Origin of the sequence: Flavonifractor sp. An112, from assembly GCF_002161085.1 — a bacterium.
GTDB classification, from domain to species: domain Bacteria; phylum Bacillota; class Clostridia; order Oscillospirales; family Oscillospiraceae; genus Flavonifractor; species Flavonifractor avicola.
Genome location: NZ_NFLU01000009.1, coordinates 54,641 through 112,311 on the forward strand (window position 1 = coordinate 54,641; position 57,671 = coordinate 112,311).

The following is a 57,671-nucleotide window of genomic DNA, read 5'->3' on the forward strand; positions in this document are numbered from 1 at the left end:
AGACCACCGCCCTGGGTCATGTGCGGCTGGCGCTGTTCTGTTCTCTGTTCCGTAAGACGGTTTTTCTGGCCTGCTTGCTGCTGCTGCCCGCTCTGGTGTCGGCGGAGGCTACCTTCCTGTCTGAGCCCATTGCCGATGCCGTGGCGGCTACCGTTACCACCATTCTGTTCCTTCGTTTCTTCCCCCGTATTCTGGCCGAGCGCAGCGGAACGCCTGCCTCGCAATAAAAAAGTCCGCCGCGAAGAATGCTTCGCGGCGGACTTTTTTCATGTAAGCAGGAATCAATGCTCCTTGCGCTGGCACTTCTTGGGGGTCACGCAGGTGCCCTCAGCAATGGCCACCACAATGGGCTCCTCCAGGAAATCAGCAGCAGAATCGCTGATGTCGGGGCGGGGGATAGCTACCTTGCGGGCCTCAAACCTCATCTTGCGGGAGGTGTTGCCGATGTGAGTGATCTCACCATAGGCCTCGATGAAGTCGCCGGCATACACAGGCGCCTTGAACTCAATGTTGTTGTAAGCGCAGAACAGGCCCTCGTCGCCGTCACACTGGATCAGCAGCTCGGTAGCCACGTCGCCGAACAGATGCACCATATGGGCGCCATCCACCAGGTTTCCGCCGTAGTGGGCGTCCTTCGCAGACATCCGCAGACGGATCATCGAGGTGTACTTTTTCTCTTCCATGTCGATTCCACTCCTTATTCATATTTGTGAAAAGAGAACAAAAGGGACAGGACACTAAGACCATTGTACGTCTCTTTAACAGTCTTGTCAACAGCGGAAATTTGTGGTATAATTTTCCCTTTTGCTTTAGCGAGAGAAAGAATGGCTCATTTTTGGAGAAGGGCCTCGCCGGCGGTATAGATGTTGCCGGCACCTACGGTAAGGATCAGATCACCGGGTTGGGCCAACTCCTTCAGCTTGGCAGTTACATCCTCCAGGGTGGGGCAGTAAATGCTGCCGGGAATCTGGTCGGCCAGATCCTGCGAAGAGATGCCCAGATTGTTGGTTTCACGGGCGGCATAGATCTCGGCCAGCAGGGTGACATCGGGCTGACGCAGGACCTTAACAAAGTCGTCGAACAGGGCTTTGGTGCGGCTGTAGGTGTGGGGCTGGAAGGCACAGATAATCCGCTCATAACCCAGGGTACGGGCGGCGGCCAGCAGGGCCTGAAGCTCACCAGGATGATGGGCGTAGTCGTCGTACACCTCGGCGCCATTGTAAGTGCCCTTGTGCTCAAAGCGGCGGCCGGCGCCCCGGAATGCGTTGAGACCTTCGCTTACCGCCTTGGGGGAGACAGCCAGGGCGATGGCAGCGGCTGCCGCAGCCAGGGCGTTTTTCACATTGTGCTCGCCGGGAACCCGCAGGCCTACCCGGGTAAAGACTTCGCCACGATAGATGATGTCAAAGGTGGGCAGCCCCCGACTCCATGTCAGGTTAGCGGCGTGGACATCGCCTTCCTCCAGACCGAAGGTGAGAACAGGGCGGGTTTCGCCTTCCAACGTGTGCATGGTGTTGGCATCGTCGGCGTTGGCCACGATCAGGCCGTTTTCCGGCACCCGGTCGGCAAAGGCCCGGAAGGAGTGCTCCACATCGTCCAGGTCCTTGAAGAAGTCCAGGTGATCGGCCTCAATGTTGAGGATCACTGCCACAGTGGGGAAGAAGGAGAGAAAGGAGTTGCAGTATTCGCAGCTCTCCAGAATAATGGTGTCCCCGTGGCCCACCCGGTAACCGGCGCCCAGCAGGGGCAGGGTGCCGCCGATCATGACAGTGGGGTCCATCTGAGCTGCCATGATGATGTGGGTGCACATAGAGGTGGTGGTAGTCTTGCCGTGGGTGCCCGAGATGCACAGAGCATTTTTATAGCCCCTCATAATGGAACCCCAGGCCTGAGCACGCTCAAAAACAGGGATGTTCAGCGCGTGGGCCTCCACAATCTCGGGGTTGTCATCATGAACGGCGGCGGTACGGATGATCAGGTCGGCGCCCCGTACATTTTCAGCCCGGTGGCCGATGGCCACGGGAATACCCAGGGAGCGGAGATGTTCCACTGTAGCACTGTCGCTCATGTCGGAGCCGGTGATCTGGATACCCGCCTTGTGAAGCACCTCGGCCAGAGGAGACATGGAAACGCCGCCGATGCCGATCAGGTGAGCCTTGCGGCCAGGCGTCAGATAGTCGTGAATGTTGGGATTGGTCATGGGGTTTACACACCCTTTTCTACAGATTATAATGATAAAAGTTCAACACTATATTATAATCCATTATAGGTAAATAGCAAGCCAAACATACCGGGGGAGGTGGAGAAAATGAAAAAGTGGCCGATTCCGGAAGGCGTGCAGCATTGCTTGGATATCCTGCGGAAGGCAGGCTGTGCTGCCCATCCGGTGGGTGGCTGCGTTCGGGATCTGCTGCTGGGCCGCACGCCGGGAGACTACGACGTGTGTACCTCCGCCTATCCGGAGCAGGTAATGGGGCTGTTTGAGCATACCGTCCCCACGGGGATACAGCATGGCACCGTCACCGTCCTGACGGAGGACGGCCCGGTGGAGGTGACCACCTTTCGCCGGGAGGGGGGATACGCCGACGGACGGCACCCCGACGGGGTAGCCTTTGACGTGGGGCTCACCCAGGATCTGGCCCGGCGGGATTTTACCATCAACGCCATGGCCCTGGGCCCGGAAGGGGAGGTAGTGGACCCCTTTGACGGGAGGGATGATTTGAACGCCGGGATCATTCGGTGTGTGGGGGAGCCGGACCGGCGCTTTGCCGAGGATGCGCTGAGAATGCTGCGGGCGGTGCGTTTTGCCGCCCAGCTGGGCTTTGCCATCGCGCCGGAGACCGAGGAGGCCATCCGGCGCAATGCCGGGCGGATGGCCCGGGTGTCAGGGGAACGGATCAAGGCGGAGCTGGAGAAAATCCTCCTCTCACCTCACCCGGAGCGGGCGGGGGAGCTGCTCCGCTGGGGACTGCTGTCCCACCTGTGGCCGGTATGCAGCTGCCCTGATCTGTCCTGTCTGAGGGAGCTGCCTCCCCAACCCATCCCCCGGTGGCGGGGGTTCTGCGCCGCCACCGGATTTCCCATCGAATGTCTGCCGGTGGAGCGGGCCCTGCGCCGGGGGGTGCGCCACCCGGAGGAGGAGGTTCTGCGGCGGCTGGCCCTGTCCGGCGGGGAGCTGGCGGCCCTTGGTCTAAAGGGCAGGGAGATCGGCGCGGCCCAGCGGAAGCTGGCCCTCCATGTATTAGAACATCCCGAGGACAACCGGTGTGACAAGCTTATGGAGCTGCTTAAATTGGACTAAACGGTTTTGTGATTTGGCATATTGTACAAAATAACAGCGTATAAATTAAGCGCAAAGCTGAAATTGGGGAGTTTGACAAAAAGATGCTTGAAAATGGAAGCGGGAAGGAGTAAGATTCAATCACAGGGAGTTGGAAACGTTTCCATGAAACGTTTCCAGCCGAGACACGAATCAACTGTGACAGGAGGAACTTAGAATGAAGAAACGTCTGTTTGCGCTTGCGTTGACCGGTACCATGGTGGCCGGTATGCTGGCCGGCTGCGGCGGCGGCGACACCACCCCCTCCGGCGACTCCTCCCCCAGCGGCGGCGGCGACGCCACCGGCGGCAAGGTCTATTACCTGAACTTCAAGCCTGAGCAGGACGCCCAGTGGCAGGAACTTGCCGAGCTCTACACCGCTGAGACCGGCGTGGAGGTCACCGTCCTCACCGCCGCCTCCGGCAACTACGAGACCACCCTGAAGTCCGAGATGGCCAAGACCGACGCCCCCACCCTGTTCCAGGTCAACGGCCCTGTGGGTCTGGCCGCCTGGAAGGATTACTGCTATGATCTGACCGGCTCCGCCGTGGCCGGCGAGCTGTCCAGCGACGAGTTCGCCCTGATGGACGGGGACAAGATGGCCGGCATCGGCTACGTCATCGAGACCTACGGCATCATCTACAATAAGGCCCTGCTGGAGCAGGCCGGCTACACCGCCGATGACATCAAGAGCTTTGACGACCTGAAGAAGGTGGCCGAGGACATCACCGCCCGCAAGGACGAGCTGGGCTTCTCCGCCTTCACCTCCGCCGGTATGGACGGCTCCTCCGACTGGCGCTTCAAGACCCACCTGGCCAACCTGCCCATCTACTATGAGTACAAGGCCGACGGCATCGACAACACCGACGCCATCAAGGGTACCTACCTGGACAACTACCGCCAGATCTGGGATCTGTACATCAACAACGCCACCTGTGAGCCTGCGCTGCTGTCCACCAAGACCGGCGACGACGCCGTGGCCGAGTTTGTGACCGGTCAGGCCGTGTTCTATCAGAACGGCACCTGGGCTTACAACGACGTGGCCGAGCTGGGCGACGACAACCTGGGTATGCTGCCCATCTACATCGGTGTGGAAGGCGAAGAGAAGCAGGGCCTGTGTACCGGTACTGAGAACTACTGGTGCGTCAACGCCAAGGCCTCCGAGGCTGACATCCAGGCCACCCTGGACTTCATGTATTGGTGCGTCACCTCCGAGACCGGCACCAAGGCCATGTGCGGCGGCGAGGGCGCCATGCCCTCCGGCCAGGCCGGTATGGGCTTCGTGATCCCCTTCAAGGGCAACCTGGAGTCCACCAATCCCCTGGTCAACATCGGCAACCAGTATGTGGCCGACGGCTATGAGTCCGTGTCCTGGAACTTCTCCACCATGCCCTCCGAGGAGTGGAAGAACGGCGTGGGCTCCGCGCTGACCGCCTATGCCGCTGACCAGACCGATGCCAAGTGGGACGCCGTGGTATCCGCCTTCGTGGATGGCTGGGCCTCCGAGGCTGCCGCCGTCAACGGCTGAGACTGACCCCCAAAAATAACTGCTGAACCGGCAGCGGGCGGGCATTCTGTCCGCCCGCTGCCTCTGCCTTTCTGAGCAATGAGAGAGGAGGTCGATCCTTTGGAAAAGGCAATCAAGCGGTATTTTCCCATCTTTTTGCTGCCCACTCTGATCGCATTCACCATTGGCTTCATCGTGCCCTTCATTATGGGTATCTGGCTGTCCTTCTGTGAGTTCACCACTGTGACCGACGCCACCTTCGTGGGCCTGAGCAACTACATCAAGGCCTTCCAGGACCCCGTATTCCTCCATTCCTTTTGGTATACGGCCCTCTTCGCGGTGGTCTCCCTGGTGGTCATCAATGTAATCGCCTTTGCCATCGCCCTGGCCCTGACCCAGAAGCTGCGGGGCACCAATATCTTCCGCACCGTGTTCTTCATGCCCAATCTGATCGGCGGCATCGTGCTGGGCTACATCTGGCAGCTGATCTTCAACGGCCTGCTGGCCCCCTTTGCCACCGCCCTCAACCTCAACGAGTGGTACGGCTTCTGGGGCCTCATTATCCTGGTGGCCTGGCAGCAGATCGGCTATATGATGATCATCTACATCGCCGGTCTCCAGTCCATCCCCGGCGACGTGATGGAGGCCGCCGCCATTGACGGCGCCAGCGGTCCCCAGCGCCTCTTCAAGGTCACTATCCCCATGATGATGCCCTCCATCACCATCTGCACCTTCCTGTCGGTGGTCAACGGCTTCAAGCTCTTTGACCAGAACCTGTCCCTCACTGCCGGCGAACCCTCCAAGATGTCCGAGATGCTGGCGCTGAACATCTACAATACCTTCTACGGCCGCACCGGCTGGGAGGGCGTGGGCCAGGCCAAAGCCGTGGTCTTCTTCATTCTGGTGGTGGCCATCGGCCTGATCCAGCTGAAAGCCACCCGTTCCAAGGAGGTGCAGCAGTAATGATCCGGAAAAAGCGGCTGAACCGGCTGGGCACCGGCCTGTTTACCTTCATCAGTATTTTCTATGTACTGCCCGTTGTGGTGGTACTCTTCAACTCCTTCAAAAAGAAGTCCTACATCAATCTGGAGCCCTTCAAGCTGCCCAATGAGACCACCTTTACCGGTCTGGACAACTATGCTACCGCCATCAACCAGTACGACTTCCTGAAAGCGGTGGGATGGACAGTGTTCATCACCGTGGGCTCGGTGCTCGTCATTCTGATCTGCACCTCCATGTGCGCCTGGTTTATCACCCGGGTGCGGACCAGGGTCACCAAGGCCATCTACATCCTGTGTGTGTTCTCCATGGTGGTTCCCTTCCAGATGGTCATGTTCACCCTGTCCCTGGTCACCGACCGGCTGGGCCTGGGTACCCCCTGGGGCCTCATCATCATCTACCTGGGCTTTGGCGCGGGACTGGCGGTATTCATGTTCTGCGGTTTCGTCAAGTCCATCCCCATTGAGATCGAGGAGGCCGCCATGATCGACGGCTGTTCCCCCATCCGTACCTTCTTCTCGGTGGTGCTCCCCATCATGAAGCCCACCTACATCTCCGTGGGTATTCTGGAGACCATGTGGATCTGGAACGACTTCCTGCTGCCCTACCTGACCCTGGACATCAAGAAGTATAAGACCATCTCCATTGTGATTCAGTACATGAAGGGCTCCTATGGCCGGGTGGATATGGGCGCCATTATGGCGGCCCTCATTATGGCCGTGATCCCGGTGGTTATCTTCTATCTGTCCTGCCAGAAGCACATCATCAAGGGCGTGGCCGCCGGCGCGGTCAAGGGATAAAAAAGACGCAGACCGACAAGAGGTGAGTTTCTTTGACCATCAAAGACATCGCCAAGCTGTCCGGCTATGCGGTGGGTACCGTCTCCCGGGTACTCAACAACCGCCCGGACGTATCCGAGGAGGCCCGCGCCAAGGTGATGGCGGTGGTGGAGGCCCACCATTTTACGCGCAACAGCAATGCCAAGCACCTCAAGCAGCAGGCCAGCAGCGGAGTGGCACTTATCGTCAAAGGCACCCAGAATATGCTCTTTGCCGATTTGGTGGAGCGTATCCAGACCCGTATCCGGGACAGCGGATACCCCAGCTTGATTTACTACATCGATGAGGATGACGATGAGATCGATCAGGCCATCCGGGTGTGCCGGGAGCGGCGGCCCATGGGCATCCTCTTCCTGGGCAGCAACCTGAGCCTGTTCCGGGCCGGCTTTCACAGTATCACCATCCCATGCGTGCTGGTGACCAACTCGGCAGCCGGGCTGGACCAGCCCAATCTGTCCAGCGTCTCCACCGACGACACCGACGGCGCCCGCCGTGCGGTAGAGCGGCTCATGGAACTGGGCCACCGGACCATTGGTATCCTGGGCGGCCGGGCGGAGCAGTCCGACGCCGCCCAGGCCCGCCTGGAAGGGGTGCGGCAGGCCTTTGCCGACCGGGGACTGGTCCTGGACGAGGCGAGCCAATATGAGACCGCCCGCTTCGATCTGTCGGGAGGCTACGCCGCCATGGAGCGGCTGCTGGATAAGCTGCCCGGTATGACCGCCGTGTTTGCCATGTCCGACGTGCAGGCCTTGGGGGCCATGCGGGCCCTCCATGACCGGGGTCTGCGGGTGCCGGAGGATATCTCCATATTGGGCTATGACGGCATTGTGCTGGGGCGGTACGCGGTGCCCCGGCTCACCACCGTCCGCCAGGACGCCCAGCGGCTGGCGGAGCGGAGCGTGGATCTGCTGATCCACCAGATTCAGGACGGAGCGAAGCCCGCCCATGAATTGATCCCCTATACCTTTTTGGAAGGGGAGAGCGTGAAGGAAAGGACGTGAAACTATGCGGACCGGCGGCATCCTGATGCACCTCACTTCGCTGCCATCCCCCTACGGCGTGGGCACCATGGGCGCCTGTGCCCGGCGGTTCGTGGATTTCCTCCAGGCGGCGGGCCAGTCCCTGTGGCAGATTCTGCCCATCTGTCCCACCAGCTATGGAGATTCCCCCTATCAGAGCTTTTCCACCTTTGCCGGTAACCCCTACCTCATTGATCTGGACGACCTGGCGGCCGACGGCCTGCTGGACCGGGCGGATTATGAGGGACTGGACTGGGGGAGCGACCCACAGCGGGTGGATTACGGCAAGCTGTATCAGAACCGCTATCCGGTGCTGCGGAAGGCCTGCAAGGCGCTGCTGGCCGCACCCACCGCGGATTACTGGGCCTTCTGCGAGGAAAACTCCTTCTGGCTGGAGGACTACGCCCTCTTTATGGCTATGAAGGAGGCCAACGGCGGAGAGCCCTGGACCGACTGGGAACCGGCCATCCAGAACCGGGACCGGGTGGCCCTCAACCGGGTGCGGCGGGCCCTGGCCGCCGATCTGGCCTTCTGGCGGGGGGTGCAGTACCTCTTTTTCCGCCAGTGGAAGGCACTCAAGGAATACGCCAATGGGAAAGGCATCCGAATCATTGGGGACCTGCCGATCTATGTCTCCGCCGACAGCGTGGACGTGTGGGCCCACCCGGAGCAGTTCCAGCTGGACGAGCACCGGCGGCCCACCGAGGTGGCGGGCTGTCCCCCCGACGGCTTCTCCGCCGACGGCCAGCTGTGGGGCAACCCCCTCTTTGACTGGGACTACATGGAGCGGGACAATTTCTCCTGGTGGGTGCGCCGCATCGCCTATCAGTGTGAGATCTACGATGTGCTGCGGATCGACCACTTCCGGGGCTTTGACGCCTACTACGCCATCCCCTATGGGGAGCCCACCGCTCAGAACGGGCGGTGGCGGCAGGGACCGGGGATTAAACTGTTTCAGGCTGTGGAGCGGGCTCTGGGCAAAAAAGAGATCATCGCGGAGGATCTGGGCTTTTTGACCCCCTCGGTCCACCGGCTCCGGGATGAGACCGGATTTCCCGGCATGAAGGTGCTGGAGTTTGCCTTTGACAGCCGGGATAAGGAGGGACCGGCCTATCTGCCCCACAACTATCCGGTCAACTGTGTGGTCTATGTGGGCACTCACGACAACGAGCCCGCCATGGGCTGGCTGGTGACTGCCCGGCCGGAGGATGTGGCCTATGCCCGGGAGTATCTCCACCTGGACCAGCAGGAGGGGGAGAACTGGGGCATGATGCGGACGGTTTGGGCCAGTGTGGGCCGGTGCGCCGTGGTGCAGATCCAGGATGTGCTGGGCCTGGGTTCGGAGGCCCGGATGAATATCCCCTCCACCCTGGGCCACAACTGGACCTGGCGGGCGGCGGAGGGCTTTGACAGCCCGGAACTGGCGGCCAAACTCCACCGGCAGATGGAACTGTATGGACGGTTGCCAAAAACAGAATAAAGGCAAGAAAAAAGTGCGCGTCAGCGCACTTTTTTCTTGCCTGTTTCATATTACAGCATGGCGTACAGCAGCTTGGCCACCTCGCCCCGGGTGATGGAGTCGGAGGGGCGGATCAGATTGTTGTTGCCGCTGACTACGCCCTGGGTGACCAGAATCTGTGTGTAGGAGAGGGCCCAGGAGGGGACCTGACCGGCGTCGTCAAAGGTTAGATCGTTGGCGGTGTATCCCTTGGCCTGAGTGCGGCCCAGAATGGTGATGGCCTCTGCCCGGGTGATGGTGGACATGGGATTGGCCAGCAGCTGGCCGCTGCTGGAGGCGCCCTGAAGGATACCCAGGCTGTACATGGCCTTGATCTCGTTGAGAGCCCAGGAGGGAATGGAGTCGGCATCGGCAAAGGGCAGCTCCACATTGGCATACTGCTCCAGGTCCAGATCCATCCACCGGGCAACCAGAGCGAAGAACTCTGCCCGGGAGATGTTCTTGTTGGGCTCGTACTGGGGAGTGGCTCCACCGGTACCCTGGGAGATGCCCTGGTCGTACAGGAAGGTGGCATAGGGTTCGGCCCAGTGGCCGGTCATGTCGCCGAAGGGGCTGGTCCGGCTGGAGGAGGGCTTCACATCGGCGGAAGCCCGGGCCAGATTGCCGCTGGCATCAGAGGCAGTAACGGTGACCCGATGATAGCCGCTGTCGGCGGCAGGCAGAGTGGCAGTGAGGGTACCGGTGCTCTCATTCCAGGTGCCGGTCAGGACCTTGCCGTCGTAGGTGAGAGTGACATTGCTCTGGGGGATGGTCTGGTCCAGATCGTCCTTGACTGTGGCAGTGAGCTGGGTGCCCTTTACCGACACGGAGACGGTGGGGGCGGTGTTATCAGTAACCTGCTGATTGGCAGTGACCAACTGATCCAGCCAGATGGAGCCGATTTGCCGCTCCGCACCGCCGCCATAGACCACATCCAGACCGGACAGGGAGGAGGCGCCGGTGGGCAGCTGGACCATGACATACTTCCAGCCGGTGAAGTCCAGAGCGGTCAGGAGGAATTGCTGGGTCTGCCCATCCTTGTCAGCGGTGGTAGCCATCAGGGTATTGCCCGAACCGTTGCCATAGACCCACATACCCAGCCAGCTCTCCCCTTCGGGAATGGAAAGGGAGGTAGACAGACTGGCGGAGCCGCTGGTGGCGTCATAGGACAGCTTCAGGCTCTGGTTGCCGTTGTGTACAAAATCCAGGCCGGTTTCTGCCTCGGCGGTGGCGGTATCGGTATTCTGGAAGGAGGACAGGTTGCCCTCACAGGTATCCAGCGTCTTGACATGGCTGGCGATGGTCACGGGAATGGTGACGCTTTTGCCGCCGGCGGAGACGGTGAGCTTGCCGCTGCCGCTGTTCTGGGAGGCGGTCAGTACACCGTTTGCATCTACCGTGCCCAGTGAAGCGTCCATAGACCAGGTGAAGCAGGTGTCCTGGGCGGTGAGAGCCAGGGTGCGGTAGGTGGCGGAGGCCTTCAGATCGATCTGCTGGCCGGGATTCAGGTTCAGGGAGGTGACTTTGGAGCCGGTAGACTCATTGGAAATGGTGATGGTGTCCGGCGTGGCCACAGTGGTCAGATAGGCGGTGCCCGAGTGCTCACCGTCCGTTGCAGTGACCTGGTAGAAGCCGCTCTTGCTGCCGGCGGTAAAGAGTCCGCTTTCATTGACGGTTCCGCCACCGTCAGAAACGGACCAGGATACTGTGTTTCCGGTGGTAGGATAATAGTTGGTATCCAGGCCGGTGGCGGAGAGCTGAACTGTGGCGCCGGAGAGCAGCATGGAGTCGGTGGGGGTCACATAGTAGCTATCCAGCTCACCGGTGGGCTGAAGGGTGGTGGTCAGGAAGATGGCGGTGCTGTTGGAGCGTTGAGAGCCGTCGGAAGGCCGGTTGACTACCTGCATTCCATCGGTCTCCGGATAAGTAACGCCGATGGTGGTGGAGCCGCCGCCGTCCATGGCGATGGCCTCCACACAACCCAGTTCCACCAGGCGCTGAGCCGCCTGGGACAGGGTGCAGCCCACACTATAGCCGGACTGCTTGCCGTCCAGAGTGTAGAAAATCACGGTGCCATCGGCCTTGACGCCCACTGCAGTCCAGGCGGTGCGTTCCGAGGGCAGGCCGGAGGAGACCACCTTGCCGTCAGTGACGATCTTATAAGTACCGCCCAGAGCCTGGGTAACCGAGTTCCAGCGCTCATCAGTGCTGGTGATGGACAGGGTCACCGTATCGCCGGGCTGGAGGGCGCGGAGCTTGGCCAGAATGTCGGTGTTGTCCTTGGCATTCATGGTGAGGACGGCCTTGCCCTCGGGAATGGCGATGCTGCCGGTGGACTCCAGTACCTGGTCCACAGTGTACTGGACTTCCTTGCCGATGGTGGGCTGAGTGGCATAGACTCCTGTGCCGTCGTCCACCGGGGTGAGGATTACGTCCACGCCGGGGTCGGTGTTCTGGGTGGTGGAAGCAAAGTCGGAGGTGAGCAGGGTCAGTCCGCCGCTGGTGTCGCTGGCGGTGATCTTGCGGACCTTGTTGATGGCGCCGCTTAATTTATAGGTGGCGCCGCCAAAGGTAACGGTGGTGGAGAGGGCGGGCTGACCGATGAAGGCGGTGCCGTCCTCGTTGAAGCCAATGGCCCAGGAGCTGTTGTAGTAGGGGGTGGCCCGCACCACGCCATCGGTGACCAGCAGGCCTACCGTAGAGCCGGTGGAGAGTACATACCAGTCTCCGTTGATGCCGGAGACTACCCGCTTCCCCTGGTTTTCCAGATTCTTGGCCATGCTGGACAGGGTGAGCCGGTCCAGTACCTTGTTTCCGTAGGCCACAGTGGGCACTACATTTTCATTGGGGCTGTAAGAGATGTAGTACTCGTGGCGCAGATCGGAGTAGGTGTCGCTCCAGAAAATGTTTTTTCCCAGAGTGGCGCCCTGAGACAGAGGGACCTGTCCTGTGTGCAGGTCCCAGCCCAGGGCGTATGAGGCCGACGCCGCAGTGACCGTCAGGGCCAGAGCCAGGCCTGCTGCGGCGCATCGCCGGATGAAGTGCTTCATGATTGTCCTCCTATGGTAGGGTGAAAAGATACATACGTTATGTTAACACAAATACCCCCGCTTGTAAACAAGCGGGGGTATTTGTACCCAAATCTTTATTCTGCGTCCTCGGGACGGCCTTGTTTCAATCGAGGAAGGGTTTTCTCCAAGGTCGCCTCTTCCTGGATCACCAGCAGATCTCCAATGAGCTGATTGGACACCAGGAAACCCTTGGGGGTCAGATGCCAGCGGCGGTCGTGGCGCTCCGCCCAACCGTGGCGTTCGTAGTCCTCCAGCTTCTGCTCGATGGGGTCGAAGTCCAGGAAGAACTCCCGGCGGTATTCCCACTCCTCAATGCCCCGGGTGGTACGCAGCCGGAGCATGAGGTACTCACTGCCCCGCTCCCGGGCGGGGATCAAGTCGGAGGAGTCGATCACCACGCCTCCCTCCAAAACGCCGGAGATATAGCCCTCCAGGTCCCGGATAAAGGAGTAGCGCCGCCCGCCGAAGTCGGAGTGAGCGCCGGGGCCAAAGCCAATATAGGGATGGCCCATCCAATACTTCAGATTATGGCGGGACTGATAGCCGGAACGGGCGAAGTTGGAGATTTCATACTGGCGGTAGCCCTCTTTTTCCAGCCGTTCCACGGTCCAGAGGTACATATCCGCCTGGGCGTCATCGTCGGGCAGCTTTTCGCCCCGGGAGACCCGGTAGTCCAGAGGGGTACCCGACTCCACCTTCAGGCCGTAGCAGCTCAGATGCTCCGGTTTGAGGGTGAGAACCTGCTCCACCGTGTCCTGCCAGCTTGCCAGATCCTGACCGGGCAGACCGTAGATCAGGTCCAGACTCAGGTTCTGAAACTTGGCCTGCCGTGCCAGGGTGACCGCCTGAACCGCCTGTTCAAAGGTATGGGGGCGGTGAAGGCTCTGGAGGGCCTGGTCACAGGCGGACTGAACGCCCAGGGAGAGCCGGTTGACCCCAGCCCGACGGAGGGCCTGGAGCATTTTCAGATCCACACTGTCCGGATTGCACTCCACGGTAATTTCTGCGTCCTTAGCCAGATCAAAGCGTTTGGCGATCAGCCGCAGCAGCTCCCGCAGCCGCTTTTCTCCATAAAAGCTGGGTGTGCCGCCTCCAAAGTAGACAGTATCGATTTGCCAGCCCCTGGCCTGAGGGGCGGTTTCCTTGAGATGGGCCAGTAAGGCCTTCTGGTAGTCGTCCATCCGTCCCTCTTGCCCGGCCAGAGAGTAAAAATCGCAGTAGTCGCATTTGCTGCGGCAAAAGGGAATGTGGATGTAGATACCCAGTTTTTCTGCCATAGACGGCGCCTCGCTTCCTGGAAAGGTGCAGTGGTGCTACCCAAGTATCACTTGCTTATCTAACTATTATACATGAAAAAGCTCAATTTGAAAAGCATAGCCTGCCATGCTATACTCAAAAAAGAGAGGAGGGGGACACAATGCCCCAACAGGATGGACGGCGGCTGATACTGACGGTGGCCTCGGCATGGGATGGAGAGAAGATCGACACCTTGCTCCGCCGGGAGCTGGGACTGTCAGGTACTGTGATCAAACGGATCAAATGGTTGGAGGACGGCATCCTGCTGGATGGCGTCCGGGCTATCACCGGCCAGCGGGCAGCGGCGGGACAGGTTCTCTCGGTGCGGGTGGACGATCCGGAGCGGCCTGAGGCTGTGGCCCCCACGCCTGGGCCGGTGGATGTGGTCTATGAGGACCAGGACCTGCTGGTGGTCAACAAGGCCCCCGGTGTACCGGTTCATCCTGGACCAGGCAACGGCAGAGAGACCCTGTGCAACTATGTAGCTTATTATTACCAGCAGAAGGGAGAACCGGCGGGGGTCCATCCGGTCCATCGGCTGGACAGGGGTACCTCCGGCCTGATGGTGATTGCCAAACACCCGTTGGCCCAGGAGCGGCTGAAGGAGCAGCTCCATACGGCTGCCTTTCGGCGGATCTATCTGGCGGTGTGCGACGGGGTACCGGTGCCGGAACAGGGGAGGGTGGAGGTCCCCATCGGGCGGGTCCCTGGTTCTCTGATCCAGCGTCAGGTGGATCCGGCGGGCCAGCCTGCGGCCACCTGCTACCGGGTAGTAGAACAGACAGGGAACCGGACCCTGGTAGAGCTCATTCTGGAGACGGGCCGCACCCATCAGATACGGGTTCACATGGCATGGCTGGGCTGTCCTCTCACCGGCGACTTCCTCTACGGCAGGGAGGACAAGGGTCTCATTGCCCGGCCAGCCCTCCACTCATCAGAGCTCTTTCTGACCCATCCCATCACCGGGGCGGCTCTCCACTGGACTGCACCTCTGCCGGATGATATGGCAGTGCTGCTGCGTTAAAAAGGGGCTGCTGCAAAATGCAGCAGCCCCTTTTAGTCCTGTTTCAGCCCAGTTTGCTGAAGAGATTGACCATCTCGATGGCGGACAGGGCGCAGTCGTAGCCCTTGTTGCCTGCCTTGGTGCCGGCACGCTCGATGGCCTGCTCAATGGTGTCGGTGGTGAGTACCCCGAAGAGCACCGGCTTGCCGGTCTGGAGAGAGGCCTGAGCCACGCCCTTGGACACCTCGGCGCACACATAGTCGTAGTGGGAGGTGGAACCACGGATGACAGCGCCCAGGCAGATTACCGCGTTATACTTGCCGCTCTGGGCCAGGTGGAGGGCAGCTACCGGAATCTCAAAGGCACCGGGTACCCAGGCAACGTCAATGTTCTCGGTGGGAATGCCGTGACGTACCAGGCCGTCCTCCGCGCCGGAGAGCAGCTTGCTCACGATAAACTCGTTGAATCGGGACGCCACAATGGCGATATGCAGGCTTTCGCTGCCGATCAGTTTTCCTTCCAGAATGTTCATGTCAAATACCTCCCTGAATCTTATCGTCGTCGGTCACCTGCTCCAGCAGGTGGCCCATTTTTTCACGTTTGGTCCACAGATAGAAATGGTCGTGTTCCTGGGGCGCGATCTCGATTGGAACGCGTTCGGTGATCTCCAGGCCAAAGCCGGACAGACCGTAGATCTTGTCCGGATTATTGGTCAGAAGGCGCAGTTCCTTGACTCCCAGATCTCGAAGAATCTGAGCCCCGATCCAGTACTCCCGCAGGTCGGGGGCGAAGCCCAGTTTGATGTTGGCCTCCACCGTGTCATACCCCTGCTCCTGGAGGGTGTAGGTTTTCAGCTTGTTGATGAGACCGATGCCCCGGCCCTCCTGCCGCATATAGAGCACCACGCCCCGGCCCTCTTTTTCGATGCGCTCCATGGCAGCGGCCAGCTGCTGGCCGCAGTCGCACCGCTGGGAGCCGAACACGTCGCCGGTAAGGCACTCGGAGTGGACCCGGCACAGCACACCCATGCCGTCCCCAATATCGCCTTTGACCAGAGCCACATGGCTCTCGCCGGTGAGATCGTTGGTGTAGCCGTAGATGGTGAAGTCACCATACTTGGTGGGCATTTTGGCCACCGCCTCCCGGATCACGTGCTTGTCGTGGAGGCGGCAGTAGTCCTGGAGATCCTTGATGGTGATGACCTTGATGCCCCAGGCGGCGGCATTTTCCAGCAGCTCGGTGGTACGCATCATGGTGCCGTCCTCCCGCATGATCTCGCAGCACAGGCCGCACTCGGCAAGGCCTGCGTGGCGGCACAGGTCTACCGTGGCCTCGGTGTGTCCGTTGCGGGCCAGCACCCCGCCCCGGCGGGCCACCAGGGGGAACACATGGCCGGGTCGCCGGAACTCCTCCGGCCTGGCGTCGGGAGCGGCGCACCGGCGGCAAGTGAAGCCACGTTCCTCGGCGGAGATGCCGGTGGTGGTGTCCACATGGTCAATGGATACGGTGAAGGCGGTCTGATGGTTATCGGTGTTTACCTTTACCATCTGCTCCAGCCCCAGCCGGGCGGCCACAGCCTCCGACATGGGGGTGCAGATCAGGCCCTTGGCATGGACTGCCATAAAGTTTACGTTCTCGGTGGTGGCAAACTGGGCGGCGCAGATCAGATCGCCCTCATTTTCCCGGTCCGGGTCGTCGATGCACATGATGAGGTGTCCGGCCCGCAGCTCCTCCAGGGCCTCCTCAATGGTGGCAAATCCCATGGTATGTATCCTCCTTTAAAATCCGTGTTGAGCCAGAAATTCCATGGTGATGCCGGAGGGCTTGGGTGCCTCCCGGCCCAGCAGTCTGGCCACGTACTTTCCCAAAATATCGGTCTCCAGGTTGACGGTGTCTCCCGCCTTCCGGTCCAGCAGGGTGGTCTGGGCCCCGGTGTGGGGGATGATGGAGACGGAGAAATCCCGGTCAGTGACGGCGGCTACCGTCAGGCTGATGCCGTCAATGGCGATAGAGCCCTTCTCCACAATGCCGGAGAGCAGTTCCGGGGTGGTGGAGATGGTGACCCACACCGCGTTGCCCTCCCGCCGGAGGGAGGTTACCGTGCCGGTGCCGTCGATGTGGCCGGTGACGATGTGGCCCCCGAAACGGCCATCCGCAGCCATCGCCCGCTCCAGATTGACCTGGGAGCCGGGATGGAGCCCGCCTAGGCCGGTGCGCCGGAAGGTCTCGGGCATCACGTCGGCGGTAAAGCCGGCGGGGGAGAGGGCGGTTACCGTCAGGCACACCCCATTTACCGCGATAGAGTCCCCCAGCTTGGTGCCCTCCAGTACTGTACGGGCGGCCAGTTCCAGGCTGCCTGCTCCCACTTTGCGGACGGTGCCCAGTTCTTCAATGATTCCTGTGAACATTCTGTATCACCTCGTATTCCAGCAGCAGGTCCTCGCCCATGGGGGTGCAGGTGGGGGAAGAGAGCTGCCAGCAGTCCTCCGGGCGGTCCACTCCCCGGCCCTCCACCGGGCTTTTGGCTTCCGCTCCGCCAAAGAGCTTGGGGGCCAGGTAGCAGTAGACCTTATGTACCAGCCCCTGCCGCAGCATGGACTCATTGAGTCCGCCGCCCCCCTCCAGCAGGATGCCGTCAATCTCCCGTTTTCCCAGCTCTGTCATCAGGGAGGGCAGGTCCACTCTGCCGTCGGCGCCGGGCAGGTCCAGTACTGTGATCCCAAGGCCCTCCAGGGCAGCCCGCTTGTCAGGCATGGGGGAGGCACAGGCCACGATGGTGGGCACCTCCTTGGCGGTGCGGACCAGGTTGGAGGTGAGGGGGATGCGTAGCTGGGAGTCGCAGATGATGCGCACCGGATTGCGGCCGCCCTCCATCCGGCAGGTGAGCATGGGGTCGTCCTGGAGCACCGTACCAATACCTGCCAGAATGCCACGGTACTGGTGCCGCAGAGTCTGAACGTGAGCCCGGGCGGTCTCTCCGGTGACCCACTGGGACAGGCCGGTATGGCAGGCGATCTTGCCGTCGGCGGTCATGGCGTATTTCATGGCCACATAGGGAGTCTTGTGGGTGATGTAGTGGAAGAATACCGGGTTCAGGGTATCGCACTGGTCCCTCATGAAATCTTCTTCCACGTCTACCCCGGCTTGCCGCAGCAGGGCCGCTCCCTTGCCGTGGACCAGGGGGTTGGGGTCCCGGGAGCCGATGACCACCTTGGCGATGCTCGCATCCAGAATGGCCTGAGTGCAGGGGGGCTGGCGGCCCTGGTGGCAGCAGGGTTCCAGGGTGACATACAGGGTGGCTCCTGTCGGGTCCTCTGTGCAGGCAGCCAGAGCCTCCCGCTCGGCGTGGAGGCCGCCGCAGCGGCGGTGCCAGCCCTGGCCAATGATGCGGCCCTCCTTCACCAGCACCGCCCCGACCAGGGGATTTGGGCTGGTCCATCCGGTACCCCGTTGGGCCAGCTTTATAGCCAGCCCCATATAGTCGGTGTCGTTCATATTCGCTTCTCCCTCCTTTTCGGGACGAAAAAAGCGCCCCGAAGCAACTTCGGGGCGCTGAGAAAGCATCTACGGGGCGGAATGAAACGGATATAAAGCAGGGGTAAGATTCATTCCCACCGGCGTCTTCTTCCATCCAGACTTTAACTGTCGGTTTTGGAATTGCACCAAATCCTGCGCTTACGCGCTCGCGGACTTTACCGCCGATCGGGAATTTCACCCTGCCCTGAAGACTGCATATGAACTTGTTGGCCTTATCATAGCACTGTGGAAAAGTGTTGTCAACTATTTATCTACGCTGGGGATCTCCGTGGTGTCCACTTCGTCCAGGTGGCTCAGGTAATATTTCGTCTCTTTTGCGATGACTCCGGACAGCAAAAGAACCGCGATCAGGTTGGGGATGGCCATGAGGGCGTTGAGGATATCAGCAATGGTCCACACCAGGTCCAGAGCCAGCACGGGGCCCACCACCACAACGGCTACAAAGAGAATCTTGTAGGGGAGAATGGCCTTCTTGCCCCACAAATACTGGGCGCACCGTTCGCCGTAGTAGGACCAGCCCAGGATGGTGGACCAGGCAAAAGTGATGATACCCACCACCAGAATTACCGGTCCCAGTACGGGGATCTGGGAGAAGGCCAGGGTGGTCAGCTTGCCGCCGTCGGTGATGTCGGCCATGTTGATGGCGGGATTTTTCATAATGGTGGATACCAGCACCAGGCCGGTCATGAGGCACACCACCACTGTGTCCCAAAAGGTGCCGGTGGCGGACACCAGGGCCTGACGCACCGGATTGCGGGTCTGGGCGGCGGAGGCCACTAAGGGGGCGGAGCCCATGCCGGACTCGTTGGAGAACAGGCCGCGGGCCACGCCGAAGCGCATGGCGATCATCAGACCCTGACCCACCAGACCGCCGGCCACCGCGCCAGGGGTGAAGGCCAGACGAACAATGGCGCCGATGGCGGGGAGGATGAAGTCGTAATTGAAGCCAAGGATGATGATACAGCCCAGTACATAGAAGGCGGCCATGAAGGGTACCAGTTTTTCACAGACGCTGGCAATGGAGTTGATGCCGCCAATGATAACGATGGCGGTGAGCAGGCCGCCTACAATGCCTACCACGATGGGCGGAATGGGCAGGGGGATGTTGTTCTCAATGACCTCGGCAATGGCGTTAATCTGGGTGCCGCAGCCGATACCGAAGGAGGCCAGAGCAGCCAGGGCGGCAAAGAGCACGCCCAGCCATTTCAGGCCCAGGCCCCGCTCCAGCGCGTACATGGCGCCGCCCTGCATTTTACCGTCAGGGGTGCGGACCCGGTACTTTACGGCGATGAGGGACTCGGCGTACTTGGTGGCAATACCGAAGATGCCGGCGATCCAGCACCAGAACACCGCGCCTGGGCCGCCCAGGAAAATGGCGGTGCCCACGCCGATGATGTTGCCGGTGCCGATGGTGGAGGCCAGAGCAGTTGTGAGGGCCTGAAACTGACTCACGTCGCCGGGGGAGTCGGGGTCACGGGTCACTGACAGGCGAATGCCCGTAAAGGTTTTGCGCTGGATGAAGCCGGTGCGTGCCGTCATAAACAGGTGGGTGCCGAAGAGCAGCACGATCATGGGGATACCCCAGATAAAGTCGTCCAGCCAGTTGATGAAGGATACGATTACATCCATAGAAATCCCTCTTTTCTCTCTCTAATTCTCTCTTATTTGTTCTGTTCCAGCCACTTTTTCAGCTGCTCGGCCATGGCGGAGTTGCCGCTGTCCTTCTGCTGTTCCTGCTGCTGGAGATAGCGGCGCACATCTCCCTTACCGGCGGATTTGGTCTCCCGCCGTTTCTTGAAGTCGCTGAGCCGTTCCCGGTAGCCGCACACGCAGGCGAAGAGTTGCTTGTCTCCCTCGCCCCGCAGCTCCATCTTCTTGTGACAGTTGGGGCAGCGGGCGTTGGTGGTCTGGGTGACCGAGCGGCGGTAGCCGCATTCCCGGTCGGGACACACCAGCATCTTGCCCCGTTTACCCTTGACGCTGAGCAGGAATTTGCCACAGTCAGGGCACTTCTCACGGGTCACATTGTCGTGGGTATAGGTGGCGTCGCTGGCCTTCACTTCGGCCACCAGATGGGAGGCGTAGCCCTTCATTTCGCCCACGAAGGCATCCTCCTTTTCCTTGCCCTGGGCGATGTCACCCAGCCGTTTTTCCCACTGGGCGGTGAGAGAGGCCGAGCGCAGGTCGGAAGGGGCCAGGCCTACCACCTGGACGCCCTTGGAGGTGGGTATCAACTCCTTGCCCCGGCGCTCGATATAGAAAGCGGAGAACAGCTTTTCAATGATATCTGCCCGGGTGGCGGGGGTGCCCAGGCCGCCGGTTTCCTCCAGAATCTTACTCTGGTCCCGGTCCTGTACCTGAGCGGCAGGGTGCTCCATGGCGGTGAGCAGGGTAGCCTCGGTGTACCGCTTGGGAGGTGCGGTCTTGCCCACATTGGCCCGGACGGACAGCACAGGCAGCTTGTCCCCCTGGCGCAGGTCGGGCAGAGACTGCTCCCGCTCCTCTTCATCCTCGGGCTCCTCCAGGTCGAAGGAACGATCATAGGCCGCTTTCCAGCCCGGCTCCTTCACGATTTTGCCTCGGGCGTGGAAGGCCTCGCCGTCGATGGTCAGCTTGAGGGAGACCTCCTCATACTCGAAGGGGGGCAGCAGCACCGCCAAAAATCGGCGTGCCACCAGGTCGAAGATGTTGCGCTCGGGCCCGGACAGCCGCCACAGGTCCACCTGCTCCTCGGTGGGGATGATGGCATGGTGGTCGCTCACCTTGGCGTTGTTTACCAAATAGCGGGTCTGAAGGGGACGATGGCTCATGATCTGCCGGGCCAGGGGAGCGTATTCGTCGATCATCACGCTGCGCAGCCGCTCAGGCAGGGTGGGTACCACATCGTCGGAGATATAGCGGGAGTCGGTGCGGGGGTAGGTGAGGATCTTGTGGACCTCATAGAGGTTCTGCATGACGGACAGGGTCTCCTTGGCGGAGTAGGCGTACTTTTTGTTCGCATCCCGCTGCAGCTCGGTCAGGTCGTAGGCAGCGGGCGGAGGTGTTTGCTTCCAGGTGCGCTTGATTTCGGTCAGCACAGCGGTCTTTCCAGCCAGTTTATTGACAAGGGAATCTGCTTGCTCCTTGCTGAAAATACGGGCCTGTCCGTTTTTATCACGCCATGTTGCTGTGAAGCCATTTAGCTTCACGGAAACGGTATAAAATTCCTTGGGTTGGAACTTGCGGATCTCCTCCTCACGGTCCACAATGAGGGCCAGGGTGGGGGTCTGGACCCGTCCGGCGGACAGCTGAGCGTTGTACTTGCAGGTGAGAGCCCGGGTGACATTGAGACCCACCACCCAGTCGGCCACGCTGCGGGCCCGGGCGGAGTGGTACAGGTTGTCGTAGTCGGCGGCGGGGCGCAGGTGGGCAAAGCCCTCCTTGATGGCCTTATCAGTCTGGGAGGAGATCCACAGCCGTTTGGCCGGCTTCTTCCAGCCCGCCTTCTCCATGATCCACCGGGCTACCAATTCTCCCTCACGGCCGGCATCGGTGGCGATGACCAGATCGCTGACGTCGCCACGGCGCATCTGGGCCTGTACCGCCCGGAACTGCCGCCCGGACTGAGGAATGACCACCGTTTTCATTCTGTCAGGCAGCATGGGCAGAGTAAGCATATCCCACTTGGCCCAAGCCTTGTCATAGTCCTCCGGGGGCGCCAGCTCCACCAGATGGCCCAGGGCCCAGGTGACAATGTAGCGCTCCCCCTCCAGAAAGCCCTCGCCGGACTTTTTGCAGCCCAACACACGGGCCAATTCCCGCGCTACCGAGGGCTTTTCCGCCAATACCAATGTTTTAGCCATATAGATTCTCCTAACCGCCGTTAAACGGCGTTTCTGGGTGATTTTCAACGGTTGACTTTTGGATACCGCTCTGGTATGTTTAAGCCAGAAGGAATCCCTGTTACTGGTGCGACTGAGAAAGGAGTACAGTATGTTCGGGTTTGCTGGTTTGCAGATCAAGATGAGCCAGACTTTGCCCCCCGAGGACCGGATGAGTTCTGCCGAGCGGGTTTGCCGCAGGCAGGCCAGGGACGCGGAATGGAAGTTCCGGGTCTCCAAGGGATACGAGAAGGATACCTTCTGGAACCGGGTCAAGTTCAATATGACCCACAAAGACTGAGTTTCTATCCAGCCGCGGGCTTTGCCCGCGGCTTTTTTGCATTTAGAGGGAGATGCTCCAGTTACCCAACTGATCCAGAATGGGGATCAGCTGTTTGCAGGGCTCTGTGATGCTGTATTCCACCCGCACCGGTACCTCCAGATACTCTGTCCGGGTGACCAGCTTGTCCTCTTCCAGCTCCCGAAGGGCATTGGCCAGCACAGTGTTGGATACCCCGTCCAGGGTCTTTTTCAGCTGGTTGTACCGGGTGGGGCCATTATTATACAGGGAGCACAGGATCTGCATCTTCCACTTGCCGCCGATAAGGGACAGGGCGTGGTTCAGAGGGCAGGTATCCATGCAGGGACAGTTTTCATGTTCCACAGGTCAGTTCCTCCTTACCTGGTACGAAATTTCTGCGTTCTTGCGTTGGGAGAAGATAGGTACTATAATACTACCAGGTTGTAAAAATGAAAAGTATTTTTTAGGAGGAATTTCCATGCCGCCCTATTTGACCGGTCTTGGCATTGGCCTGGCCTATGTGGCCCCCATCGGAATGCAGAACCTATTCGTCATCAATTCAGCTCTGACTCAGCCTCGGCACAAGGCGCTGCTGACTGCCCTCATCGTGGTATTCTTCGATGTGACCCTGGCGCTGGCCTGCTTCTTTGGCATCGGCGCGCTGATGGAACACTTCACCTGGCTGCAGATGGTTATTCTGCTGGTGGGCGGCGCCATCGTGATCTGGATCGGCATCAGTCTGCTGCGGGATAAGCCCACCATGGACAACAATGTGGATGTAAACATCTCTCTGCCCAAGGTGGCGGCCAAGGCCTGCGTGGTCACCTGGTTCAATCCCCAGGCCATTATCGATGGTACCATGCTGTTTGGCGGTTTCCGGGCAGGCAACCCCGGCGGGGTGAGCACCCAGCTGATTCTGGGTTCCTCCACCGCCTCCTTCCTGTGGTTCTTCGGCATCACGGTGCTGATCTCCCTCTTCTCCGCCCGCTTCAACGACAAGATCCTGCGGGTCATCAACATTGTCTGCGGTATTATTATTATTTTCTACGGCGGCAAGCTGATTTGGCAGTTCTTCCAAATGGTGATGTAAAAAAGTCCCCTCCCAACGGAGGGGACTTTTTCTGTCCAACCGGCGGCAGGAGAATCTGATGCAGCGGCTGGAAATATGAACCGGTCTATGCTATGCTTAATAAAAACAGTAAATCAGCACCCAGGAGGATCGGAAGTCATGACAGATGTGCAGCAGCGGGCGGCGGCGAAGGAGTTTACAGCCTATTGGGCAGGCCGGGGCGACGAGAAGCAGGAGACCCAGCGTTTCTGGATCGACCTGCTTCGGAATGTCTACGGTGTGGCGGAGCCGGAGAAGGCCATTGAGTTTGAGTGTCCTGTGAAGCTGGACCATGTCAGCTTCATTGACGGATATATCAAGGATACCCGTGTCCTCATTGAGCAAAAGGGGGCGGACATCGACCTGCGGCGGGGCTACAAGCAGTCCGATGGCTCCATGCTGACGCCCTATCAGCAGGCCCGCCGTTACGCGGGCTATCTGCCCCACGACAAGAACCCCCGGTGGATCGTGGTATGCAATTTCCGGGAGTTCCACGTCCACGACATGAACCGCCCTAATGACGAGCCGGAAGTAGTGGCCCTGGCCGGCCTGGAGAAGGAATATCACCGCCTGAATTTCCTGGTGGACACCGGGGATGAAAACATCAAAAAGGAGATGGAGATCTCCTTACAGGCCGGTGAGATCGTGGGTACCCTGTACGATGCGCTTTTGAAGCAGTACAAGGACCCGGAATCCCCGGAGACGCTGAAGAGCCTGAACGCCCTGTGCGTCCGGCTGGTGTTCTGCCTGTACGCCGAGGACGCGGAGATTTTCGGGGGCCACGGCAAATTTCACGACTATATGCAGCGCCACCAGAGCGACGCCCGCCGCGCCCTCATGGATCTGTTCCAGGTGCTGGATACCAGGCCGGAGGACCGGGACCCCTATATGGACGATGATCTGGCTTCCTTTCCCTATGTCAACGGCGGGCTGTTTGCCGATGAGCATATTATCATTCCACGGCTGGACGAGACCATTGTGGAACTGATTCTCCAGCGGGCCAGCGCGGACTTTGACTGGTCGGCCATCAGCCCCACCATCTTCGGCGCGGTCTTTGAGAGCACCCTGAACCCGGAGACCCGGCGCTCCGGCGGGATGCACTACACCAGCATCGAGAATATCCACAAGGTCATTGACCCGCTGTTTCTGGACGACTTACGGGGGGAACTGGCGGACATTCAGGCCGTGGCGGTGGAGACCACCCGGAAACGCCGCCTGAAAGACTTTCAGCATAAGCTGGCGGGCCTGAAATTTCTGGACCCGGCCTGCGGTTCGGGCAACTTCCTGACCGAGACTTATATCTCCCTGCGCAAGCTGGAAAACGAGGTGCTGCGCAGCCTCAGCAACCAGATCGTCCTGGGTGACTTTATCAACCCCATTCAGGTCTCCATCGGCCAGTTCTACGGCATCGAGATCAACGATTTCGCCGTCTCGGTGGCCAAGACCGCCCTGTGGATCGCCGAGAGCCAGATGATGAAGGAGACTGAGGACATCATACATATGTCTTTGGATTTCCTGCCGCTGAAATCCTACGCCAACATCGTGGAGGGCAACGCCCTGCGGATGGATTGGGAGAGCGTGGTGCCCAAGCATGAGCTGGATTATATCATGGGCAATCCGCCGTTTCATGGCTTTACATTTATGACTAAAGAGCAAAAGGCGGATATGCAAATATTATTTCCAGATGTAAAAAACTTAGATCTTGTGTGCGGCTGGTATAAGAAAGCCTCAGATTTTACTGTAGGAACTGGAATTGAAACGGGTTTTGTTTCTACAAATTCGATAGTGCAAGGTGAGACTGTTGCGCGATTTTGGGACTTCTTACCGAATGATATTATTAATTTTGCATATCGGACCTTTGTGTGGGACAGCGAAGCTGCCGTAAAAGCCCATGTACATTGTGTTATTATTGGATTTTCAAAGATTTCTCGAAAAGAAAAATATATTTATGATGGCGAGCGGAAAAAGCAGGCTTCAAATATTAATCGATATTTGTTTGATGGTGAAAACATCCTTGTGAGAAGTCGGAATAAGCCGATTTGTGAAGTCCCTAAAATGATATACGGAAATAAGCCAGCGGATGGAGGCCATCTTATTATTGAAGATGAAGATTTGGATAATTTCATTGGAAAAGATCCACTATCAGTTAAATTTATAAAGCCACTGTTAGGTGCGGCGGAATACATCAAAGGTAAGAAACGTTGGTGTCTATGGCTTGAAAACGCTAATCCAAGCGAAGTGCGCAAATGCCCCATGATAATGGAACGAGTAAAACAATGTAAAGAGAGTAGAGAAGGAAGCATTGCTGAAGGAATTCGAAAATTTGCTGCAACACCGACACTTTTTGCTCAGAGAACACAACCGATTGATAAAGACTTTATTATTATCCCGAGAGTATCCTCTCAGAATAGACGTTATGTTCCAATCGGGTTTATCAAAGCTGGCACAATAGTGACTGATCGTGTACAAATCATACCTGACGCTAATTTGTATGAATTTGGGGTTATAATATCTAATGTTCATATGGCGTGGATGCGTACAACTTGTATGAGGATGAAAAGCGATTACAGTTACTCTAAGGATATTGTCTACAATAACTTCCCCTGGCCCACGCCTACCGACGAACAGAAGGCCAAAATCGAGGAGACCGCCCAGGCCATTCTGGACGCCCGGGCCCTCTATCCCGACTCCAGCCTGGCCGATCTCTACGACGAAACCACCATGCCCCCGGAGCTGCGGAAAGCCCACCAGCAGAACGACAAGGCGGTCATGCGGGCATACGGCTTCGACATCAAGACCACCACCGAGACCACCTGCGTGGCGGAGTTGATGAAGCTGTATCAGAAATTGACAGAAGCCACGGGCAAATAAAACAGAAGGACCATAAAAAACAGCGCCATCTGTTCAACAGATGGCGCTGTTTTGCGCTTGTTCAGGCCTTCACCAGATGGACCAGCACGTCGGTCATCTTGTGCAGGGCGTCCACCGGGATATACTCGTGGACCCCGTGGAAGTTGACGCCGCCGGTACACAGATTGGGGCAGGGGAGACCCATATAGCTGAGACGGGCGCCGTCGGTGCCGCCACGGATAGGTACCTCCAGAGGCGTGACACCCACCGCCTCCATGGCGGCCCGGGCGCGATGGATCAGGTACATATGGGGCTCGATTTGCTCCAGCATATTATAGTAGGAATCCTTCAGTTCCAGCTCCACCGTGCCGGCGCCGTATTTGGCGTTGAGGTAGTCGGCAATGCGGGTCAGGCAGGCCTTGCGGTCCTCAAACTTGGCCCGGTCGTGGTCCCGGATGATATAGGAGAGGGTAGCGGTGGTCTCATCGCCGGACATCTCGCACAGGTGGTAGAAGCCCTCCCGGCCCTCGGTGTGGGCAGGGGTCTCGGCGGGAGGCAGCAGGTTGACCAGTTCCACGGCCATGAGAATGGCACTCTTCATCTTGTTTTTGGCGGAGCCGGGGTGGATGTTCACGCCATGAATGGTGATCTGAGCGCTAGCGGCGTTGAAGTTTTCATACTCCAGCTCGCCCAGCTCGCCGCCGTCCACGGTGTAGGCCACCGCCGCGCCGAAGCCCGCCACGTCAAAGTGGTCGGCGCCGCTGCCCACCTCCTCGTCGGGGGTGAAGCCTACGGCAATGCGGCCATGGGGGATCTCGGGGTGGAGGGTGAGATATTCCACAGCGGACATGATCTCCGCCACGCCGGCCTTGTCGTCGGCTCCCAGCAGGGTGGTGCCGTCGGTGACGATCAGGTCCTGGCCCACATATTTGGACAGGCTCTCAAACTCGGCGGCCTTCATGGTGATCTGCTTTTCCTCATTCAGGAGGATGTCGCCCCCCTCATAGTGGACAATGCGGGGCTTTACATCAGCGCCGGGGGCGCTGGGGGAGGTGTCCATGTGGGCAATGAGGCCCATACAGGGGATGCCCTCACAGCCCGGAGTGGCGGGCAGCCAGCCGTAGACGTAGCCATACTCGTCCATGTGAGCGTTGTGCAGACCCATCTGACTCAGTTCCGCGGCCAGGGTTTCCCCGAGTACCTTCTGCTTTTCGGTGGTGGGAGTGGTCTGGCTGTGCTCGTCTGACTGGGTATCATAGGTGACGTACTTTAAAAACCGTTCCACAGCGTTCATGTTCTGCGTCCTTTCTCCCGGTTTCCGTTCCTTGCTCTTGACGGATACCGGGCAATGGAATAGACTAAACTAAATAGCACCCGATATTATACCATAAGAGGAGCCGGATTTCTATGGTGACGACGCAGGAATTTACCTTCCCCTCCAGCGATGGAGTCCATCTGGTGGGAGCCACCTGGTGGAAAGGGGAGACGGAGCGGCCCAGGGCCATCGTGCAGCTGGTCCACGGCATTTCGGAGTATATCGGCCGGTATGACGACTTTGCCCGGTTTCTGGCAGAGTGCGGCTACTGGGTGGTGGGTCACGACCATCTGGGCCACGGCCGCACGGCGACGGACCCGTCGGAGTACGGCTGGTTTGCCGACAAAGATGGGTGGAAGTATGTGCTGAAGGACACCCGCACCCTGCGGCGGTTGGCAGGGGAGGCCTGCCCGGAGGCTCCCTATTTTATCATGGGTCACTCCATGGGCTCCTTTGTGGTGCGGGGTTATCTCAGTTACTGGCCGGGTACAGTGGACGGGGCCATCCTGTCGGGTACAGGCCAGGAAGCGCCCACCAAAGTGAACGCGGGGCTGGCCCTCTCCGGCCTGCTTCTGAAAACCAAAGGCCCCAGGGCCCACAGCAAACTGCTGGACAACCTGTCCGTTGGGGCCTACAACAAGCAGTTCAAGCCCACCCGCACCGGGGCGGACTGGATCTCCCGGGATCAGGCGGTGGTGGACGCCTACTGCGCCGACCCGCTGTGTCAGTTCCTGCCCACGGTGAGTATGTTCCACGACATGATGCACGGGCTCAATCTGCTGGCCAGGAAGAGCACTCTGGCCCGGCTGGACCCGAATACGCCGGTGTACTTCTTTGCCGGAGACCGGGACCCGGTGGGCCAGCAGGGCAAAGGTGTCAAAAAAGTGGCCCGCTGGTTCAAGGAGGCGGGTGTAAAGGATGTTGCTGTCAAGCTTTACCCGGAGGGCCGCCACGAAATGCTCAACGAGACCAACCACCAGCAGGTCTATGAGGATGTGCTGGCCTGGCTGGAGGGGCATTTAAAGAAGAAAGAGGCATGACAAAAGCGGCCGCGCACAGCGCGGCCGCTTTTCTTTGGGGGATTAGCCCGGAGGCCAGGTCATATCCCGGCCCGCCAGCACATGGAAGTGCAGGTGGTGGACCGACTGGCCCGCCTGCTCTCCGCAGTTGGACACCACTCGGAAGTCGGTGATGCCAAGCTGGGCGGTCACTTTGGAAATGACCTCAAAGATATGGGCCACCACGCCGGCATTGTCGGCGGTGATCTCGCCGCAGGAGCCGATGTGGGCCTTGGGGATCACCAGGAAATGGGTGGGCGCCTGGGGATCGATGTCATAGAAGGCAAAGACCTGATCGTCCTCATAGACCTTGTTGGACGGGATCTCCCCGGCGGCGATCTTACAGAACAGACAGTCGCTCATAGCAGGACCTCCTCATTTGTCAAGCTGGGTTCAGTATAGCACAGAAGGGTGGGCTTGTCATGCCTGAAAACGAAAAAAGGACCGCCCGACTGGGCAGTCCTTTTTCTATCGGTCAATCACACAGCGCGGGTGACCTTACCCGAACGGAGGCATCTGGTGCACACATAAACGTGCTTGGGCGTGCCGTTGACGATCGCCTTGACGCGCTTCACATTGGGCTTCCAGGGGCGGTTGGTGCGGCGGTGAGAGTGGGACACCTTGATACCGAACACGACACCCTTGTCGCAAAATTCACATTTGGCCATTCGCTTATACCTCCTCGCTCGTCAGGATACGCTTACAAAAGCATCGAACGATATGATAGCAGAACTTTCGAAAAAATGCAAGTGCTTTTTTCAAAATGACTGGAATTTTTCTGCGGGGGCCTGTACACAGGTTCTTACCACACCGCTTCTTTTGGCAAATTGCCTTCCCGGTTGCAAATCGGGAGGAGAGAATGGTATAATAATGTCTACTGAATAAACCGCGATGCGGTTTATTCGCGCGGAGGTAGCCGCGCAATTTCATAAAAACAGCTCGAAGTGGCCGTTTTTATGAAATTCAGCCATTGTTACAATGCGTATTTCCGTTGGCGCGTCTCAACGCACCAACGGAAAGTGCGAGGTTTTTTGGACGATCTCGTCCAAAACCCTTGCACTTGAACAAAGCCATTTGGCCTTGAAAACCTTGGTTTTCAAGGTTTGTGGCTTTGTTCAGTACGCATTATAATAAAACAAATCGCTTTGAAATGACCGGCGGGGGACAACCCGCCTTTATAGGAGGAAGAGCTATGGAAAGCTTGTACACCGTCAAACTGGGCGAATTGATCAAAAAGTTTAATCTGGAGGTGCTCCGCGGGGCGGAGGGCTATGAGGACCAGGCTATCTGCACGGAGGACGTGAATCGTCCCGGCCTGCAGCTTACCGGATTTTTCGACTACTTCGATCCCCATCGGCTCCAGGTCATTGGCAAGGTGGAGGATACCTACCTCTCCGGCCTGACGCCGGATCAGCGGCGGGAGAGCTTTGAGCTGCTGCTGAGTCAGGATATTCCCGCCCTTATCGTCTCCCGGGGCATTGATCCCTTCCCGGAGTGCATGGAAATGGCGGAGAAATACGACCGGACGGTGCTCCGCAGCCAGGACACCACCAGTGTGCTCATGAGCACCATCATTGCCTCCCTGAAATCCTACCTGGCCCCCCGCATCACCCGCCACGGTGTGCTGGTGGAGGTATATGGCGAGGGCGTGCTGCTGCTGGGCGAGTCCGGCGTGGGCAAGAGTGAGACCGCCATCGAGCTGGTGAAGCGTGGACACCGCCTCATCGCCGACGACGCGGTGGAGATCAAGCAGACTGTCACCGGCGGCCTGATGGGTACTGCGCCCGAGCTCATCCGCCATTATATCGAGCTGCGGGGCATCGGCGTCATTGACGTGCGCCGCCTGTTCGGTATGAGCGCTGTTAAAGAAGAGGCTGAGATCGACATGGTCATCAGCTTGGAGCAGTGGAAGGACGGGGCCATGTATGACCGGCTGGGTCTGGAGAACCTGTACACCACCATTCTGGACGTACAGGTGCCCTCCCTCACCATCCCGGTGAAGCCGGGCCGGAATCTGGCGGTCATCATCGAGGTGGCGGCCATGAACAACCGCCACAAGAAGATGGGCTACAATGCTGCTCTGGAGTTCACCAAGCAGATCAACGAGCACTTTGACCAGGCCATGAGCGCCCAGATGAACAAGTAATCCCTCAGATCACGGCCCGCCGCGGCGGACTTCGGAGCCAGAGGCCCCGGAGCAAAGCCCGGCGGGCTTTTTAAAGGATGTGACCGCTCTTGACCTTTTTATCCCTGCCCTTCTTCTGCTTTTTTCCGGTAACAGCGCTGGGCTATTTTCTGCTGCCCCGGAAGGTGCGGAACCTGTGGCTGCTGTTGGCAAGCTGGTTTTTCTATCTGTGTGCCAAGCCGGTCTATCTCACCCTGCTGCTCTTTGTGATCCTCACCTCCTATGGAGCGGGGATCTCCCTAGGAAAGAAGAAAAAGCGGTGGGTGTTGGTGCTCTGCCTGCTGACCGACGTGGTACTGCTTTTCCTATTCAAATATGTCAACTTCGCCCTCTCTATGGTGGGAGAAGTTCTTCACGGCATGGGGATTGCCTGGAATGTGCCGGTACTGGACATTGTGCTGCCGGTGGGTATCTCCTTCTACCTCTTCCAGGCCATGGGCTATGTAATCGACGTATGGCGGGGCAAGGCGGAGGCCCAGGGAAATTTCCTGCTCCATGCCCTCTTTCTCTCCTTCTTCCCCCAGGTAGTGTCCGGCCCCATCGGTCGGGCGGGGGAGCTTACCCCCCAGTTCCGGGAACCGCACCCCTTTGACTGGGACAAGTTCCGGGAGGGTTTGGTGCGCTTTTTGTGGGGTGCCTTTAAGAAAATGGTGCTGGCTGACCGGCTGGCGGTGTTGGTCAACACCATCTTCGGGGCGCCGGAGACCTTTGGCGCGGTGCAGGTGATGGGAGCGGCGGCGGCCTTTTCCCTCCAGATCTACTGTGATTTCTCCTCCTACACAGACATGGCCCTGGGTGTGGCCCACAGCATGGGCTTCACCCTGCGGGAGAACTTTGACACACCCTATTTTTCCCGGTCCATTGCAGAATTCTGGCGGCGGTGGCATATGTCCCTGTCCAACTGGTTCCGGGACTACCTCTACATCCCCTTGGGCGGCTCCCGGCGGGGCACTGCCCGGAAATATCTGAATGTACTCATCGTCTTTGCAGTCAGCGGCCTGTGGCACGGGGCGGCCATGACCTTTGTAGTGTGGGGCGTGCTCAACGGCCTCTATCAGGTGATGGGGGCGGTTACTGCGCCCCTGCGGGATGGCGGGTACCGGCTGCTCCACATCAGGGAGGACGGTCCCTTCCGGCATGGGGTGCAGATCCTGATCACCTTTCTGCTGGCCACGGTGGCCTGGGTGTTCTTCAAGGCCAGTTCTCTGTCCAATGCCCTGGCGGTTCTGGGCGGGATGCTCCACGGCCCCCTGTGGGTGCGCCAGAGCATGGGCCTGGACCGGTGGGAGCTGCTGGCGGCCGCTGCAGGGCTTCTGCTGCTCTTGCTGGTAGATTTGTTGAGCAAGCGATACAATCTATGGAAGACCTATTTGCAACAGCCCCGGCTAGTACGGTGGTGCATCCTGTGGGTGCTCCTCTTTGGTTGCCTGATCTTCGGCAGCTATGGAGCAGGGTATGACGCTCAGGATTTTATGTATGGATTTAGTTTTTAAGGAGGGGATACACCAATGAAGCGCCTGAACAAGGGGAAAGAGTGCTTCTTTGCCCTCCTCTTCCTGCTGCTGACGGCAGTGATGGTCAATTTTATCTCCGACGTTCTGCGGCCCTCACAGACCATGTACGGAGCCACCTGGAGTGCCTTCCGGGCGGAACCGGAGGACAGCCTGGACGTGATCTATCTGGGCAGCTCCTTTGCCTACTGCGATTTCAACCCCTCAGTGGTGTACGATGCCTCCGGCCTGACGGGGTATGTGATGGCGGGCTCGGAACAGCCTCTGTCCATTACCTATTGGTATTTGAAGGAGATTTTCCGTACGCAGTCTCCCTCCGCCGTGGTGCTGGAGGGCACTTCGCTGTACTTTAAGCAGTACCAGAACTATACCCAGCAGAATGTGAGCCAAATGCCGTTCTCGGTCAACAAACTGGGCGCTATTTTCACAGCGTCTGAGGAGAACCTGCGGACCGGACTGCTCTTTGACCTGTCCCTCTACCACAGCCGTTGGAAGGAGATGGGTAAAAGCGATCTGAAAAAAGCGGTGGTTCCGTTACAGGGGGACCACTACAAGGGCTTTACGCCGGTGGATCAGGTACTGGACGGCGTGGGAGAAACGGTGGTGGAAGGTAACCGCACGGTGTCGGAGGAGGACTACGCCGCCAACCTGGTATGGCTGGGCAGGATCCTGGACCTCTGCCGGGAGCACGGCGCCCAGCCTATCGTCACCTTCAATCCCAGCTATACCCGCTGCACCCAGGAACAGTACGCCCGCAATACGGCAGACATTCTGGCTCTGGATGGGGAGACGCTGGTATACAACTGGTCGGACAGCTTCGAGGAGATGGGGCTGATCCCTACGGAGCATCTCTATGACGGCGGACACCTGAACCAGGACGGGGCAGCTATTTTCTCCGCCTGGCTGGGCCGGTTCCTGACCGACGAGGTGGGGCTGGTCCCCAGAACTCAGACTACGGAAAATACCGCTGCCTGGCAGAAATCTGCCGCCTGGTGGCGGGAGAAAAACCAGAGCTGACTTGAAAAACCTCCGGCTTCGGCCGGAGGTTTTGTCACGTTTGGCTTTGCCCAGGTGTAGCGGCCATCTCCCTGCTGGTGGGAGCGGTAGGCGCGGTATCTCTGGCAGGGGTATCTCCCGCCTTCCGGGAACTGTTTGGTATTACCGATGATGCTCAGGCCCAGCAGCTGGGCGCGGAGCAGTTGAATTTGGTCTTTGAGGATCAAAATGGCTCCGGCGCCTCCATTACCGTCAAAGAGGTAGTCAAGGATCAGGAGCGGGTCTATGTGCTGCTGGACTTCACCGCTCCGGCAGGGGTGGCGCTTCCCATACCGGAGGAGACGGCGGACGGCCGGAATTTCTGGCTGGGGGAGGAAGAGGGGGACTGCTCCGCAGCCTTCTATGGAGATGAGGCTTGCACCCAGCGGGTGGACCCCCGCAGCTGGGGCTGGGGGTTCCGGGCAGTGGACGATACGGATACCACCGACCAAGTGATCCACCTGATGCTCCAGATTACCTGCGATGAGACCCTGCCTGAAGAAGCGACCTGGCTGAAGGTTACCCACCTGTCCAACCTGTGGGCACTGGAAGACGGGAAAGAGACCCGTGTGCTGTCCGGAATGGACTTTACCCTCGCCATTCCGATCGAGACCACGGCGGAGATCTACTCCTTTGAGGGGCGCTGCGGCGTGAATCTGAACGGCGTCACGCTGGCCACGGCAGAAAATCTGACCATCTCACCGGTCAGCGTGGCCATGGATCTGGTGATCCCCGACGGGGCGGCCTACGATGCTGCGTTTGAGGCCCAGGGCCCCTGGCAGGTGTATGTGCTGCTGGAGGACGGTACCCAGGTGTGGACCAAGTTTGAAAAGGGCGGCGGCGTTCAGGATGTGTTCCACGACGACGCGGGGCAGACCTTCTTCCGGGCTGACCACGTCCGCTTTGAGTTGGACTCCCCCGTTGATGTGGGCCAGATCAAAGATATCGTCTTTGTAGGCGACAACAGTCTGGCGTATGGGGAGGAAGAGAGTGACGCGGTGATCCACTTCCGCTTTACCCCCCACTATTTCCGTAACGAGACCTACTGGAACCAGGTCAATGAAGGGTGGAAGAACAGCTGAATCCAGATGAAAAAGAGCTCGGAATGATCCGGGCTCTTTTTCGTTTTTTGCGGCGAAAAAATCCTTGCAAAACTGGAAACACTGTGATATTATATTCGGGCATGATTACGCACACCCGCGGACGGGGGGCCAGGTGCTTCCGCTTGGAGGTTGGCCGGCTCCGAATGAACCGGGTGGAGGAATCAACAATTAAAGGAGGAATTTTTACCATGGCAGTCGTATCTATGAAGCAGCTTCTCGAGGCGGGCGTTCACTTCGGTCACCAGACCCGTCGCTGGAACCCCAAGATGGCCACCTATATCTACACCGAGCGCAACGGCATCTATATCATCGACCTGCAGAAGACCGTGAAGAAGCTGGAGGAGGCCTATAACTTCGTCCGTTCTCTGGGCGAGTCCGGCCAGACCCTGCTGTTCGTGGGCACCAAGAAGCAGGCTCAGGAGGCTATCAAGGAAGAGGCTGAGCGCGTTGGTATGTACTATGTCAATGCCCGTTGGCTGGGCGGTATGCTCACCAACTTCAAGACCATGCGCGGCCGCGTGGAGCGTCTGAACCAGCTGAAGAAGATGCAGGAGGACGGCACCTTCGATATGCTCCCCAAGAAGGAAGTCATGAAGCACCTGGGCGAGATCGCCAAGCTGGAGAAGTACCTGGGCGGCGTCGTGGAGATGAAGAAGCTCCCCGGTGCTCTGTTCGTGGTTGACCCCCGCAAGGAGCGCAACGCCATCAACGAGGCCCGCAAGCTGAACATCCCCATCGTGGCTATCGTGGACACCAACTGCGATCCCGACGAGATCGACTATGTGATTCCCGGCAACGATGATGCCATCCGCGCCATCAAGCTGATCTCCGGTGTGATGGCCAACGCCATCCAGGAGGGCAAGCAGGGCCAGGACGCCGCTGAGGAGACCGAGAAGACCGAGGCCGCTGAGTAATTTACCCAAACAAAGGACAGGAGCGCCCGCCCGCGCGGGCGGGCGCTCCTTTTTATAATTGAGATGGAGGTAATGTGATCATGGCAATCACTGCAAAAGACGTACAGGCCCTGCGCGAGATGACCGGCGTGGGCATGATGGACTGCAAGAAGGCCCTCACCGAGGCCGAGGGCAACATGGATAAGGCTGTTGAGATCCTGCGCGAGAAGGGTCTGGCTGCTTCTCAGAAGAAGGCTGGCCGCATCGCCGCCGAGGGTATGGCTTACGCTACCGTGGTGGACGGCATCGGCGTGGTGGTCGAGGTTAACGCCGAGACCGACTTCGTGGGCAAGAACGAGAAGTTCGTCGACTTCGTGAAGGGTGTTGCCGCTGTTGTGGCCGCCAACAAGCCCGCTGACCTGGACGCTCTGATGGCTCTGCCCTATGGCAACGGCCGCACCGTGCAGGAGGAGCAGCAGGAGATGGTGCTGGTCATCGGCGAGAACATCAAGGTCCGCCGCTTTGCCTTCTTCACCGATGGTATCTCCGTGCCCTATGTCCATGCCGGCGGCAAGATCGGCGTGCTGGTGAACCTGGAGACCAGCCTGTCCGCCGAGCAGGTTGAGACCGTTGGTAAGGACGTGGCCATGCAGATCGCCGCTCTGAATCCCCGCTTCTGGGATAAGAGCCAGGTGGATCAGGCCACTCTGGACGAGGAGAAGAAGATCCTGCTGGTCCAGATGGAGAACGATCCCAAGATGGCTTCCAAGCCTGAGAAGGTGAAGGAGGGCATCGTGGCTGGCAAGCTGGGCAAGTTCTATAAGGAGAACTGCCTGCTGCAGCAGGAGTTCGTGAAGGACAACTCCATGACCGTGGAGCAGTATATCGCTTCCGCTGCCAAGGCTCTGGGCGGCGCTGTGACCTTCAAGAACGCTGTTCGCTTTGAGAAGGGCGAGGGCATCGAGAAGAAGCAGGAGAACTTCGCTGAGGAGATCGCCAAGCAGCTGGGCAAGTAATTGTGTACTTGTCCCCCCGCAAACAAGCACATTGTCCCTAAATAATGACTCACAAAAGAGTCCGAGGAAATTCGTTTCCCCGGGCTCTTTTTTATTTATTTTCTGTTTTTAGCCCGGGTTTGGCTTGATTTAGAACTAATTTAGAATTTTTTGAGAAAGAGATTGGGCGAGCAGCTTGTGGTCAAAATGGTTGGACAAACGACCAGGTTGGAGTGGGATGATCACATGGTATCTAAGGGAAATGGCAATTAACTCAAAAAATTGACAGCGAAATTTGAATTAAATGAAAAATTTGCGGGTAGTATCATCAAATTTTTGATTTAATTCAATTTTTGGACGCAAAATTTTGAGCTAATTCCGTGCCATCATCAAAATTTTGAGTTAATTCAAGGGAGATAAGCAAAAATTGCTGGTACAGAAATAGCTGGAGGAGTAACTATTTAGGGGGGGCAAGATACATGGAACGGACGGGAGAGCGCACACGAGACATCCGATTTTACAGTAACAAGAACGGAGATATCGTATGCCTGCACAGTAAGTGGGCGAGGAATTACGCACGATGGTTGGAGGAGCAAGCGTGGGTGCAGAGTTATCAGGTAGGTTGTCCTCTGGATGCCGACATCATGGGCCGCATATCACGGGCGGGCATACGCACGGACTACCTACAGACCGGGTGGGCTACCGACTTTGTCATCCGGTACGCTGATGGACACAAAGGCGTAAGAGAGCTAGTGCAGCGAGGACAGTTGAAGAAAAAGGCCCATGTAGAGCGCCTGGAGCTATCTCGCAGGTACTGGGCGGCGACCGATACGGAGTGGATGGTGGTGATCGTAGATGGATAGACCACTGCGCTTTGTGAAACGATTGGGCGCCATATATCGAGTTTTGCTTGAGACTCCGGCCGGCTGCTGGCTGACTGACTGTAACGGCCCCTCTCCACCATTTTTTGAGGTCAGCTTGGACAGGTATGAGCGAGTACCAGCACCGAATAGTTGGATGGACGAGCACACTATAACACCGGCTCAAGAAGTCCGCCTGAGGATGATCCAGCCGATGATGGACTGCGACGACTGCATCTCAGACAAAACCCTGCGCTACAAGATGGCGGCAGAGGCGGCACAGCAGCACCAGACTACGACACGCCGCATCCTGCGGCTGTACTACCGGTATCTTGCCACAGGACGACTCACGCAAAAGCGGACACAGCAGGCCAGCAAAAGCAATCAGATGATAGAGCGGGCAATCCGGCGATACTATTTTGGTGCCAAACGGCTATCCCTAAGATCCGCTTATGAGATGATGCTGCTGGAGGACTATGTGGGACCCGAGGGAGAGATGGATAGCGATGCTCCGACATGGTCTCAATTCCGGCACTACTACTATGGACACGGGTTTCATCGTGATCCTCAAAAAATCATTGCCCGGGAAGGCCTTACCAAATATCAGAGAGACCATCGGCCTGCATGGGGATCCTCTGCCGGATGGCGGTCACAGCCCGGGAGCTATCAGATGGATGCCACACAGGCGGATATCTACCTGGTGTCCAGGCAGGAACGATCCATCGTGGTGGGCAGGCCGTATATCTACTTGGCGGTAGACACAGCCACCCACCTGATTGCTGGTGTCTATATCGGATTTTCATGCGATGAGACTGCTGTGATGGCTTGCATTGAGCAGGCCACTATGGATAAGGTAGCATATTGTGCCCGCTATGGAATCGAGATCACTCCGGAGCAATGGCCATCTGCTGGGATGCCATCGGAGATCATCACGGATCAGGGGCGTGAGTTTTTTGGTCCCAGAATGTCGGAACTATGCCGCCGGTATGGTCTGGAAGTACTGACCTTACCGCCATTTCGGCCGGACTGCAAGGGGGCCGTCGAAAAAACGATTGATCTGCTGCAGCAAAGATACAAGCCTATGCTGCGGGGCCGTGGCGTAATCGAGGATGACGCACAAGAGCGATGGGCTACCGACTACCGCACGCAGGCAACCCTTGACCTTGATGATTTTGCACGGGTTGTAATCCACTCTGTACTGTACCTAAACAGCGGGAGACTTGTCGATGGCAAGACTCCAGCAGAAAGATGGACGGAGCTATCACCCCGATTGATGGCGGTGGATCCTCAGGAGCTGCACATACAGACGCTGCCACGGGATACCGCCAAGCTGACCCGTAAGGGCCTCCGGATCAATCGTATGTGGTACGCCCCGGATGATGCAGATGGGTTGACCATTGGAGACAGCTATACGGTTGCCTATGACCCGGCAGACCTGCGCCGTATCCATATCATCTTGGCTGACTGGATCTGTCCATGTCATGCAATTGGGATTGGCCAGCCGCTTTCCGAAATTGAATGGGAAAAAGCACATAAAGCAGCCAAGAAGAACAGGGGAGCGGCCCGTGCAAAAGAGACAGCATCAAGTATTGCCGCCACCCAGGCCATCCGAGCCATCATTGAGCACGCAGATAGTCACAGGGAGACAATACAGCGAGTCGATGGAGAGCAAATTAAACAGGACAAGCTCACAGAAAGGGGGCAACTGACATGAGCAAGTATCCAGCTGGCCATGCGGCCAGCGCCATCTATGAGGGCTCATCAGGCAACCCATACCTGGACGCCATGCCCGACATGCTCTCACCGGAGCAATTTGCCCGGGTCATCGCAAGTTACCCACCTATCCCCCATGATCTGGCTCAGATGTCGCCTGAGGAGCGCCGGGGGCTGCTGCCGTCTCTGGCATCCATCTATGTGCCGATGCCATACCAGTACGCCATCTATGACACGCTATACCGGGCAATCGCCACGACATACCGTACGGCCGATGTGGTAGAGTCGACCAGGGCAATCAACGCCTACTACTGCGGCCAGAGCACCGACTATGCCACGCAGGCAGACAGCGGGTCAATCTTAGGGGTTCCAGGGTGCGGCAAGACGGCCACCGTGCGCCGATGTCTATCCACGATGCCACAGGTGATCGAGCATGTGGAGTACCAGGGGCAGCCCTTGTTCTGTAAGCAGATACTGTGGCTCCATGTTGAATGTCCGAGTGACTGCTCGGTCAAGACGCTTGGATTTGGGATTATGGCCGCACTTGATCGGGCTATCGGCTCAAAATACTTACAATCAACACAGGGTCTAAGGTCGGCCTCGGCATCTGCAATCTCAGTACAGACAAAAATCCTGCTTACCAACCATCATGTGGGGCTATTGGTAGTCGACGAGATCCAGAATGCAGTGCTGACCGCCCGTAAAAACCGTCAGGAAAAGCCCCTGCTTAGGTTTTTGGTCGAGCTCACCAACGAGACGATGACCTCAATCTATTTTGTTGGCACCCCAATGGCAGAAGAGCTTTTTGTATCCCAGGAGCATCTCAAACGGCGCACCAGAGGTATCCGACTGGCCCCATTTAAACCAGATGGTGCGTACTTGGAGTTTGTCAGCAGAATCTGGCCATACCAATACACATGGCAATTGGCAGAGCTGACTACCTCGCTTACCAATAAGCTATACGATTGCAGCGGTGGCATACCAGCCTACATCATCAAGATATTTGGGGAATCACAGGTCCAGGCCCTGCTGCAAGGTCGTAGCTGCATAAATGAAAAAGTCATTCAGCAAGCGGTAGACATTTTGGCTATCAAGGTGCCCCGGACTTATGCAGCGGGCACCCACATTTCGGACTTTGAAATTGGGGTACAAGCGCCAGAGCCGCCTCCAGAGCAAGAAGAGGTGCCCAGGAAATACGCAGTCAAAAGAGGCCGTAAGGCAGCACAGAGGGATGATGGAGATTTACTTGTTGCGTACAACAATAAAGTGGATATCCAGGCTCATCTCAGTGAAAACGGATATCTGGAGGCGGATTATCATGGGTAGCCCAAAGACGCACCGGGGCACTGTTGCACTTGCACATCTGATGGTCTTGCACTGATGCTGACCTATTTTCCATCCCCATACCCAGACGAGTGGTGGTACTCGGTCCTTTGCCGTTACCATGTGCAATCTGGGCACCCCAAGCACGCAACCACCATCAGTGAGTTGTACAATGGCCGTCCAATGGTGCATGGCAGGCTTGTCCCAGGTGGTGACTGCACCGCCGTCTTATCCAATTTACCGCCAGGGGTGCTGTCGATCGATGATGTACTGGCCAATCATACCTTGCTGCCATACTATACCAGATTCTTTCAAGCGGATAAAAAGCGACAGGTATGGGATGCATTACGGGCTGGCCATGGATCAGGAATTACCAGCGTTCGAACGCAGACGCCAGATGGTACGGAGGGGCTCAAATTCTGCCCTCTCTGCTATCGAGTGGACGAGTCGAAGTATGGGGAGCCATACTGGCACAGGGTCCACCAGATACCATTGATGCCATTATGCCCGACCCATAAGATCCCGCTCGTATCCGTGCCAGTCAAATTCGCACGCCTTTCGGAACTATTTCTTCCGCTGGCATCTGTTCGCATTCAGGAAGCTGAAAGCGTGATTGAAACATGGATGGAACCGCTGACAGATATGATTACTGCTCTGTTGTGCGGTAACTATGCGCCAACAATCGGACACAGCAACCTACACACGGCGTTGATCGCACACGGATATGGAGAGGATCGGGTAAGCCGATATCAATCAATCGATGTATCAAAGATTCAGCGGGCCGTGCTGGAGTACTATGGGCAGCATATCTACGAGCAATATTTTGGAAAACTGTCCGCCTCCGTGATGGCAAGAATGACACGATGGCAGTTATCTTCGCCAGATCGGTATGCACTGCTCGCTGTGATGGTTGGGATGGATGCAGACACTCTATTTGGGCCGGCCATTGAGCCAACCGATCCACTGCTGGAGCGGTTACTGCGTTACAAGGCGACCGGCCTTGTCTACGGCAAAAATGACTTGGCTGCAAAGATGGGCATCCAACCCGGGCAGCTGGACTCGTTGTCGGCAAAGTATCATATAGAGCCCTTTTGGCGGCAGATCCGGCAGGAGCGCAACCGGTGTATCCGGTTGTTGCTAACAGACAATGAGTATGATGTTATCGCACGAGCAGCGAAAGAAAACGGCAACACACAGCTTGCTGTGTTTGTAAGATCAGTCATCTTGGAGGTTTTGAAAAACAAGGAGGAATTGTTATGCGAATGAAACAGCACCGGCGAATATTAAAGGAAGTATTGGAAACAGACGAAAAAGAACGCGAGCAGGAGATTGAGCGCATGATGCCAACATTGTGCAGTTTAGTAGATGACGCCACCTATATAACAGGGCTGGAAGATGGCGTAGGTGCATTGATAGCGCTGTACATCCTGTGTACCAGTCACAATATCAATACCGTTGATTATTATCAGGATATTAAAACCCGCTTGATGAATCTGATCGATCATCTGCAGGATAATATGCTGCGAAAATTCCCTCCTCAAGGTTCAACGGAGGCCTAAGTATGGACAAGTATCGCAAGATTTTGCAGGTAGCGAGAGAAAAAAGCGAGAAAAAAGATCAGCTGAAAACGGCAGAGGTCATCGCAGAGACTATGTGTCTGTCGGTCGATGAGAGCCCGCACATGATTGCCGTGGAGGATGGGGCAGCAGCGATTGCCGCTATGTATACCCTGTGCGTAGATGATGGACTCAACACTGTAGCGGAATATCTTGAACTCAAGGATCGCCTTGATGGACTCCTGGGCGACATGCACGACAAGATGCGGGAGATATACCCGGTACCTGCGCAGAGGGATCCAGGGGACAAGTCCATGCCGTGCATTGGCGCCGATGCGGTCCAGGAGGAGTGTATATGATATGGATGGATAGTTACGCCAAGATCCACGCACTTACTTTCAGCTGGATTTCCTGCGAGGATGACTTGACTGATTGGACGGATGAGGCCCTATGGCCTCTGATATCCCACGCTGATATCGAGTCCATGATGTGGGCCATGTCTGCGTTTGTGGCGATTACCTCCAGGCCACCCCCTGCTGGTGTTAACCCTCGTGTCTACCGGCTGGCGTGTAGGATAATTGCCGATAAAATTGAGCAGGCAATCGAAGCAAAGCTCAAAATGGCAGAGGTGTGTCCATAAAGCATGTGATTGGCGTTACACACGGGAGGCCCCTATTTGGAGGCCTCCAAGAGGGGGAAATGAGGTGAAATCTGCAACGAAAACGGCAGAGGGGATTATCGTTACACATGGGTATGCCAGATGCAGCACAAATGAGACCCGTCAAGTTATCGACCGACAAGTGAGGGAACTCAAGGCAGCTGGGGCAACCAGAATATGGATGGAGTATGAGCACGGGGATGCCGAAATCAAAGAGCAGCAGGCTATGATGTGGGATACAGTCCATCCTGGGGACACAGTAATCATCACAGAGCCATCCCGCCTGTCTCGCTCGGTGCAGCAGTTTTGCTCTATCGTTGAGATAATCAAGTCCAAGCGCATCAGGCTACAAATCTTAGGGAGTATCACTATCGACTGTAGAACGACTGAGCCGGACCCGATGACTGTGGCCTTTCTCCAGCTCATAGCTGTCTTTAGCGAGCTTGAATTGAGTATGATCCGGGCCAGAGTGCGCTCCGGTGTGGCCAACGCCAGGGCCAAAGGCAAACAGTTGGGCCGCCCGCCCATCACGGTAGAGCGCATCCCAGATAGTTTTTTTCGATACTATGTGAAATACCAATGCAAAGAAATCAATGTGACAGAGCTGGCCAGACTGGCACAGGTAAGTCGCCCCACAGTCTACCGATATTTGTCCGCCATTCGGGCTAGGAAATAAAAAAGAAGGAAGGCTAAGTGATATGACGGAATGCTACCGCTATGCTGTCGACACCTACGCGCAGATGACAGAGGATGAAAAAGCGAAAATCTCCCTGGAGTTGCTATATAACGCCATCTGTTACTATCATGGTGAGGCAGAAGAAATCGTACAAGAGTTGCTGCGCATGGATCAGGAAACTCTTAGCAAATTTGAGGCCTCATTAGCTGCAACGAGACAGCAAGTCAAAAAGATGCATCAGGCTGCACTGGCTGCAATGTCTGCCCTGAGACAGTCTGTATTTGCGTCCGGAGATGTGGAAGACATCTTATTTTATCGCATAGCCAATAACCTGCCCATTGAATAACACTAGGGACTTGCTAGTAATCAGGAGATATATCACTTGGATAAGGAGGAAATCATTATGAAAAAAGAAGGAAATACTAATCCGACTGTGGATGAAATCCTTGAAGAGATTGAAAATGCCGGACTGGATGTCCCGAAGGTGCAATGCAGCATCTGCGGCAGGGATAGACCGGCCCATGCTGTATACACATTACCGGAGGTCTGGCGCCATGGGAGACGGCTGGCGCTATATATGCTGGGCAAGGCGCCCAGGCCGGCGCCGGTGGACGAGGAGGCAATGATCCGCAAATATGGGTACACGGCCCGGGATGTATTTTGCTGTGACTGCTGGCTGGATCTCATCCTGGATGGTGTGCATAAACACGGAGAGTCAACTGATAAATAGGTGTTTTGGTCAAGATTATTAACATGAAAAACATCGGGCTCGATCGCTTGATCGGGCCCGATAGTTTGTTTTGGTACCGCATTGAATTTATCCGACCAGGTATATTGTGGCTTGACTCCACATCAAAATAGCCTGATCCGGTGTTTGTGCCAATGAAGTCCATCCTGTTTGCATATATACTATATGGACAGGTTGCAAGTGTGGATATCTCCTGACCTGTTTATCTTATTTGCTTATTTGCCTTGTACACAAAGAAAAGAGACAGACAGGTATGCACTCCCGATTGTTTTGTTGCATCTTTGGCTCGCATTTTCTAAAACCCGCTGCAAGACAACCTGTAGGTACCCTGGTGTTTATATAATGCGTCAATAAAGCAAGGGGAAACGAATTAAAATATTTAAATAATCGCATATTATGAAACTATTTTATTGCAAAACAGTTGGCTGTTGTATAAAACAATGAACACTGGATTTGTGCCGCATAAAAAATTTTTTAGGAATTTTAGTTCTTATATTATTTCGAAAAATGTCAAATAACAATGTATTTTATAACTTTTATTAAAGAAAATCGTTCTTTGTTTTGTCAAACAGAGAAATTTGTGGAATTGAATCCGAAAACACGCATAGGATGTAATAGACATAGCCAGACAGCGCACGGAGACGACGGGGCTAGTACAGGAGGAGACCCATAATTCCTGACGAATCCCCCGCAGCGGGCTGGCTGCATACAGACTCTTTCCGGTGCATCCGGAAACGGGGGTTTAGGCGATCACGGCCCTCGATATCAACAAGCGCGATTAGGTCTGGCGGAGCCGCTGCAATAAATCCGCTCGGGGGAATGTGTGGGAAAGATGATCCAAGAACTCCCGTCAACCGGGTGTGCCTGTCCGGGAATAGAAATTAGGCAGGAGGGTTTCTCGCCGGCGGTGAGCCGGGGGAGCTTGCTCAAGGATGGTCGCCGAGGAGCGAGAATACGGCGGAGAGCAGGCTGGTCGATCATCGCTGACAAGATCAAATGAGGTCTTGGACTCCCCTGAGCAGCGCAAAAGAGTCGTATTATACTCTTTTCGCGATGCTCAGGGGGTGTTGCATTCTTTTCAAGATAAGCTCATGCCTTCCAGCCTTATCTCGACAGCCAAGGCTCATGATTCTTTGACACAAAAGAAATGCGCAGTGAGTGTGGTCCATTTGCCAGGTGCAGGTGTGGCAGCGCCTTTGGCTCATGGCCTCCCAGGGCAGGTACAGGGTGGTCAAGACGCTTGACTCAAGGGCTTGCCTCCAGTGGTCTGCCAGGCAGTCTTTCAACATCTGACTGATTTCCCCCTGCAGCACAGGACGCAGTCAGTAATCCGTTCCGGTTTCACAGAGCCAATATCAACAATACCTACTGGCTTGGACAGGGGTGCTGATTAACTCATCCACAGATGTATTTAATGGTTTACCTTGCTGAAGCGACAGGATAGACACGATTGCAGTACAGGAGGTAGTCAGTAATCCACTCCGGTTACACAGAGCCGATATCAACAATCCCCACTGGCTCGGACAGGGGGTGGTGATTAACTCATCCTCAGAAGCGTTCAACAATTTACCTTGCTAAAGCCTTGGGGTGAACACGATTGTAGCATAGGACGCAGTCAGTAATCCGCTCCGGCGTTGTGGAGGCTTGTGTTATAACTCTTTTTCCGGCTCACCATGCGACTTCATGAACTATCCGGAATTCCCGGATAGTTGTATTCTCTGTCAGTTCGGCATCCGCATGGAACGGTCTGACACACTTTGTTCTTCTATGAGTCACGCCTCCGATATCACGCGATCCAAATAGGCCGACACTTCATCCAGCGTGTGATCTGTAACCCCATGAAAACGGTCTTCTTCAACAGCCAGGAGTTGTTCCCACAGTTTGAGCATCTTTTCACGCCGAGTAAAGTTCTCGATGTCCATGACCACCAGGTCACCTTCACCGTTTTTGGTCAGGTAAACAGGTTTCCCAGTTTCCCTGCAAAGATTTGCAATCTCATCGTAATCTTGCCTAATAGCTTCAGATGGACGAATGTTCATATGGAAGCCCTCTTTTCAATTTGGAGAGATAATTCTTGGCAATGGACACATCATATTTCTGGATCTTTCCGTCCGGATACTGCTTCAAGAAGGTCAGGTACATCAGCATGAGAGTCGGCTCCCTGTTTTGCTTTCCCGCCTGTCATTTGGAGCCACACCTGTTCTTTTAACATTGATACCATCATACCACATGAGGGATATTCAGTCCAATCCACATTCGCAGGATTAGCTATTTATCCGCTCAGCGCTCATACATCGGTTTCCGCCCCGTCCTAGAGCCACCGCCCTCTGATTACCTAGTGTCCGGAAATTGAGGCTGCGTGATCGGCGGATATCGGCAAACTTTGCACCAAACTACTATCATAGACCACACTCGAAGACGGTCATTGACAATTGACTAAAAGCGGGGACGGACGGCTCCTTGGATAAATCGCCTGGATATTTCAGCATAATCATGCTAAAATTCTCGCAAGGAGGTTGATATTATGAATATGGTTAGACCTGTTTCTGATTTGACAAATAACTTTGTAGACATATCAAAGACAGTTCATGAAACAGCTCAACCTGTTTTCTTGACGAAAAACGGATATATTGATATGGTGGTTTTGAGCATGGAGGCATTCGAAAACTTGCAGTTCGGAGGTGAAGTATATTTCAAGTTACAGGAGGCTGAGAAAGAAACTGAGTTGACAGAGCAACGCTATTCCTCCAAGGATGCGCTGAAGGCGATGAAAGACACCATTGGAGGGGAATAGGTTGTATAGTTTAGGTATTTGCTTGCTACCCGAAAAGATGTGCTTAAAACCCTACGACTTATCAGTAGGATACTGCAAAACTCGGACGCAGCGAATCTTCAATGTGGACATACGCTTTCTCATTTAGCCCACTGATGGTGGAGGGAGAGACCTTGCTGCCCCACAGGGCCTCGGTGATGTCCTCTACACGCCGGACTGATACACCTGCCAGGTACATTTTAAGAGTCTCTTCCACACTACTCTCCCGGCGGCGATACCGTTCAATGATGGCAGTTTCAAAGGAGATTCCCTTGAGCTTAGGTACCTTGAGAGTGACATCCCCAGAAGTGGTGGTGAGGTTAATGAAAAATATCGGGCTCGATCGCTTGATCGGGCCCGATGTTTTGTCCTGTTACCGTGATTATTTTTACATGATTGGGGGAATTATGCTTGTTCTGTTTGTGCCTCTTGGTCCGCTTTTAGATAAGCAATAGCTTTTTCTGTGTCATAGATACACCAATGGCAAAACTGGTTGATCAAATCTCCGATGCTAATACCCATGGGCTTGATCAGATCTTCGACTTGAGCCATTAACTCACTATCGATTGTAATTGTGATAATTTCTGTCTTACCCATATCAATTGGCTCCTATGCAAACTTTTTGATGCACTTACAATCTACGCGATTGTTAGCAGCCTGCAAGATGTCCTTGCAGACTTTGTCCAGATGCTGGGGTAATTTCTCGGCTTCTTTGTTTATGATCCTTATATTTACTATCTTATCAGAGAGTTTTGTGTCCTGCAACTTTTTTATTCTACGGTTACATTCTTTTGCACAAAGAAAAATGCATTAAAATGTTTAAATAATCTCTAAATTAGAATATTATAAAACTATTTTTCCGAAAAACAGTTGGCTGTCGTATGAAATAATGAACACTGGATTTGTGCCGCACAAAAAATTTTTAGGAATTTTAGTTCTTATATTATTTCAAAAATGTCTAATAAAAATATATTCTGCAACTTTTATTGAAGAAAATTGTCCCTTGTTATATAAAACAATCAAAAAGTGGAAATACAAAAAAAGAAAACCGCATAAGATGTAATAGACATAGCCAGACAGCGCACGGAGATGAGGGGCTAGTACAGGAGGAGACCCATAATTCCTGACGAATCCCCAGCAGCGGGCTGGCTGCATACAGCTCTCTCCGGTTCATCCGGAGACGGGGGTTTAGGCGATCACGGCCCTCGATATCAACAAGCGCGATCAGGTCTGGCGGAGCCGCCGCAATGCGTCCGCTCGGGGGAATGTGTGGGAAAGATGATCCAAGAACTCCCGTCAACCGGGTGTGCCTGTCCGGGATTATAGAAATTAGGCAGGAGGGTTTCTCGCCGGCGATGAGCCGGGGGAGCTTGCTCAAGGATGGTCGCCGAGGAGCGAGAATACGGCGGAGAGCAGGCTGGTCGATCATCGCTGACAAGATCAAATGAGGTCTTGGACTCCCCTGAGCAGCGCAAAAGAGTCGTATTATACTCTTTTCGCGATGCTCAGGGGGTGTTGCATTCTTTTCACGACAGCCAAGGATCTCATGATTCTTTGACACAAAAGGAATGTGCTGAACGGTCGGTCCATTTGCCAGGTGCAGATGTGGCAGCGTCTTTGGCTCATGGCCTCCCAGGGCAGGTACAGGGTGGTCAGGACGCTTGGCTCAAGGGCTTGCTTCCAGTGGTCTGCCAAACAGTCTTTCAACAGCTGACTGCCTTCACAAAAGCGCAGAACGCAGTCAGTGATCCACTCCGGTTGCACATAGCCAGTATCAACAATCCCTACCCGATCGGACAGGGTTGCTGATTAACTCATCCACAGATACATTTAATGGCTTACCTTGATAAAGTTGCAGGGTGAACACGATTGCAGTACAGGACGCAGTCAGTGATTCCCTCCGGTTGTACAAACCGGTGTTAGCAATCCTCAGCAGCTCAGATAGAGATTTTTCAAATAATTCATACAAGAAACTCTTAAATCTATGGCATATAATCCTATTTTTTATTGGAAGCACACAAAAATGAGTAGAGTGTCGATGCTAGAAGAACGCATTAACGGGCGAGAAGTGATGGCCTATGTCCAGGGTAAGTACTCATACCATAGCACATCCAAACTGACACGCACGATTAAGGCGCTGGGCTTGGACCCCGAGGAAGAGGACAAGACCTGGGCTGTAGTTGTTGGTGGCCGAGCTGGAGCGGCCTGGAGCGCTGGCTACAAGATGGCTATTGTGCGACTTTGATGGTAACAATGTGTCCAGCGCCTGCAGTCCCTCTTTGGAGAGATAATTCTTGGCGATGGACACTTCATACTTCTGAATCTTCCCATCCGGATACTGCTCCCAGGAGGTCAGCCTCATGTGCGGCTTTTCTGCTGAAACATTGGGTCTTTAGTCTCCCTAATAGAGGCTGCCTCCTTTCCTGGTTTTCTTATCTATATAATATGCGGTTGCAAAAACTGAAATTTTAGTTGTTCGGTGCGCTTTATACCACCGGAAGAAAAGAGAGCGTCGCAGCTTCAAAACTGCAGCGCTCTCTTTGTTGATCATGTAGTTTGCGCAGACTGTAGGTGGATATGGAGATTATAACCCCAGCTGGCAATGTCCAGGTGTGTTAAACGAAGAAAGCCCCCTACCGTATGGTGGGGCTTTTTTAGCAATTGTAATATGCATCTAATATATTTTCAATTTTGGCAATATGCGTCTTATATCTATCTAATATTTAACTAATAGTTGACTAATAAGCAAGCAATATGTGAAATATGCAGATAATATGTAGATAATAGGCAAAATGCCTCTGGTGTATCTAAGAGCAGCGGATGGGGGCTTGGGCAGGTCTGCTGCAGCAGGCGGCTGATAGCTGCACAGACCTGGAGGGGTGACGATAAAATTGGCCAATCTATAGGTGATCCAGCAGGAACACTTATGCCGGCCCCGGGACAGAAGACAGCAGAATGTAACTGAGAATTGTGTTTGAAACAACAATGAGAGTTTTACACCCGGTTCTATTTTCGCCGAACACCCCTACCTCCCTGGCAATCTTGGTTTTTGCTTTGCCATCCGTACTAAAATGGTATCCGCACCGGCGTAATCCCGGCGTAAAACAGTATGGAGTCATGAGCTAAAACGCAAAAAACCGTGGTATCTGCGGCTATATTACTAATATAATTTGCACTATTTCTTGTTCGGGTTTAGAAAGCACAGGGATTGGATGTATTGCGGCAACGGGACAGTCACATCACTCAGACAGCACGACTACACAGTTTTCTTTGACGCTCGCTGCTGGATTTTTAACTGAATATCCTGTAATTTTTTCTGTAGGATATCATCTTTAGCAACTAAAAGTAAGTCAGCAGTCATATCGTTGAGCGCATGTAATACATTGGCATAGGCCCCAATCGACACGGAGGGAGAGCCATTTTCAATTTTGGCCAGAGTCTGCCGACTGATTTTTGCACGATCCGCAGCGAGTTGGCAAGATATCCCTCTGCGGAGCCGAGCAAGACGAATCTGTGCACCCATCTGAGCCAGTATCTTACGGGTAGATGGGGTAACGATAATTGATTTTTTGCTCACGACTACCGCCTCCTGTTATAATGTTTTAGATAACAAAGAGTGTTGCATTCTTTGTTGTGTCTTTAAATTTGTAGGATACAACGAGCCAAAGATATTGCTGCGCCATATCGGCAAGATAATATAAATCTTCGCTAAACTCTTTTTGTGAAAAAGAAACGGGTGGGGACTTTCACACAAAAGAATTTTTGGGGAAGGAATGCTTGCTAGTAAGCTCGACTGCCGTATCTTTGGCTCATTATATTCTGAGGGTGTCTTTAATCGGATGTATGCCCAATCCCCAAAGAAGGATATGCCGCAAAACCAATTATTTTACGACATATCCTTCACTTAGTGCCATGGTCGCTGGTTACAGCCCAAAGATGAACCGAAGTATTCTTTCGCTGGCCCTATCCGTTGCGGCTGCAATATCGGATTTCTTCCAATATGGTTTGTTTTTATCCTGGTACTGGGAGACCAATGCGCGTGCAAGTGGATATTTGCTATCAATATAGCCTGTTTTATTTTCAAGTTTAGTTGAGACCTTTGTGCGGAACCATTCATTTCCGATTGCTCTATTGATTTTTTCTTCTAAAAGTATTTTGTTGCCTAACTTATTTACAAGCCCGGCAAATTCAGCTTCGTTCTCAATCTCAGCATCAGCTCTGATCTCCTGAAGATTATTCCCGCTGTGAGGCATGATATGTTCAATATCACATTTTGCTCCAAGTGTAAAATCAGCTTTTGTTTCTTTTGAAAACAGGTATTCGTTTAGATATACAAGTGCATTTCCGTCATAATCATGTAGTGCTGCGTCTATTACATTGCTGTCCCAATTAGCACTAATATGTTCACAGAAATCGGCTTCAATTTCATCTTCTGAAATCGTTTTGTCTGAGAGCTTAGTCTCTTCTTTAAACAAGAATGTTTTGAAATATTTACTTGAGTACCCCGCATCGCCAAGTTCAAGAAGCGAAAATAAGCGAATCAGGCAATTAACAATGGGCTCTACATTTTCCGCTGAGATATCTTCCTCATTGAACCTATAAAAATAGCTGGCCAAAAATAATTTTGAGTTTTCGTTAAATTTTAATAATACCTTTACCTGAGTGTAGTCTGAAACCTGTTTCCATATCTTGCTTAATTTAATCATATCCGCACACATTTTAATCGGATCAGAAACCGGAACCTTGTTAATTTCGGTAAAGTACCTCCTTAACCCGGGGGTAGTGACATTGATTGCTCCCGTATCACTAATAGTTTCGTGATTAACGGTACGAATATAATACATATATTGCATCAAAATAGAGTTAATATCTGCAATACCGATTATTTCCAATTCATTTATAATGTCACCCAGTTGCCTCCACGAATCTGCAAATTCTTTCTCTCTTCCAATTCTCTCTGCTGCTGCATACAGTTTAGCGGAGATGATATCCGAATCATAAAGAGGTAGCCCATCAGAATTGAGAGAGTTAAACATTGTAATGGCTTGCTCAACCTGCCAACTCTTAATTTCAATGACTTCACAATTGTCAGTGATTGCTTTTGCAATATTGTTCAGTTGGGAATCTGATAGTTCGCTGATTTTGTTGTAGAAAAATTTGAAATTTCTAAAGAAGTTGGTATACCGGTTGTCTTTTTGCTTATATTTAATTTTGGTAACTCTTGCTTCTGCTGATTCATAATCTGTCACTTGTAGAATCGTTTCAAGTTCAGTCTTGTATTGTTCATTTATTGAAAAATTTTGGAGGATAATGGCGCGATGACATATCTCGGCGTCTTTTTCCGAATTAGGGGTGTCCGAAATATCCTCTGTTTCTGCCTTATATAAAATACCCATGATTCTTCTTCTGCGCTCTTGCAGTCCACGGCGAAGGCTGGCAGAGTCATCATCATTTGAGGTCCGTTCGATTGCGATATTGGTTCTGATCAACAGTGCCTTTAGGAGAAGTAAAAAAGTTGTTGTCCGCTGCTGCCCGTCAATCAGCCCATATTTCGTATCATTATCCTGACAGTTAATAATGATTGTCCCGAAAAAATATCTGTCCTTGCTTTCGCTTTCGACAAAATCATTGATGTCTTGCCACAGCTTATCACAATTCTCAATTCCCCATGAGTAGGCGCGTTGATATTCCGGTATGGTAAATACGGTATCCTCATCAAGTTTTAGGTAATCACCAATTTTCTTTAGCTTGGGTTCTATATTCTTAGCCATCTTAAATCCTCCAATACGATGTTGGTGGTAAAGATTACATTCAATGGTTATTACAGCGGATAGCCTTCCGGTTTCACAAATATTAAGAAACCAGATTCAACAGCTGATCAAAATCCTTTACCACATCATAGGTAATGCTGCTGTTGCTGATTGCCGCAAAGTGGGCCTTGGCACACTCGATTTTGGCCTCTTCCACGCCGCGCAGCTCCATAGTGTCATTGCTTCCTTTTGTCTCCGCAACAAAATAGACATGCTTCACAGTGCCTTCGTGGAAAGCAATCGCCCAGTCGGGGCTATATTTTCCAACCGGCGTAGAGATGAAGAAGGCCTTGGGCAATTTTACATAGAGAGCAACCTTTTCATTGATGTCAAGCTGTCCGGCGAACTTGCGCTCGCCATCCGAATCATAGATCAGATAGTCATAGATGCTTCGGTCCACCGGCATGGCATTCTGCCCCAGTTTTCCCCGCAGCGTGGCAGCAGTAAAGATATCAGTATCGTAGACCGCATCCAGCTTGTTATAGGCGATATGCTGGATAATGGCCGTGGCCTTTTCGTTGTTGATAATTTTCCCCGCCTTGAGAATGAACTCCTCCGGGTTGAGGCGGTACATGGCAAACTTCTGCGGAGCCATCCCGGCAAGGATGGCCGCAACCGTAGCGCGGGTCAGACCGCTTTCCTCCACCAGCTTGCCCACCAGATCGTAGCGCACACTGCCCAGAACAGAATGATCCGCCACTTCCTGATCCGCTTTCCGCTGCTTGAAGCCTTCTCCCTGGAGCAGCTGATCCTTCGACTGAATCTTCGATTCCTGCTCACCATATTCCTTTTTCACAAAAATACGGGAGACCTCCAGATGACCGTTCAGCTTGTCAATGGCTTTCTGAATAAGATCCTTGGTGTCAAAAGAGACCGTATAGAAGGATTTCTGGTTGATCTTCTCCCAGAGAGCCAAGAACTTCTTCTTTTTCAGCTTGTCGGGATCCACCTTGGCCTCTACATTATTTCCGTGGGCATCCTCAAGCTCCACAGAGTGGCTGTCATAAATGGTGGACAGGATGGATACCACGGAAGCGGCGCAGTCCTTGACCTCTTCGGCCACCTGAACGGTGCCGCTGGCTTTGTCGGTGTAGTACTTGTCCGTCAATTCGCCACGCTTGACATAGCCGTTTCCGATCAAATCCTCGTAGATAGCCTCTGCCAAATCGCGGGTGACCTTGACGGTATCCCCGTTGGCATTGGTGAGTACCTTGTCCAGGAACAGCTGTACATCCACCTTCTTGGGCCGGTCAGCCAGGGACTCAGCCAGGCCGGATTGTAACGCCTCGGCGAACTTACCGAAGGCCATATCAGTGACCAGGGTCAGCTTGTTCAGCTCCTGTACCTCGCTGCCCAGTACGCTCTCGTCCATACGCTCACCCTGCTGGTTGACGCACAGGCGCAAGCCCCGCCCGATTTCCTGACGGCTGCGGATCTCCGACTCGCTCTGGGGCTTCAGGGTGCAGATCTGGAACACATTGGGGTTGTCCCAACCTTCCCGGAGGGCGGAGTGGGAGAAAATGAACCGTACCGGCTCATCCAGACTGAGCAGCCGCTCCTTGTCCTTCATGATCAGGTCGTAGGCATCGGCGTCATCGGAGGTCTGGGTTTTGCGATCCACCTTACTCTCCACAAAGCGAGCCTTCTTGCCCTTTTTCTTGTCGATGGAGAAGTAGCCTTGGTGTGTCTCATGGGCGGAGATTTTATCCAGATAGCTGAGATAGGCCTCGTCGCCAATCTCCCGCTGGAGCTCGCTTACCACATTTTCATACTCTTCCTCAAACATCCGAGCATACTCGCCGTTACGGCCATCGTCGTTATCGCCGTCGTACAAGCGGTATTTGGCCACCTCATCGATGAAGAACAGACTGAGTACCTTGATGCCCTTGGGGTAGAGATCCCGCTCCCGACGGATGTGGGTGCGGATGGTTTCACGGATCTGGACACGCCGCTGGAGGGCGGTCATCTGCTCATTGCCCTGGATCTGTCCGGCGTAGAGTTTCAGACCATTCAGGAAAGTGACCGAGTTGTCCCGGCCGTCAATGCCGTCAGGCAGGATCACATAGCGGTCGGAGTACTCCTCCAGACCGTTGGACAGGGCAAAGAGGTCATCACCGCCGCTGACTTTTTTGACCACGGTTTTGGTGCCGGATGCCCCCTTGACCTCGAACCCCAGGCGGGCGGTGGGTGCCTTGTTTTTGTAGAGATCGATGCCCTCCAGATAGACATAGCTGTTGGTGGCGGTGGAGCCGGTGAGGGTGACACCCAGAGCGGCAATTTTCTTTACCAGGTGTTGATTGTAGGCATCCATGGCGTCCAGCCGGTACACCATGTTGTACTTTTCTTTGTGGGTGGCAGAGTAGCGCAGGGTAAAAAGAGGATTGAATTTCTTCAGGCTCTCCTTGGTCTGCTTGCCCTCCACGCTCTGGGGTTCGTCAATAATCAGGATGGGATTGGTCTTTGCGATGATGTCAATGGGCTTGCGGCTGCGGAAGGTATCCAGCTTTTTGTCAATGATCCGCTGGTTCTTACTGGAGTTAAACGCCTGCATATTGATGATCATCACATTGATGGCACTGTCTGAGGCGAAGCGGTCCACCTCGGTGAGCCGGTCGGAGGAATAGATAAAGAACCGGATCTTCTTGCCGTACTCCCCTGCAAAGTGCTCCTGGGTGGTCTGGAGAGACTTGTAGACGCCCTCTCGAATGGCCACCGACGGCACTACGATGATAAACTTGCTCCAGCCATAGCGGGCGTTGAGCTCGTACATGGTTTTGACATAAGTATAGGTCTTGCCGGTGCCCGTCTCCATCTCAATAGACAGATTGATACCCGGCCCGGCCAAAGTGTCGGAGGGCCTCAGGCCGCCCCGGCGCTGGACAGCGTGCAGGTTGTCCAGAATGCGGGCATGGGTCAGCTCCGGCACCAATGGGTGGTTCCGGAAGCCGGTATCCGTCATATCCATGCTCTGCTGGACATTGGTCATATCACCCAGATCCAGACGGTAGGTGGTGGTGCGCATGGGCTGGCCGTTGAATACATCGCAGACTGCTGCAGCTGCCTCCGCCTGAAAGGGCTGGTGTTTGAATTGAAGTTTCATGCTTTTTCACCATCAACTTTGGTTTTTAAGTATGTCATCGTTGCGATACAGACTAACAATCACAGACTTGAATGCAGAAAGCATGGCATTTTCTACATTGCTTTCATCATAAGTACCCGGGAGAACTATTCCACTAATAGGGAATTCAATCTCGTTGAGCCACCACTTATCGAGTTTTCTATACAATTCTAATAGCTTGAAAAACCATTGAATATTCTCCAGGGGAACGCCTTCAATGATAAGGCGCGGCATTTCATGCGCATAGGTATTTCTAATAGATTTGATTTGTAAAAAATCAGAATAATCTTGAGCACTCATAGCTCCTTTGTCTTGCAACCATAACATGGTAGCCTTTAGTGCATCTTTGTTTCCGTTTTGATCAATCACTCGGTTTTTGATTTTTTCGCGATACAGCGCAGTCTCTCCGTAATTTAGTTTTCCATCTTTAATACCGAGATCACATAGGAAGGCCTTTACATTCTCTATAAATGTTGCGGTAAAATTTTCGTATAAGGCAATATAGAGGGCCATAAAGGTAAGATGATTTTGAATGGTGTCTTTATCAGAAATGTTCTGTAAAAACTCATTTTTCTCCATCAAATCACCTTCACCTTAGTATCCGGGGAGAGGTTTTTGAAGATCTCCGTCACATTGATCTTGGCGTCGTCGGAGGCGAAGGCGCTGTCCCGGAAGACGGCGCGGAGGGGCTGCTGCTTTGCCATATACTCCACCACGGAGCGGGGCACATTGGGGCTGAAGCAGGCCATGAGGGCGCCGTTGTCCACATTGTGGACGGTGCAGCCGTCCAGGTCGGTGCTGGTGTGGGGGAGGTGGATCTCCACGCCCCAGTCCAGCAGGCAGGCGTAGAGCAGATCCATATCAGTACGGTCGTCCTTGATGTTGGACACGAGATTGAAGATGGACTGCTGATCCAGCTCCTCCGGCTGGTAGTACACATCTTTCATGTTACTGCTGTCCACCCGGAAGACCCGGAAACCAATGTCCAGATCCTGTGTGCCCAGGGGGTTGTCCTCTTTGATTTTGTCCCCGGCCCGGCGGATGCGCTCCTTACCAATATCACATAGTGTTTTATATTGCGGAGATGCGCTTTCCTCTGGCACCTGAACAAGAATAAACTTTCTGTGTCCACCATCCTGCGCATTTTTGCTCATGACTGCATGGGCAGTGGTAGCAGAACCAGAGAAAAAATCCATAATAATGCCGTCTTTGTCAGTTGAAATGGTAAGTATGCGCTCTATCAACCGGGCTGGTTTTGGTGTGTCAAAGACAGCCACGCCATCAAACATCACTTTAAGCAAGCGAGATGCTTCATCTGTGTGTCCTGTTTCGCTATATGGCCAAAGATTTGTAACAGGCCGCCCTCCCATCTGCTGTAAATAAGCCTTGCGGCTTAATGCACCTGTCCCATTTCGAGAAAAGAAGAATTCAGGGAGCGGACCTTTCTGATATATCTCTGTCGCTTTTTGTCGAGCACGAATAGGATCTTCCTTCAGAACAATTGCCATTACATCTTTCCGAACATCATCCACTGACACATTGCATACTTGGGCGCGGGCCTCATAGTCTTTGATGTCTTTTAATTCATACTCGCACCATTTACACATCGCTTCCAGCATCTGTTCTTGACCCAAACTCCAATGTCGTCCTTGTGGCGGATAATTTAATTCACCCGTAATTGGATTTTGGATTGCGTAGACCATCCCTTGATGGGCTATGGAATCTGGTGCACTGGCAACAATATTTCTCCAGTCGCCTTTGGGGTCATTATCAGGATTCTTATACTTTGAATCCATAGATTCAGTGCGCTCAAGCTTTCGAGGCTGCCAATCCACACTCCTGCTATAAACTAAAATGTGTTCGACTTCTGCCGGAATTCCTTTGGCATCGTTGCGCATAGAATAAGTCCTCTGCCACGAAATGTTAGCAACAAAGTTGCTTTCACCAAAGATCTCACCACATATATTCAGAAGATTGGCGCATTCATTATCATCAATTGAAATAAAAATAACGCCGTCATCAGTCAGTAGATTGCGTGCCAGTGCCAATCTGGAATACATCATACTGCACCAATCAGAATGAAAACGGCCATTAC

At 55.1% G+C, this 57,671-nt stretch carries 49 protein-coding genes, 1 pseudogene and 1 riboswitch (2 of these 51 running past the window's edge); of the genes and pseudogenes, 28 read left to right on the forward strand and 22 right to left on the reverse strand.

Going from position 1 to position 57,671, the window contains the following annotated elements; genetic code table 11:
- Positions 1-227, forward strand: partial view of an MATE family efflux transporter gene (locus B5E56_RS09420; protein ID WP_087389482.1) — the 3' portion only. It extends 1,144 nt beyond the left edge of the window; the window shows 227 of its 1,371 coding nt (coding positions 1,145-1,371); its start codon lies off the left edge, out of view; its stop codon occupies positions 225-227.
- Between the two features lie 54 nt (positions 228-281).
- Here B5E56_RS09420 and B5E56_RS09425 read toward each other — a convergent pair whose 3' ends face one another.
- Both B5E56_RS09425 and murC read right to left on the reverse strand, forming a co-directional pair.
- Positions 282-683, reverse strand: coding sequence for a hotdog fold domain-containing protein (locus tag B5E56_RS09425; protein ID WP_087389483.1), 402 nt, complete (start codon positions 681-683; stop codon positions 282-284).
- Between the two features lie 146 nt (positions 684-829).
- Entirely contained in the window at positions 830-2,200 is a 1,371-nt protein-coding gene (gene murC / locus B5E56_RS09430; protein WP_087389484.1) for a UDP-N-acetylmuramate--L-alanine ligase, read from the reverse strand.
- Between the two features lie 108 nt (positions 2,201-2,308).
- On the opposite strand from murC, the gene B5E56_RS09435 reads away from it, so the two are divergent.
- From B5E56_RS09435 to malQ, 6 genes are all read left to right on the forward strand, one after another.
- Positions 2,309-3,301 (forward strand): CCA tRNA nucleotidyltransferase, encoded by a 993-nt coding sequence (locus B5E56_RS09435; RefSeq protein ID WP_087389485.1) that lies wholly within the window; start codon positions 2,309-2,311, stop codon positions 3,299-3,301.
- 196 nt (positions 3,302-3,497) lie between these two features.
- Positions 3,498-4,847 (forward strand): ABC transporter substrate-binding protein, encoded by a 1,350-nt coding sequence (locus tag B5E56_RS09440; RefSeq protein ID WP_087188216.1) that lies wholly within the window; start codon positions 3,498-3,500, stop codon positions 4,845-4,847.
- A gap of 99 nt (positions 4,848-4,946) precedes the next feature.
- Positions 4,947-5,789, forward strand: a complete 843-nt coding sequence (locus tag B5E56_RS09445) for a carbohydrate ABC transporter permease (protein ID WP_087188217.1) — start codon at positions 4,947-4,949, stop codon at positions 5,787-5,789.
- Positions 5,789-6,625, forward strand: a complete 837-nt coding sequence (locus B5E56_RS09450; RefSeq protein ID WP_087188218.1) for a carbohydrate ABC transporter permease — start codon at positions 5,789-5,791, stop codon at positions 6,623-6,625. The genes B5E56_RS09445 and B5E56_RS09450 overlap by 1 nt, the downstream gene beginning before the upstream one ends.
- A 32-nt stretch (positions 6,626-6,657) precedes the next feature.
- The gene (locus B5E56_RS09455; protein ID WP_087327635.1) at positions 6,658-7,665 is read left to right on the forward strand and encodes a LacI family DNA-binding transcriptional regulator; all 1,008 of its coding nucleotides are present in this window, start codon (positions 6,658-6,660) and stop codon (positions 7,663-7,665) included.
- A gap of 4 nt (positions 7,666-7,669) precedes the next feature.
- Positions 7,670-9,163: a 4-alpha-glucanotransferase gene (malQ, locus tag B5E56_RS09460; protein WP_087389486.1), complete on the forward strand. Its 1,494-nt coding sequence runs from the start codon at positions 7,670-7,672 to the stop codon at positions 9,161-9,163.
- A gap of 50 nt (positions 9,164-9,213) precedes the next feature.
- Here the strand turns inward: malQ and B5E56_RS09465 are convergent, their stop codons facing one another.
- A complete protein-coding gene (locus B5E56_RS09465) occupies positions 9,214-12,231 on the reverse strand; it encodes a phosphodiester glycosidase family protein (protein ID WP_087389487.1) in 3,018 nt (1,005 codons plus the stop codon).
- Between the two features lie 95 nt (positions 12,232-12,326).
- Complete coding sequence (gene hemW, locus B5E56_RS09470) at positions 12,327-13,529, reverse strand: radical SAM family heme chaperone HemW (protein WP_087389488.1); 1,203 nt, start codon at positions 13,527-13,529, stop codon at positions 12,327-12,329.
- 140 nt (positions 13,530-13,669) lie between these two features.
- Here hemW and B5E56_RS09475 point away from each other — a divergent pair, with 140 nt between their 5' ends.
- Positions 13,670-14,572 carry an RluA family pseudouridine synthase gene (locus B5E56_RS09475; protein ID WP_087389489.1) on the forward strand — a complete coding sequence of 301 codons (903 nt, stop codon included), beginning with the start codon at positions 13,670-13,672 and terminating at the stop codon, positions 14,570-14,572.
- A gap of 43 nt (positions 14,573-14,615) precedes the next feature.
- On the opposite strand, the gene ribE is transcribed toward B5E56_RS09475, so the two are convergent.
- From ribE to B5E56_RS09505, 6 genes are all read right to left on the reverse strand, one after another.
- On the reverse strand, positions 14,616-15,083 hold the full coding sequence (gene ribE, locus B5E56_RS09480) for a 6,7-dimethyl-8-ribityllumazine synthase (protein ID WP_087389490.1): 468 nt from the start codon (positions 15,081-15,083) through the stop codon (positions 14,616-14,618).
- A 1-nt stretch (position 15,084) separates the two neighbouring features.
- Complete coding sequence (locus B5E56_RS09485; RefSeq protein WP_087389491.1) at positions 15,085-16,314, reverse strand: bifunctional 3,4-dihydroxy-2-butanone-4-phosphate synthase/GTP cyclohydrolase II; 1,230 nt, start codon at positions 16,312-16,314, stop codon at positions 15,085-15,087.
- Between the two features lie 15 nt (positions 16,315-16,329).
- Positions 16,330-16,959, reverse strand: a complete 630-nt coding sequence (locus B5E56_RS09490; RefSeq protein WP_087389492.1) for a riboflavin synthase — start codon at positions 16,957-16,959, stop codon at positions 16,330-16,332.
- On the reverse strand, positions 16,940-18,046 hold the full coding sequence (gene ribD, locus B5E56_RS09495) for a bifunctional diaminohydroxyphosphoribosylaminopyrimidine deaminase/5-amino-6-(5-phosphoribosylamino)uracil reductase RibD (protein WP_087389493.1): 1,107 nt from the start codon (positions 18,044-18,046) through the stop codon (positions 16,940-16,942). The genes B5E56_RS09490 and ribD overlap by 20 nt, the downstream gene beginning before the upstream one ends.
- A gap of 120 nt (positions 18,047-18,166) precedes the next feature.
- Positions 18,167-18,284, reverse strand: a riboswitch (FMN riboswitch).
- A gap of 47 nt (positions 18,285-18,331) precedes the next feature.
- Positions 18,332-19,717 (reverse strand): alanine/glycine:cation symporter family protein, encoded by a 1,386-nt coding sequence (locus tag B5E56_RS09500; RefSeq protein WP_087188228.1) that lies wholly within the window; start codon positions 19,715-19,717, stop codon positions 18,332-18,334.
- A 32-nt stretch (positions 19,718-19,749) separates the two neighbouring features.
- Positions 19,750-21,930, reverse strand: coding sequence for a DNA topoisomerase III (locus tag B5E56_RS09505; RefSeq protein WP_087389494.1), 2,181 nt, complete (start codon positions 21,928-21,930; stop codon positions 19,750-19,752).
- A gap of 130 nt (positions 21,931-22,060) precedes the next feature.
- On the opposite strand from B5E56_RS09505, the gene B5E56_RS09510 reads away from it, so the two are divergent.
- Positions 22,061-22,249, forward strand: a complete 189-nt coding sequence (locus tag B5E56_RS09510) for a hypothetical protein (RefSeq protein WP_087188230.1) — start codon at positions 22,061-22,063, stop codon at positions 22,247-22,249.
- Between the two features lie 42 nt (positions 22,250-22,291).
- On the opposite strand, the gene B5E56_RS09515 is transcribed toward B5E56_RS09510, so the two are convergent.
- Positions 22,292-22,612, reverse strand: a complete 321-nt coding sequence (locus tag B5E56_RS09515; RefSeq protein ID WP_343212783.1) for a winged helix-turn-helix transcriptional regulator — start codon at positions 22,610-22,612, stop codon at positions 22,292-22,294.
- Positions 22,613-22,727: 115 nt separating this feature from the next.
- Between B5E56_RS09515 and B5E56_RS09520 the strand changes: the two genes are divergently transcribed.
- Positions 22,728-23,339, forward strand: a complete 612-nt coding sequence (locus B5E56_RS09520; RefSeq protein WP_087265678.1) for a LysE/ArgO family amino acid transporter — start codon at positions 22,728-22,730, stop codon at positions 23,337-23,339.
- A gap of 138 nt (positions 23,340-23,477) precedes the next feature.
- Positions 23,478-26,228 carry a DNA methyltransferase gene (locus B5E56_RS09525; protein WP_087389495.1) on the forward strand — a complete coding sequence of 917 codons (2,751 nt, stop codon included), beginning with the start codon at positions 23,478-23,480 and terminating at the stop codon, positions 26,226-26,228.
- Positions 26,229-26,289: 61 nt separating this feature from the next.
- On the opposite strand, the gene pepT is transcribed toward B5E56_RS09525, so the two are convergent.
- The gene (gene pepT / locus B5E56_RS09530) at positions 26,290-27,501 is read right to left on the reverse strand and encodes a peptidase T (protein ID WP_087389496.1); all 1,212 of its coding nucleotides are present in this window, start codon (positions 27,499-27,501) and stop codon (positions 26,290-26,292) included.
- A 113-nt stretch (positions 27,502-27,614) separates the two neighbouring features.
- Here pepT and B5E56_RS09535 point away from each other — a divergent pair, with 113 nt between their 5' ends.
- Positions 27,615-28,562, forward strand: a complete 948-nt coding sequence (locus B5E56_RS09535; protein WP_087389497.1) for an alpha/beta fold hydrolase — start codon at positions 27,615-27,617, stop codon at positions 28,560-28,562.
- 42 nt (positions 28,563-28,604) lie between these two features.
- Here B5E56_RS09535 and B5E56_RS09540 read toward each other — a convergent pair whose 3' ends face one another.
- Positions 28,605-28,943, reverse strand: coding sequence for a histidine triad nucleotide-binding protein (locus B5E56_RS09540; protein ID WP_087188235.1), 339 nt, complete (start codon positions 28,941-28,943; stop codon positions 28,605-28,607).
- A 116-nt stretch (positions 28,944-29,059) separates the two neighbouring features.
- Complete coding sequence (gene rpmB, locus B5E56_RS09545) at positions 29,060-29,248, reverse strand: 50S ribosomal protein L28 (protein ID WP_087188236.1); 189 nt, start codon at positions 29,246-29,248, stop codon at positions 29,060-29,062.
- Positions 29,249-29,772: 524 nt separating this feature from the next.
- Between rpmB and hprK the strand changes: the two genes are divergently transcribed.
- The 15 genes from hprK to B5E56_RS09625 all read left to right on the forward strand — a co-directional run bounded on the left by hprK (position 29,773) and on the right by B5E56_RS09625 (position 43,818).
- Positions 29,773-30,726 (forward strand): HPr(Ser) kinase/phosphatase, encoded by a 954-nt coding sequence (hprK, locus tag B5E56_RS09550; RefSeq protein WP_087188237.1) that lies wholly within the window; start codon positions 29,773-29,775, stop codon positions 30,724-30,726.
- Between the two features lie 89 nt (positions 30,727-30,815).
- Positions 30,816-32,258 carry an MBOAT family O-acyltransferase gene (locus B5E56_RS09555; protein WP_087389498.1) on the forward strand — a complete coding sequence of 481 codons (1,443 nt, stop codon included), beginning with the start codon at positions 30,816-30,818 and terminating at the stop codon, positions 32,256-32,258.
- Positions 32,259-32,273: 15 nt separating this feature from the next.
- Positions 32,274-33,293 carry an SGNH/GDSL hydrolase family protein gene (locus B5E56_RS09560; protein WP_087389499.1) on the forward strand — a complete coding sequence of 340 codons (1,020 nt, stop codon included), beginning with the start codon at positions 32,274-32,276 and terminating at the stop codon, positions 33,291-33,293.
- A 77-nt stretch (positions 33,294-33,370) separates the two neighbouring features.
- Complete coding sequence (locus B5E56_RS09565) at positions 33,371-34,393, forward strand: hypothetical protein (protein WP_087389500.1); 1,023 nt, start codon at positions 33,371-33,373, stop codon at positions 34,391-34,393.
- Positions 34,394-34,602: 209 nt separating this feature from the next.
- The gene (gene rpsB / locus B5E56_RS09570) at positions 34,603-35,328 is read left to right on the forward strand and encodes a 30S ribosomal protein S2 (protein WP_087188242.1); all 726 of its coding nucleotides are present in this window, start codon (positions 34,603-34,605) and stop codon (positions 35,326-35,328) included.
- An 80-nt stretch (positions 35,329-35,408) separates the two neighbouring features.
- The gene (gene tsf, locus B5E56_RS09575; RefSeq protein ID WP_087265659.1) at positions 35,409-36,323 is read left to right on the forward strand and encodes a translation elongation factor Ts; all 915 of its coding nucleotides are present in this window, start codon (positions 35,409-35,411) and stop codon (positions 36,321-36,323) included.
- A 1,041-nt stretch (positions 36,324-37,364) separates the two neighbouring features.
- Positions 37,365-38,876, forward strand: coding sequence for a Mu transposase C-terminal domain-containing protein (locus B5E56_RS09585; RefSeq protein ID WP_087389501.1), 1,512 nt, complete (start codon positions 37,365-37,367; stop codon positions 38,874-38,876).
- The gene (locus B5E56_RS09590; RefSeq protein ID WP_087389502.1) at positions 38,873-40,201 is read left to right on the forward strand and encodes an ATP-binding protein; all 1,329 of its coding nucleotides are present in this window, start codon (positions 38,873-38,875) and stop codon (positions 40,199-40,201) included. Before B5E56_RS09585 ends, B5E56_RS09590 begins: the two co-directional genes overlap by 4 nt.
- Before the next feature lie 606 nt (positions 40,202-40,807).
- The gene (locus B5E56_RS14905) at positions 40,808-41,464 is read left to right on the forward strand and encodes a hypothetical protein (RefSeq protein ID WP_242958891.1); all 657 of its coding nucleotides are present in this window, start codon (positions 40,808-40,810) and stop codon (positions 41,462-41,464) included.
- Positions 41,455-41,757: a hypothetical protein gene (locus B5E56_RS09600; RefSeq protein ID WP_087389505.1), complete on the forward strand. Its 303-nt coding sequence runs from the start codon at positions 41,455-41,457 to the stop codon at positions 41,755-41,757. The genes B5E56_RS14905 and B5E56_RS09600 overlap by 10 nt, the downstream gene beginning before the upstream one ends.
- Before the next feature lie 2 nt (positions 41,758-41,759).
- Complete coding sequence (locus B5E56_RS09605; protein ID WP_087389507.1) at positions 41,760-42,113, forward strand: hypothetical protein; 354 nt, start codon at positions 41,760-41,762, stop codon at positions 42,111-42,113.
- Positions 42,110-42,394 carry a hypothetical protein gene (locus B5E56_RS09610; protein WP_087389509.1) on the forward strand — a complete coding sequence of 95 codons (285 nt, stop codon included), beginning with the start codon at positions 42,110-42,112 and terminating at the stop codon, positions 42,392-42,394. Before B5E56_RS09605 ends, B5E56_RS09610 begins: the two co-directional genes overlap by 4 nt.
- A 64-nt stretch (positions 42,395-42,458) precedes the next feature.
- A complete protein-coding gene (locus B5E56_RS09615; protein WP_087389511.1) occupies positions 42,459-43,088 on the forward strand; it encodes a recombinase family protein in 630 nt (209 codons plus the stop codon).
- A gap of 22 nt (positions 43,089-43,110) precedes the next feature.
- Positions 43,111-43,434 (forward strand): UpxZ family transcription anti-terminator antagonist, encoded by a 324-nt coding sequence (locus B5E56_RS09620; protein ID WP_006574468.1) that lies wholly within the window; start codon positions 43,111-43,113, stop codon positions 43,432-43,434.
- A gap of 36 nt (positions 43,435-43,470) precedes the next feature.
- Positions 43,471-43,818: a hypothetical protein gene (locus tag B5E56_RS09625; RefSeq protein WP_087389513.1), complete on the forward strand. Its 348-nt coding sequence runs from the start codon at positions 43,471-43,473 to the stop codon at positions 43,816-43,818.
- A gap of 1,790 nt (positions 43,819-45,608) precedes the next feature.
- Here the strand turns inward: B5E56_RS09625 and B5E56_RS09635 are convergent.
- Positions 45,609-45,875 carry a type II toxin-antitoxin system prevent-host-death family antitoxin gene (locus tag B5E56_RS09635; RefSeq protein ID WP_087389517.1) on the reverse strand — a complete coding sequence of 89 codons (267 nt, stop codon included), beginning with the start codon at positions 45,873-45,875 and terminating at the stop codon, positions 45,609-45,611.
- Positions 45,876-46,360: 485 nt separating this feature from the next.
- Between B5E56_RS09635 and B5E56_RS09640 the strand changes: the two genes are divergently transcribed.
- Positions 46,361-46,630, forward strand: coding sequence for a type II toxin-antitoxin system Phd/YefM family antitoxin (locus B5E56_RS09640; RefSeq protein WP_087389519.1), 270 nt, complete (start codon positions 46,361-46,363; stop codon positions 46,628-46,630).
- 94 nt (positions 46,631-46,724) lie between these two features.
- On the opposite strand, the pseudogene B5E56_RS09645 reads toward B5E56_RS09640, so the two are convergent.
- The 7 genes and pseudogenes from B5E56_RS09645 to B5E56_RS09680 form a co-directional block, all read right to left on the reverse strand.
- Positions 46,725-46,961 (reverse strand): annotated as a pseudogene (locus B5E56_RS09645) (transposase); the annotation flags it as partial.
- 92 nt (positions 46,962-47,053) lie between these two features.
- Positions 47,054-47,245, reverse strand: coding sequence for a hypothetical protein (locus tag B5E56_RS09650; protein ID WP_087389522.1), 192 nt, complete (start codon positions 47,243-47,245; stop codon positions 47,054-47,056).
- 2,659 nt (positions 47,246-49,904) lie between these two features.
- On the reverse strand, positions 49,905-50,225 hold the full coding sequence (locus tag B5E56_RS09660; protein WP_242958892.1) for a helix-turn-helix domain-containing protein: 321 nt from the start codon (positions 50,223-50,225) through the stop codon (positions 49,905-49,907).
- Between the two features lie 346 nt (positions 50,226-50,571).
- Positions 50,572-52,419 carry a DUF262 domain-containing protein gene (locus tag B5E56_RS09665; protein ID WP_087389526.1) on the reverse strand — a complete coding sequence of 616 codons (1,848 nt, stop codon included), beginning with the start codon at positions 52,417-52,419 and terminating at the stop codon, positions 50,572-50,574.
- 82 nt (positions 52,420-52,501) lie between these two features.
- Positions 52,502-55,558, reverse strand: coding sequence for a type III restriction-modification system endonuclease (locus tag B5E56_RS09670; RefSeq protein WP_087389528.1), 3,057 nt, complete (start codon positions 55,556-55,558; stop codon positions 52,502-52,504).
- A 12-nt stretch (positions 55,559-55,570) separates the two neighbouring features.
- Positions 55,571-56,158 carry a hypothetical protein gene (locus B5E56_RS09675; RefSeq protein WP_158098703.1) on the reverse strand — a complete coding sequence of 196 codons (588 nt, stop codon included), beginning with the start codon at positions 56,156-56,158 and terminating at the stop codon, positions 55,571-55,573.
- Positions 56,155-57,671: the 3' portion of a site-specific DNA-methyltransferase gene (locus tag B5E56_RS09680; protein WP_087389532.1), read on the reverse strand. The gene runs 502 nt beyond the window's last position; the window shows 1,517 of its 2,019 coding nt (coding positions 503-2,019); the start codon falls outside the window, past its right edge — the gene reads right to left on this strand; its stop codon occupies positions 56,155-56,157. The genes B5E56_RS09675 and B5E56_RS09680 overlap by 4 nt, the downstream gene beginning before the upstream one ends.

What these genes read in the sequence shown, in the direction of transcription:
- B5E56_RS09520 (WP_087265678.1), top strand. Translation starts at nt 22,728, where the DNA reads ATGCCGCCCTATTTGACCGGTCTTGGCATTGGCCTGGCCTATGTGGCC.
- B5E56_RS09590 (WP_087389502.1), top strand. Translation starts at nt 38,873, where the DNA reads ATGAGCAAGTATCCAGCTGGCCATGCGGCCAGCGCCATCTATGAGGGC.
- murC (WP_087389484.1), bottom strand. Translation starts at nt 2,200, where the DNA reads ATGACCAATCCCAACATTCACGACTATCTGACGCCTGGCCGCAAGGCT.
- hprK (WP_087188237.1), top strand. Translation starts at nt 29,773, where the DNA reads ATGGAAAGCTTGTACACCGTCAAACTGGGCGAATTGATCAAAAAGTTT.
- B5E56_RS09585 (WP_087389501.1), top strand. Translation starts at nt 37,365, where the DNA reads ATGATCCAGCCGATGATGGACTGCGACGACTGCATCTCAGACAAAACC.
- B5E56_RS09650 (WP_087389522.1), bottom strand. Translation starts at nt 47,245, where the DNA reads ATGGGTAAGACAGAAATTATCACAATTACAATCGATAGTGAGTTAATG.
- B5E56_RS09435 (WP_087389485.1), top strand. Translation starts at nt 2,309, where the DNA reads ATGAAAAAGTGGCCGATTCCGGAAGGCGTGCAGCATTGCTTGGATATC.
- B5E56_RS09535 (WP_087389497.1), top strand. Translation starts at nt 27,615, where the DNA reads ATGGTGACGACGCAGGAATTTACCTTCCCCTCCAGCGATGGAGTCCAT.
- B5E56_RS09600 (WP_087389505.1), top strand. Translation starts at nt 41,455, where the DNA reads ATGCGAATGAAACAGCACCGGCGAATATTAAAGGAAGTATTGGAAACA.
- B5E56_RS09540 (WP_087188235.1), bottom strand. Translation starts at nt 28,943, where the DNA reads ATGAGCGACTGTCTGTTCTGTAAGATCGCCGCCGGGGAGATCCCGTCC.
- B5E56_RS09465 (WP_087389487.1), bottom strand. Translation starts at nt 12,231, where the DNA reads ATGAAGCACTTCATCCGGCGATGCGCCGCAGCAGGCCTGGCTCTGGCC.
- B5E56_RS09560 (WP_087389499.1), top strand. Translation starts at nt 32,274, where the DNA reads ATGAAGCGCCTGAACAAGGGGAAAGAGTGCTTCTTTGCCCTCCTCTTC.
- hemW (WP_087389488.1), bottom strand. Translation starts at nt 13,529, where the DNA reads ATGGCAGAAAAACTGGGTATCTACATCCACATTCCCTTTTGCCGCAGC.
- ribD (WP_087389493.1), bottom strand. Translation starts at nt 18,046, where the DNA reads ATGAACGACACCGACTATATGGGGCTGGCTATAAAGCTGGCCCAACGG.
- B5E56_RS09635 (WP_087389517.1), bottom strand. Translation starts at nt 45,875, where the DNA reads ATGAACATTCGTCCATCTGAAGCTATTAGGCAAGATTACGATGAGATT.
- B5E56_RS09670 (WP_087389528.1), bottom strand. Translation starts at nt 55,558, where the DNA reads ATGAAACTTCAATTCAAACACCAGCCCTTTCAGGCGGAGGCAGCTGCA.
- B5E56_RS09525 (WP_087389495.1), top strand. Translation starts at nt 23,478, where the DNA reads ATGACAGATGTGCAGCAGCGGGCGGCGGCGAAGGAGTTTACAGCCTAT.
- rpmB (WP_087188236.1), bottom strand. Translation starts at nt 29,248, where the DNA reads ATGGCCAAATGTGAATTTTGCGACAAGGGTGTCGTGTTCGGTATCAAG.
- B5E56_RS09425 (WP_087389483.1), bottom strand. Translation starts at nt 683, where the DNA reads ATGGAAGAGAAAAAGTACACCTCGATGATCCGTCTGCGGATGTCTGCG.
- B5E56_RS09620 (WP_006574468.1), top strand. Translation starts at nt 43,111, where the DNA reads ATGACGGAATGCTACCGCTATGCTGTCGACACCTACGCGCAGATGACA.
- B5E56_RS09450 (WP_087188218.1), top strand. Translation starts at nt 5,789, where the DNA reads ATGATCCGGAAAAAGCGGCTGAACCGGCTGGGCACCGGCCTGTTTACC.
- B5E56_RS09505 (WP_087389494.1), bottom strand. Translation starts at nt 21,930, where the DNA reads ATGGCTAAAACATTGGTATTGGCGGAAAAGCCCTCGGTAGCGCGGGAA.
- B5E56_RS09510 (WP_087188230.1), top strand. Translation starts at nt 22,061, where the DNA reads ATGTTCGGGTTTGCTGGTTTGCAGATCAAGATGAGCCAGACTTTGCCC.
- B5E56_RS09665 (WP_087389526.1), bottom strand. Translation starts at nt 52,419, where the DNA reads ATGGCTAAGAATATAGAACCCAAGCTAAAGAAAATTGGTGATTACCTA.
- B5E56_RS09610 (WP_087389509.1), top strand. Translation starts at nt 42,110, where the DNA reads ATGATATGGATGGATAGTTACGCCAAGATCCACGCACTTACTTTCAGC.
- B5E56_RS09605 (WP_087389507.1), top strand. Translation starts at nt 41,760, where the DNA reads ATGGACAAGTATCGCAAGATTTTGCAGGTAGCGAGAGAAAAAAGCGAG.
- B5E56_RS09485 (WP_087389491.1), bottom strand. Translation starts at nt 16,314, where the DNA reads ATGGGATTTGCCACCATTGAGGAGGCCCTGGAGGAGCTGCGGGCCGGA.
- pepT (WP_087389496.1), bottom strand. Translation starts at nt 27,501, where the DNA reads ATGAACGCTGTGGAACGGTTTTTAAAGTACGTCACCTATGATACCCAG.
- B5E56_RS09500 (WP_087188228.1), bottom strand. Translation starts at nt 19,717, where the DNA reads ATGGATGTAATCGTATCCTTCATCAACTGGCTGGACGACTTTATCTGG.
- B5E56_RS09440 (WP_087188216.1), top strand. Translation starts at nt 3,498, where the DNA reads ATGAAGAAACGTCTGTTTGCGCTTGCGTTGACCGGTACCATGGTGGCC.
- B5E56_RS09640 (WP_087389519.1), top strand. Translation starts at nt 46,361, where the DNA reads ATGAATATGGTTAGACCTGTTTCTGATTTGACAAATAACTTTGTAGAC.
- malQ (WP_087389486.1), top strand. Translation starts at nt 7,670, where the DNA reads ATGCGGACCGGCGGCATCCTGATGCACCTCACTTCGCTGCCATCCCCC.
- rpsB (WP_087188242.1), top strand. Translation starts at nt 34,603, where the DNA reads ATGGCAGTCGTATCTATGAAGCAGCTTCTCGAGGCGGGCGTTCACTTC.
- ribE (WP_087389490.1), bottom strand. Translation starts at nt 15,083, where the DNA reads ATGAACATTCTGGAAGGAAAACTGATCGGCAGCGAAAGCCTGCATATC.
- B5E56_RS09475 (WP_087389489.1), top strand. Translation starts at nt 13,670, where the DNA reads ATGCCCCAACAGGATGGACGGCGGCTGATACTGACGGTGGCCTCGGCA.
- B5E56_RS09490 (WP_087389492.1), bottom strand. Translation starts at nt 16,959, where the DNA reads ATGTTCACAGGAATCATTGAAGAACTGGGCACCGTCCGCAAAGTGGGA.
- tsf (WP_087265659.1), top strand. Translation starts at nt 35,409, where the DNA reads ATGGCAATCACTGCAAAAGACGTACAGGCCCTGCGCGAGATGACCGGC.